The sequence below is a fragment of the Streptococcus sp. CSL10205-OR2 genome, assembly GCF_025660655.1.
GTDB lineage: Bacteria > Bacillota > Bacilli > Lactobacillales > Streptococcaceae > Streptococcus.
In genome coordinates this window covers 57,672-115,342 of sequence record NZ_JAOTIN010000001.1, presented here as the reverse complement: position 1 = coordinate 115,342, position 57,671 = coordinate 57,672, and the positions used below count along the sequence as shown (strand labels likewise).

The window sequence follows — 57,671 nt, the reverse complement described above, 5'->3', positions numbered from 1 at the left end:
TTTGACTAAGAAATAAAATGGTGCTAACTTTATTATTAACACGTTTAAATAAATAGAGGAATAAGGAGGTTATCTTCAAATGAAACATTTTTTTGCAGGAATTGGTGAAATGAGCTGTGTTCGTTATCTTATTTTTTCATGTATTAGCCTATCGCCATTATTTCATGTCATTGTTATTAAATCTGAATTGAATTTTTTTAAAACTCTTCTCCTGATAATTGGTATCATTTATTTTGTGTTATTAACGTTTTCTAGAATATATCGAAAATATTATTATAAAGAATAAAAGAACTGCTCGTTTGTCCTTTTGTTTTCAATTTTAGATGGATGGTTTTTTAATGAAAAACAATATTTTTGGCATTTTTTTGATTTTCTTAGTGTTGTTAAGTGCTATTTTTTTGGGTCCACCATTTTTTATGGAAATGAATTTTGCTAGTGATCCCAGAAAAATCATTTTAGAGTATGTTTTAATGGGACCTTTATATTACATATTTTCTCAATGTTTACACACAGTAATTTTATTAATAACTGTTGTTCTTTTTAGGACAAAACCTATCTATTTTTATTTTTTATTGATGACTAAACTGGGATCAAAAATTTATCATGGCGTTCATTTTAATCAAGTGATTGGCTTTAGTCCTGGAATAGCCATTTGGCATGAGAAAACAAAATCATTTAAACTTCTTTTCAGAGTTTATTTTCTATTATACTTTTGTTCACTTATAGGTTATTATATTTTGTTTACCTCTATATACAGAAATTTTATAGCTCTACTCTTGATTCCATTTTCTCTTATTATTGCACTGATTCAAAAATTATATAAAACGGAATATCAACAATTATTTTTACTTAAATCAAAAGCATTAACAATTCTAGAAACAAAGAAAGATTGTCAGTTTAATCTGGAAGACTATTCTGCTATCTGGCAACTCAATTCAAAAAACGATGCTCCTTTTATTGCCTTATCTTATATTAGCTTAATTAAGAAATATTTATCAGAAGAGATGTGCCAAAAAATTGAACGGATTGAAGATGAGCGATTACAAGACAAGGGTTATACTATGGGGTTTTATGGTATGCTTGATGTTATCAAATTGAATTTATACCTGAGTGTTGGTGAAAAACACATGAGATATCGAAAAATGCTCAATAGTCTTTTTTCTAATGATCCATCATTTACTCTTGTTAGACAAGATACTGAAGATGACTTGATTGGAAAACGAGATTTACCCCTATCATTTGCTATTGCGGAAATTCAACAACTGTTACTTGATGTCTATTACGATGCTTAACTAAGATTGAATTTTTCTTACTCATAGTCATTAATTCAAAAGCATAGGATTTTTATTTGGTCAGTGTGTTTTCATTCCTTTTAATTAGAGAGGAAGCATATATATTTGCTGTTTGATATAAATTAAGATATATGAGAACATATTATACCTTTAAAAATTTAGATATTGATAAATCTAATAATTTCTGAAAAGCATTTTAGTTTAAAATATTTAGTCTTTTGCTTGATAGAGTCTCTATTGATGAAAAAAATACTGTTAGTGATACTACATTTATGTGGTATTACTTTTTTATATCTCATTATTAGTCGTTGAGTGTTAATATTATATTTTCATGATTTAGATGAATCAATATGAATTTAAAAAAATAAAAAATTTAACTATAAATACTTTACATTTCATTATTATTGTTTTACAATAATAATGAAAATTATCATAAAACGATAATGGAGGTTATATAAGGATGCAACATACTTTTTATAAAACAGCTAAATTTTTTATTACTCTTTTAAAAATATTTTTATATTTTTTTATAACAGTATTAATAATAGGTCTAATGACTTTTATTTTTAATTGGAAAATGATGTATTCTTTGATTCTTAGGGAAGGGATTTTACCTGATAATTCTAATATAATGTTTATGGGAATTATTATAATGATTGCAGCCATTTTGATTTTATTTTCCGTTATTTACTTTTTAAACATGCTAAATAGATTGTTGCTTCATTTTTCAAATAATGAGTATTTTAGTGAAACGAATATCAATTTGTTAAATAAAATGTTGATAAGTTTAGTAGTCTGGACGGGTATTCAAATGGTATCTGCCATGCTATTTAATATCGTAAAAATAGATAATGTCAGTGGGATTTTTGAATTTCATCTAAAAGATTATATGATAAATATTATTCTAATGGCTATTGTTTATCTTGGTAAACTAGTTTTAAAAAATGGTTTAGGAAAAATAGAGGAATTAGATCAATTTATATGATTTAAGTTATTGTTTTAATTAAGATAGAGGTGCTAAGTGGGTGAAATAAAAATCAATTTAGATGTTATCTTAAAACTAAGAGGCATAACGTCAAAAGAACTAGCAGAAAAAATTGGAATAACTGAAGCGAATTTGTCAATCTTAAAAACTGGTAAGGCAAGAGGGATTCGCTTTAACACATTAATTAAAATTTGCTATGAATTGGATTGTCAACCTGGAGATATTTTAGAATATAGAAAGTAGGAACATTATGAGAAAAATAACAGTTGGGTTATTATCCATTATTTTAATTCTTTTTCTAACAGGATGTGTCAATAATCCTGAAGTCAAAGAAGCTTTTGCAAAATCAGATAAAATTGTTTCAGATACTTATGAACAGATTGGAATAGACGAAATTGTTGAAGCTAAAAATACCAATGGAGAATTTGAATATCAATTTGATGAACCATTTACAGGAGAAATTTTTATTTTAGCTAGTAAAGAACAGATAGAAAATAATATAAGTGAAGAAGAGTTTTTTGCAAATGATACTCAATTTGAAAAAATTATAGAAGATAGTAGTGATGATTTTAATATTAGACGTAATGGGACATCATATTTTTCTGTGCAAAAAGCAACAGTAAAAAATATTGATAATTTATTAATCAAAACAAAATGGAATGATGATTTTCTATTGGTTTTTGCACCACAAAAGTAAATCTACCATTTTAAACTTGAACAAACAGTACCTCAGTAGATGGTGCTGTTTCTTTTTTCATAATTGATTTAAAAAATTCACAAAAACATGCTATAATAAAAACACTACATTTAATGGAGAATACTATGGTATATTACAATCACAAGGCTATTGAAAAGAAATGGCAAGCCTACTGGGCTGATAATCACACGTTTAAAACGGGAACGGATAAGAATAAACCTAGTTTTTATGCGTTAGATATGTTTCCCTACCCAAGTGGTGCGGGGCTTCATGTCGGGCATCCTGAGGGTTATACGGCTACTGATATTTTGAGCCGTTATAAGAGAGCACAAGGCTATAATGTTTTACATCCTATGGGTTGGGATGCTTTTGGTCTGCCTGCTGAGCAATATGCCATCGATACAGGTAATGATCCAGCTGAATTTACTGCAAGAAATATTGCCAATTTCAAGCGTCAAATCAATGCTCTTGGTTTTTCTTATGACTGGGATCGTGAAGTTAACACGACTGACCCTAACTACTATAAATGGACGCAGTGGATTTTTACCAAACTCTATGAAAAAGGTTTGGCCTATGAAGCAGAAGTACCTGTTAACTGGGTAGAAGAGCTTGGAACTGCTATTGCCAACGAAGAGGTCTTGCCTGATGGGACTTCAGAGCGTGGTGGTTATCCTGTTGTTCGTAAACCAATGCGTCAATGGATGCTTAAAATCACTGCCTACGCAGAACGTTTGCTGACTGATTTGGATGACCTTGACTGGCCTGAATCGATTAAAGACATGCAACGCAACTGGATTGGTAAATCAACGGGTGCCAATGTTACTTTTAAAGTCAAGGATACAGAGCAAGCCTTTACCGTCTTTACCACTCGTCCTGATACCTTGTTTGGTGCCACTTATGCGGTTTTAGCCCCTGAACATGACTTGGTTGATCAGATTACTACTAAAGAACGACAAGAAGCTGTTCAAGCTTATCAAAAACAAGCCAGTTTGAAATCTGATTTGGCTAGAACGGATTTAGCCAAAGAAAAAACAGGTGTTTGGACTGGAAGTTATGCGGTTAATCCTGTCAACGGGAAAGAAATGCCTATCTGGATTGCTGACTATGTCCTAGCAAGCTATGGTACAGGTGCGATTATGGCAGTGCCTGCTCACGACCAACGTGACTTTGAGTTTGCAAAACAGTTTGACTTAGACATTATTCCTGTTCTTGAAGGTGGTGATGTCACCCAAGCTGCCTTTACAGAGGATGGTCCTCATATCAATTCTGACTTCCTAGATGGTCTTGGAAAAGAAGAAGCCATTACAAAGATGGTGTCTTGGCTTGAAGACAAGAAAATTGGTTCTCAAAAAATTAGTTATCGTTTGCGTGACTGGCTCTTTAGTCGCCAACGTTACTGGGGTGAGCCGATTCCAATTATCCACTGGGAAGATGGCACTAGTACGGCTATTCCTGAAAAGGATTTACCACTGGTTCTCCCTAAGACTGATGATATTAAACCTAGTGGTACTGGAGAAAGCCCACTTGCCAACTTAACCGACTGGCTCACTGTCACACGTGAAGATGGTGTTAAAGGCCGTCGTGAAACCAATACCATGCCTCAATGGGCAGGGTCAAGCTGGTACTATCTTCGTTATATTGACCCGCACAATAATGAGAAATTAGCTGACGAAGATTTATTAAAACAATGGCTACCCGTCGATGTTTATATTGGTGGGGCAGAACATGCGGTATTGCATCTTCTTTATGCACGATTCTGGCATAAGTTCCTCTATGATATCGGCGTTGTTCCAACCAAGGAACCCTTCCAAAAATTGTTTAACCAAGGAATGATTTTAGGGACAAGCTATCGTGATAGTAGAGGAGCCCTTGTTGCTACTGATAAGGTAGAAGAAAGAGATGGTCTTTTTTACCATCTTGAAACAGGAGAAGAACTCGAGCAAGGTCCAGCTAAAATGTCTAAATCACTTAAAAATGTTATCAATCCTGATGATGTGGTTGAAAAATATGGTGCTGATACACTTAGGGTTTATGAGATGTTCATGGGACCACTTGATGCTAGCATTGCTTGGTCAGAAGATGGCCTTGAAGGAAGTCGTAAATTCCTAGACCGTGTTTATCGTTTGTTAACGTCAAAAGAAACAACAACGAAAAACAATGGGCATTTGACCAAGGTTTACCACGAAACCGTTAAAGCAGTGACAGAACAGATTGAAAGTTTGAAATTTAACACTGCTATTGCTCAGTTGATGGTCTTTGTCAATGCTGCTAATAAAGAAGAAAAACTCTTTATTGATGATGCGAAAGGCTTTATTCAGCTTCTAGCACCATTTGCACCACACCTGGCAGAAGAGCTATGGCAACACATCAATCCAACTGGTCAATCGATTTCTTATGAACCATGGCCAACCTATGATGAAAAACAATTGATTGAAGATGAGATTGAAATTGTTGTTCAAATTAACGGCAAGGTTCGTTCTAAATTAATCATTGCTAAAGATACTAGCCGTGAAGAACTAGAATCACTAGCTAAATCAGATGACAAGATTGCTGAACTCATTGCTGATAAAACAATTATTAAAGTGATTGCTGTACCAAATAAATTGGTTAATATTGTCGTCAAATAAGAATCAAAAGTCTAACGTTTGTCGTTAGGCTTTTTTTGAAAAAGTTCAAACCATTTACCTTAGATACAAAGGTGATTCACTAGAAAACGTTTACTTTTAATATATTAAGTTGTACAATAAGAATAGTTATAACTTTTGAAGGAGATTACTATGGAAATAACAACAAAAGTGATTGAAACAATTAAAGATAAAGAAGTCACTCAAATTCGACTTATCAATGATAATGGTGTAGAAGCACATCTAATAACCTTAGGTGCTACTTGGCAAGCCTTTTTAGTCCCTCAAGCAGATGGTTCCAAGAAAAATATCGTCTTAGGTTTTGATACACCAAGTCACTACAATCAAAACGGTATTGCTGCAGGTCAGTCTATTGGACGTGTGGCAGGACGCATCAAAAATGGTCAATTTAGTATTTCAGACCAAGAATATCAAGTGGCTCAAAATAATAATGGCAACGCACTACATGGTGGACCAAATGGTTTTCATCGTCAACATTGGGATTATGAGTTGGTTGAAGACAATGACAAAATAGGTGTTAAATTCACCTATCATGCCAAAGAAGAAATCGATGATTTTCCAGGTGATATGACAGTTACCGCCTTATACCTACTAGATAATCAAAACAAGTTAACCGTTACTTACACAGCGACAGACGTTACAAAAGACACTTTGTTTAATCCAACAAATCATGTCTATTTCAATCTTAGTGATAAACAAGATTTGTCAAGTCATGAATTAAAAATAAATGCAGAACAGGTACTGGAATCAGATGACACCCTCATTCCAACTGGTGTGAAAAAAGAAGTAGCAGCTACTCCTTATGACTTTAGAAGCTTTAAGCCTCTCATTCCTGCCATTGAAGCAACTGGTGGTATTGACGACGCCTTTCTTGTCAGCTCAAAAGACAATCAACCGATTGCTGTTTTAAGAGATAAAGATAGTCACGATACCATCTCTATCTACTCTGATAGAAACGCCTTAGTGGTTTATACTTTTAACTTCCCTGAAGACAATGTTTATTTTTCACGAGATCATGGTCTTGAAAATAAAAAACATGAAGGTGTAGCTATGGAAGCTCAGACTCTACCTGATGCCATCAACCATCCTGATTTTGGTAATACTGTTATTAAAAAAGGAGAAACAGTGACACATAGCATTACTTTTTCATACACAAAAGAGTAACCAAAAAACCACGATATATATCGTGGTTTTTTATTAGAGGCAACTATCTCTGATGGTTAACTTGGTCGCTAATCTAACCATTGAAGCAATTTTTGGAGGGTTTGGCGATAGGGTTTGTGTCATCAAATCGACTGCGATTTTCCCCATCTCCTCAGTATAAACAGTGACACTAGATAGGGCTGGAAAAACTTGTTTCGTGATAGGGGTGTCGTTAAAGGCAATGAGACTCACTCTTTCAGGCACAGCAATCTTTGCTTCTTGTAAGGCCTTTAAAGCCCCCACAGCCAAAGTATCATTAGCTATGAAAAAGGCTTGTGGAAGTTCATTTCCCAATTCTTGAATGGCTTTTTGCATCAAGTTATAGCCAGACTGGGTTGAAAATGGTCCTACATAGACTGATTTTGCTTTGTAGATGCCTAATTCACTCATGTAGTTTTTAAAAGTTCGAAAACGTTGGTCAATTAAATGTTCTAAGCCATCACTAGTCGACTCCTCACCTGCTATCATCCCAATATCAGATAAATTTTTGTTTAAAAAATAATCAATAGTATTAATGACTGAACTATCAAAATCGGTGGTAACACATGAATAGCCATAGTTCAGTGTGTCACTATCCACAAAAATCAAAGTTGAAGTGATTTTTTCCAATTTTTCAATCTGTTTCTGACTAAATTTGCCAATGGCAAGAATACCAGCAATATTAGTATCTATTGAAAAAATAGCATTATTGAAAAAGCGCAAGATATCATAACCTAATTCTTGAGCTCTTTTTTCAATGCCAACACGAATGGCATAATAATAAAGGTCATTAAGTTCTTCTTGCTCACTATACCACTGCAAAATAGCAATGGTTTTTTTCTGACCATTTTTTTTACTATTTTTTTGGTGTTTGGTATAGTTGAGTTTTTCTGCAGCCGTTAGTATTTTTTCTCTAGTCTTTGGGCTAACTGAAAGAGTGTCGTCTTGACTGAGAACACGTGATACAGTAGCTATTGAGACCTTTGCTGCTTTAGCGATATCTTTAATCGTTGCCATAACCCTTCTCCTTTAGTCGTTTTTATTATATCATAAAAAATAAAAAAATTAGTAAAATTTTACTAAAATAATTGACTTTAGATTTTCTAAAGCGTAAAATAAGAATGAACCATTATCATAAATTTTAAAGGAGAACCTTATGGACATTCAAGAACTACAACAAGCTTTTTCAGCTGTTTTTAATGCTGAAGCAGATGCCACTTTTTTCTCACCAGGACGTATCAATTTGATTGGTGAACATACTGATTATAATGGCGGCCATGTTTTTCCAGCAGCTATCACTATTGGAACATACGGTGCAGCTAGAAAACGTGATGATCAAACCTTACGTTTTTATTCAGCAAACTTTGAAGATTTAGGCATTATCGAAGTTGACTTAAACAACCTTGTCTTTGATAAGAAAGACAATTGGACAAACTATGCTAAGGGTGTTCTTAAATTCTTGCAAGAAGCAGGTCATACTATTGATAAAGGTATGGATATCTATGTTTATGGTAACATTCCAAATGGTGCAGGTTTATCATCATCAGCATCATTAGAACTGTTGATTGGTATTATTGCAGAAGAATTATTTGCTCTTAAATTAGAACGTTTAGACCTTGTAAAAATTGGTAAACAAACCGAAAACAACTTTATCGGAGTTAACTCAGGCATTATGGATCAATTTGCGATTGGTATGGGTGCTGATAATCGCGCTATTTATCTTGATACTAACACCTTAGAGTATGACTTAGTACCACTTGATTTGGGGGATAACGTTATCGTTATCATGAACACCAATAAACGTCGTGAATTGGCTGATTCAAAATATAACGAGCGCCGTAGCGAATGCGAGATGGCTGTTGAAGAATTAAACACTGTCTTAGATATTAAAACACTTGGTGAATTAGATGCCAAAGCTTTTGATGAATATGCTTATTTGATTAAAGACGAAAATCGCCTAAAACGTGCTCGTCACGCTGTTCTTGAAAACCAAAGAACACTTGAAGCGCGTGAAGCCTTAGCAGCAGGTGATTTAGAAAGATTTGGTCGTCTAGTGAATGCCTCTCATGTGTCTTTAGAGCATGATTATGAAGTCACAGGTATCGAACTTGATACTCTTGCTCATACAGCATGGGAACAAGAGGGGGTACTTGGTGCACGTATGACAGGTGCAGGATTTGGTGGCTGTGGTATTGCTATTGTTGCTAAAGACAAAGTTGATCAATTTAAAGAGAATGTGGGTAAAATTTACACAGAAAAAATTGGTTATGCCCCAGACTTTTACATTGCTGAAGTAGCAGGTGGCTCACGTGTCCTATCAAGAAAATAAGACTATGAAAACAATAATAGATGTCTTTGTTGATAAAGTTATCGAGAATTCTCATTACACGCCTTTAGATGCTATTTATCTAAGAAATCGTATTTTGGCTCTAGTAGGAGAAGAAAATACTCAGAAAGAAACTGAGCTTACTGAACTTATTGCTTTAAAAGATGAATTGGTTGCCTTAGCTGTTACAAATGGTAAAGTAGGAGCGCTTCAAGAAGAAAAAGATACCTTGGGTGCAGAATTGATGAATTTTATCACACCAATACCTAGTCAGCTTAATCATGACTTTTGGCAGACGTATGCAACAAATAAAAAGCAAGCTATTTCTGATTTTTATCAGCTCAGTCAAAAAAATGATTACATTAAGTTAAAAGCTATTGCTAAAAATATTTATTATCAAGTGGCGACTGATTATGGCCATTTAGAGATTACGATTAACCTATCAAAGCCTGAAAAAGATCCAAAGGCGATTGCCATGGCAAAACAAATGAAAAGCACTAGCTATCCCATGTGTCAACTTTGTGTTGAAAACGAAGGCTATCAAGGCAGAATCAATCATCCAGCAAGAGCTAACCATCGCATCATCAGACTTGATTTAGGTGATGAAAAATGGGGATTTCAATATTCACCTTATGCCTACTTTAATGAACATAGTATCGTGTTAAACACTGAACATGTTCCTATGGTGATTAGTCAAAAAACCTTTGAACAGTTGTTAGACATTGTTGATATTTTCCCAACTTATTTCGTTGGTAGTAATGCCGATTTACCAATTGTTGGTGGGTCTATTTTGACACATAATCATTACCAAGCAGGAAAACACACTTTTCCAATGGAAGTGGCACCGCTAGACAATTCTTTTTCATTTGAAGGGTTTGAAAACATTCAAGCTGGTATTGTGAAGTGGCCGATGTCTGTTCTTCGTCTAAGAGGTGATCATAAAGAAGAATTAGTTGCTTTGGCAGAAACAATTCGCCTAGCTTGGAAAGATTATTCTGATGTGAGCCAAGATATCATTGCAAAGACCGGCAGTGAAGAACACCATACCGTTACTCCCATTGCTAGAAAAAACAATGGTTTATATGAACTCGACCTTGTCTTAAGAGATAATCATACATCAGAAGAATTTCCAGACGGGATATATCACCCACATCCAGATGTGCAACACATCAAAAAAGAAAATATTGGACTCATTGAAGTGATGGGGTTAGCTATTTTACCACCTCGTCTAAAAGATGAGCTCTTGGATGTTGAACGTTATTTATTGGAAAAAGAAAATGATTTAAAAGACTATCACAAAACTTGGGCTGATGACATTAAAGCCAAGTATGGTCAGTTTGACCCAGAGACAGTATCAGACATTGTCAAAGAAGAAATGGGTCTTGTTTTTGCTCGTGTTCTTGAAGATGCTGGTGTCTATAAACGGACAAAAGCTGGTCAAGAGGCCTTTATGGCTTTCGTGAGAAGTGTTGGGATTATAAAAGGAGATTAAAATGACTGTTTTAGTACTTGGTGGTGCTGGCTATATTGGATCACACATGGTTGATCGTTTGATTGAAAAAGGGGATGAACAAGTTGTTGTGGTCGATAATTTAGTGACGGGTCATCGTGATGCTGTTCACTCTGATGCGGTGTTTTATGAAGGTGATTTAGCAGACAAAGACTTTATGCGACAAGTCTTCTCAAAACATCCAGATATCGATGCTGTTATTCACTTTGCTGCCTTTTCACTTGTGGCTGAGTCGATGAGTGATCCTTTAAAATATTTCAATAATAATACGGCTGGAATGATTTCACTACTAGAAGTGATGCGTGAATGTGAGATTAAAAATATTGTCTTCTCATCAACAGCAGCAACCTATGGTATCCCAGAAAAAATGCCAATTCAAGAAGATGATAATCAAAAACCAATCAATCCTTACGGAGAAAGTAAGTTGATGATGGAAACAATCATGAAATGGGCTGATAGTGCCTATGGTTTAAAATCAGTAGCGCTTCGTTATTTTAATGTTGCAGGAGCAAAACCAGACGGTTCTATCGGAGAAGATCATGGACCTGAAACCCATCTTTTACCGATTATCTTACAAGTCGCACAAGGAAAACGTGACAAAATCATGATTTTTGGTGATGATTACAAGACGCCAGATGGTACAAATATTAGAGATTATGTTCATCCTTTTGATTTGGCAGATGCTCATATCTTAGCGGTTAATTACTTACGTGAAGGTAATCCTTCAACAGCCTTTAATCTAGGGTCATCAACTGGTTTTTCTAACTTAGAAATCCTAGAAGCTGCTAGAGAAGTGACAAATCATCCCATTCCATCAGAAATTGGTGAGAGAAGACAGGGAGATCCAGATACCCTTATTGCTGATTCAAAAAAAGCAAGAGAAATTCTAGGCTGGAAGCCTCGGTTTGATAATATTAAAAAAATTATTGAAACAGCTTGGGCTTGGCATTCTAGTCACCCTAATGGGTATGATGATAGAAAATAGCCATTTTTCTTACGATTTAAAAATAACATGCTTGTCTGTCTTGTTTTTGACAGCAGGCATTTTTTATAAACTTAGATATAGTTAAAAACTATAACAAATTCAATAGAATAACAATTTGATTCTTATAATAAGATATGAGAGAATAAGACCAGTCATTTATTAAAAGAAAAAGAGGAAATATTATGTCATTTAAAAAAATAGTTTCATTACTGACGATTACATTATTGGCCGGATTTATTTTAGCAGCATGCGGTGCTAAGAGTGATGACGATGATGCTAAAACATTAAAAATCGGTGTGATGTCAATGACAGAATCTGATGAAGCACGTTGGGATAAAATTGAAGATTTGTTGGAATCAGAAGATATCGATCTTGATTTTGTAGAATTCACTGAATACTCTCAACCAAACAAAGCTTTGGCAAATAGTGAAGTGGACATTAATGCTTTTCAACATTACAACTTTTTAAACAATTGGAATGATGAAAATAATGGTGATTTAGTGACCATCGCTGAAACGTATATTAGTCCAGTTCACCTATTTTCTGGAACAGATGCTTCTGGTAAAGCAAAATATCAAAATGTTTCAGAATTGCCAGATGGTGCTCAAATTGCTGTTCCAAATGATGCTACTAACGAAAGTCGTTCTTTATACGTCTTACAATCTGCAGGGCTCATTGAGTTAGATGTTTCAGGTGATGAACTGGCAACCATTGCTAATATCAAATCAAATCCTAAAAACTTAGATATTAAAGAACTTGAAGCTAGTCAAACAGCTCGCTCACTCATTTCAGCAGATGCAGCTATTGTTAACAACAGCTATGCTGTGCCAGCAAATATTGATTATGAAACATCACTCTTTAAAGAAGAAATCAATGATGATTCAAAACAATGGATTAATATTATTGTTGGACAAAAAGATTGGGAAAAATCTAAAAAAGCAGACTTGATTAAAAAAGTTGTAGAGGCTTATCAAACAGATGATGTTAAGAAAATCATCGAAGAGACTTCAGATGGTATTGACTTACCAGTTTGGTAAAATAAGACAATTAAGCGTGTGAATAGCACGCTTAATCTGCTTATATGCTCTAATGAATAGATTTTAAAAGAAATGAAAGAAAGGGAATAACTATGGCTCAAACCATTATCTCTTTAGACAACATTGACATTACCTTTCGTCAAAAAAATAAGGTTATCGAAGCTGTTAAAAATGTTAGTCTAACGATTGATAAGGGACAAATTTATGGTATTGTTGGTTATTCAGGTGCTGGGAAGTCAACACTTGTGCGCGTGATTAATCTTTTACAAGTACCAATAGCAGGTAAAATCACCGTCGATGGTGATGTGACATTTGATCAAAACAACATTCAAATTAGTCCCAAAGAACTGCGTGAAAAACGTCGTGATATTGGGATGATTTTTCAGCATTTTAATCTCATGGCGCAAAAAACAGCAAGAGAAAACATTGCCTTTGCTCTAAAACACTCACCCCTAAGTAAGACTGAAAAAGAACAAAAAGTGCAAGATTTATTAGATTTAGTGGGATTATCGGATCGCTCTGATAGTTATCCAGCACAATTATCTGGAGGTCAAAAGCAACGTGTTGCTATTGCTCGTGCCCTAGCTAACGACCCTAAAATTTTGATTTCAGATGAATCAACATCTGCTCTTGATCCAAAAACAACCAAACAAATTTTAGCCTTACTACAAGAGCTCAATAAAAAATTAGATTTAACCATTGTTTTAATCACTCATGAAATGCAAATCGTCAAGGATATTTGCCACCGCGTAGCTGTTATGCAAAATGGACAATTGATAGAAGAAGGCTCTATCCTAGAGATATTTTCACATCCTAAAGAGACCTTAACAAAAGACTTTATCAATGTGGCAACTGGTATTGATGAAGCCTTGCCAAAAATTGAAAAACAAGATATTGTACAACAATTACAGAAAAATGCTGTCTTGGTAAAATTAAATTATGTCGGTTCATCAACAGACGAACCTATTCTCAATAGGATTTATAAGCAATTTGATATCAGTGCTAATATTTTATACGGTAACATTGAAATTTTGGATGATACACCTGTTGGCGAGATGATTGCTATTTTAGAAGGTAGTGAGGAAAGTCTTGAAAAAGCATTGTCAGCTATCAATGCTTCCAATGTCACAGTAGATATTTTAAAGAGAGGACGTTAAATGATTGAGTTAATTCAGACCTATCTTCCCAATGTTTACCAACTTGGTTGGGGTGGTGATAATGGTTGGGGAACAGCTATTTACTACACGCTTTATATGACTATTATTCCCTTTATCATAGGGGGAAGCCTTGGTTTAGGCGCAGGCTTATTATTAGTGATGACTGCTCCACAAGGTGTTTTAGAAAATAAATATATTTACTGGGTTCTTGATAAAATCATTTCCATTTTTAGAGCTATTCCTTTTATCATTTTACTAGCCATCATGTTTCCTATCGCTCTATTATTAGTCAATTCTGTTATCGGACCAGATGTCGCCAATATTTCACTATCTGTTGCCGTGTTTGCTTTTTTTGTCAGACAAGTGCAGGTAGTTTTATCAGAGTTAGATAAAGGCGTGATTGAAGCCGCACAAGCCTCAGGAGCAACAACTTGGGATATTGTTCTCATCTATATCACCGAAGGTCTACCAGACATTATCCGAGTGTCAACAGTCACCATTATCTCTTTAGTTGGTGAAACTGCTATGGCTGGAGCAATTGGTGCGGGAGGCCTTGGGCATGTGGCCATTTCCTATGGTTATAATCGCTACAACAACGATGTCACTTGGGTCGCTACCATCTGCATCCTCCTCATCATTTTTGGCGTCCAATTCTTGGGTGATTTCCTAACTAAAAAAATTAGTCACAAATAACAAATAAAAGTACTTGCATCGACAGAGCAAGTACTTTTTAAATAGTAAACGTCCTCTTACAGAAGCTAAGAAGACGTTATGTTATATCTTAATAAAAATGATACTTAGTGATTAGCATTTCTCTTGATTAACGAAATGATAAAGCCAATAACAAATCCAACGATTGCAAAACTAATCCATCCCATTGAATATTGTCCAAGAGGAACGACAGTTGTAAAGAAATCCTTTATTCCTTTAGAAATAGTAAAGAAACCAGTCATTCCACTTAGGGTTGAAATGGCATCATACAGTGCAGGGATTAGTGTAAAACCTGTTGTTATCTGATAAACCAGACGATCTCCTTTGAACCACTCTTTTGTTAGTGATAAGAAAATCAAAGTAATAGTAAGTGGATAGAGTAAAAAGAGAACAGGTACTGACCAATTGATAATTTCAGCAAGACCACCAAAATAGAACGTTGTTGCAATAATGGTGAATAAGGTTACCCAGACAAAGTAAGAAATCTTAGGAACCAATTCATTAAAGTATTCTGCACAAGCAGTAATGAGCCCTGTTGAAGTGGTCAAACAAGCTAGGAAGATGATAACTGATAAAATAATCTGTCCAATTTGTCCTAGGTAATAATGAGCTGATTGTGATAAGATATGACCACCATCAATGGCAGAGTTATCCATCATGAATTGACCATCTGTAAAGGTGAATAAACTTTGTGAAGTGGCACCGATACGGGTGATGAAAATATAGATAAGAGCCAATAAGATAGTTGCAATCACTCCAGAACTCATGGTTGTTTTAGCCAGTTCTTTATTTGATTGATCACCAAAACTTTTAGCAGCATTAATAACTAGAATAGAAAAAGCTAGTGATGCTAAGGCATCCATTGTTCCGTAGCCTTGGATAATACCAGCAACAAAAGGTAGACTAGAAAAAGCATTTTGCACGTCACCACCAATATCAGTAGGAGTTCCTAAGCTACCGGCTGGTTTGATAAATGAAAAGATAACCAAGATAGCAATGACGACTAAAAGAGCAGGAGTTAAGTATTTACCAATACGATCAGCAATTTTATTAGGTTTAATGGCTAGCCAATAAGAAATTCCAAAAAAGACAAGAGCATAGAGAACTTTTGTGAGTAAACTATCACCAAAAATAGGTGCCACACCAACAGAGTATGATGTTGCTCCCGTTCTAGGGATGGCAAAAAACGGCCCTATTGAAAGGTAAAGAGCTACTGAAAAAAAGATAGCATAAGGTTTTGCAATTGGTCTTGCCAACTCTTCAGGGTTAGTGGCTCCTGTATAGGAAATGGCAATAACACCCAATAAGGGAAGTGTGACGGCTGTTAAAAGAAATCCAAGCACAGCTGGCCAAATATTCCCACCAGAATAAATCCCTAAAAAGGCGGGGAAAATTAAGTTACCTGCTCCAAAAAAGAGAGCAAATAGCATAAAACCAATAATGAGAAATTTATTTTTTTGAGATGTATGATTCAATAGACGGCCCTTTCTATAATGGCAAAGGTAATAGATAAACTATTACAGAAAAAAAGTATATTATTAGGATTATATTATAATGCCTTGGGCCTGTCAATAATATCTTCAAATAATTCTTAATTAAATTGTAGCGTTACAATTGATGTGAGACCAAGAGATGCAAAAAAGAAGAAACCTTGATATGATAAGTTCTGAACCAACTATTTATATGAGGACTTGAAAAAACAGATGAAACGTTCCCTTTATCTGTCAAATCGTTTACCTATGCAAATTCTTTAACGGCAATCCCCCTCAAAAATCAGAAAAAAAACTACTAGGAGCTAGCTCCTAGTAGATCATATCATATCGTTTCTTTATGCATTTATTTTTGGTCTCACATCATTGACAAATGTAAAATCTTTAAATAATCTTTAATTAAAATAGCCTAAGTAATCATATTTTTCAAAGGTTCTTGAGTTAGCAATGGCAACAATAATGGCATTTTCATCAAAAGGTTCATCAATAGGAATAGAAGTGTCAAGTGGTGATGATTTACTAATTCTTGTCCCAATCAGGTTGAGATCATACTTACGACGCACATCTAACTCTTGAACTGTTTTTCCAATCCATTCTTTTGGAAGTTTAAATTCAACGATAGAAACATCCCCTTCAAAATGATAAATACCAGCAATGGTGTGCCTCAAGATATCAGAAGCAACCACTTTTCCAGATTCTCTTTCAGGAGAAATGACTAAATCAGCACCAATCTCATAAAGAACCTCTTCATAGTGACTACTTCTAGCTTTGGCAATAATTCTTGGGATACCTAGTTTTTTACAGTGCATGACGGCCAAAACAGAACTTTCAAGATTGTTTCCTGTTGCAATAATAACAACATCACACTGATCAATACCAGTATTTTTTAATATTTCCATGTCGGAGATATCACCAATAGCAGCTTTACTAACAAAGTCAGCCACTTCTTGGATATGTTGTTCTTTACTATCAATAGCAATAACTTCTTGACCAAATTCACTTAGTTCAGCGGCGATAGTTTGTCCAAAAATTCCTAAACCTAACACACCTACAATTTTTTGTTTCATATTTGTTTTCCTTTTCTATCCGATAAATATATCTGTTTTAGCATAATGAACAGTCTTTTCTTGGCGTTGTCTTAGACTGAGTAAGACAGTAACCGGTCCCACACGACCGATAAACATTAAAGACATGATGATTAATCTACCAATATCTGATAACTCAGGGGTCAAATTCATTGATACCCCAACGGTTGCTAGGGCACTAATCGTTTCAAATAAGAGGGCAAAAGGACTAAGCGATGTCTCAAACTCTAAGAGTAAGAGATACCCAGTAATTAAAACAATAAAATAAAAGATTAAAACGGTTAATGTTTGTTTAATTAATCGCTGTGAAAAACTTCTATAATGAAAGGTGACTTCACTTCTTCCTCTTAATTCTGCTTTAAATAATAGAAATAAAATGGCCGCAACGGTTATCTTAACCCCACCAGCAGTACCACCAGGGGCACCACCGATAATCATTTGCACCATATAGACAAAGTCGGTAGCAAAATTAGTTTGCGTGAAATCAATCGTAGAAAAACCGGCAGTACGCATGGTTACTGTTTGAAAAAAACTAACCATGATTTGTTGGAAAAGATTATAATTCCCAATTGTTGCTGGATTATCATGCTCAAACAACCAAGACAAAAATGTTCCGATGGTTAAAATAATAGCCGTTGTTGACAGAACAAGTTTTGTTTGTACACTTAGCTTTTTGATGGTTAATTTAATATTTCTTGGACGGCTAAAGACGAATTGTTGCAAGCGGTGAATAATATCACGCCAGTTACCAAATCCTAAGCCACCAGAAATAATTAAAAAGGCTACGGCAAAGTTAACAATAGGATTAAGTGTAAATGACCCCAAGCTGTTTGATCCTAAATTATCAAAACCAGCATTACAAAAGGCTGAAACGGCTAAGAAAATACTGTTGAAAATACCATTTTTCCATCCGTAATGAGGAATAAAATCAATCATTAAGATTAAAGCAAAAACAGCTTCTACAAAAAAGGTTAATTTGTAAACAGAGTAGAGATAGCGTTTTAAATCCTTTGAAGAATCCTTACTTAGAGAGGATTGTAGCATGGTTTGATCAGTAATAGAGATTTTTTTTCTTAAGGTATAATAGCTAAAAGCAATTAAAGAGACTAATCCTAGCCCACCAATTTGTATTAAAATTATAGCAATGGTTTGCCCTAAACCATTATAAACATCCCCTATAGGAAAAACAGCTAAGCCTGTTACAGAAACCATGGATGCAGATGTAAAAAGGTGTTCAAGATAGGTCGTCTTTGGGGCATGAGGATAATGCATTATTGGTAGAGATAATAAAAAACTACCAATCATAATAACGATGAGAAAACTAGCACTTAGTCGTTGTGTGATAGATAAAGGCGCTAGTTTAAAAAATTTTTTCATTGAGTGATTCTCCTGTAAGCGTGATTAAAAGGCATCACAGCTCGTCAATTAAAGTGGTTTTTTATTTGGGACACCTGCTTTTCTTGGAAAACGGTTAGGTGTTTCTTTTGTTTTAGTAAGTAGTGTTATATTTCTAGGATCTCCATTTGGCAGTTGGTAATCAAATGATTCTGTTACTTTTGCAAATAAAGTTGTCAATGCATTTTTAGCATCCGACAGTTCCTCTTCAATAGCACTAGCTTTTAAAGCTATCACTTGACCATTAATTTTTAGAAAGGGTAAAGTCAACTCAGATAAAACAGACATACGAGCAACAGCACGTGCAGTTACCACATCAAATTGTCCTCTAAAGGCTCTGTTTTGACCAAAATCTTCGGCACGACCGTGGTAAAAAGAGACGCCTTTTAATTGTAATTTTTCAGCTAAAAGTGTTAAAAATTGGATTCTTTTATTTAAAGAGTCAATAATGGTCACTTGAATGTCTGGGAAAATAATTTTGATAGGTAGACTAGGAAAACCAGCACCAGCACCGATATCAAGTAATGTTATCGGTTTATTTGAGAGAAAGTCAAAAAGAATTGGCGCAATCGAATCAAAAAAATGTTTTAAATAGACTTCTTTTTTTTCAGTAATGGTGGTTAAATTGATTTTTTCATTCCATTCAATTAAGAAGTGAAAATAATCCTCAAACTGTTGTTTTTGAAACTGAGAAAGAGTGATATTTTTTTCTGCTAAAACCTCATAAAATTCTTCAGGTGTCATTGGTTATTCCTTACTAAAATAATGTTCGTCTATCATTTTAACATAAAATAACCGTTTATGATAGAGAGATAAGCCTTCAGTTGATAAAGAATAATGAGGAGATTATAAACAGATTTTTAATTAATAATTTGTTATAATGGACTAAAAGATATAAAGGAGATAATTATGTTTTATATTACACTAGGAATTGTTGGTGTTCTAGTTTTATATGTTATTGCTGTCTACAATGGATTAATTAAAGCTAGAATGCAAACACAAGAATCTTGGAGTCAAATTGACGTCCAACTAAAACGTCGTAATGACCTTATTCCTAACCTTATAGAAACCGTTAAGGGATATAGTCAATATGAAGGTAAGACGCTAGAAAAAGTGACAGAACTTCGTTCTCGAGTGGCTGCTGCTAAAACCCCAGGAGAAGCAATGAAAGCAAGTGACGCTTTAACACGTCAAGTGGCGAGTATTTTTGCTGTAGCTGAAAACTATCCTGATATAAAAGCTAATACTAATTTTTTGAAATTACAAGAAGAATTGACAAATACTGAAAACAAAATTTCTTATTCACGTCAACTTTATAATACAACCACTGCTAACTATAATGTGAAGTTAGAAACCTTTCCTACCAATCTGATTGCAGGTATCTTTGGTTTTAAACCAAAAGAATTTCTTGAAGTTCCTGAGTCAGAAAAATCAGTTCCTCAAGTTAAGTTTGACTTTTAAGGTGGGAGAAGATTATGTTATTTGATCAAATTGCCAGCAATAAAAGACGAACCATAGTATTATTGCTAGTCTTTTTTGCCCTGCTTGGCATTATTGGTGCTGCTATTGGCTATCTGATGTTTGATAACTATTTGGGTGGTCTGGCTATTGCTTTTGTGCTTGGTTTTATCTATGCCTTTAGTATGATTTTTCAATCAACTAACGTTGTCATGTCAATGAATAATGCAAGAGAAGTTACGGCACAAGAAGCTCCCGATCTCTATCATGTTGTAGAAGATATGGCAATGGTTGGACAAATTCCAATGCCTCGTGTTTTCATCATTGATGACCCGGCCTTAAATGCTTTTGCGACAGGTTCAAAACCAGAAAATGCCGCTGTAGCAGCAACGACTGGTCTTTTAGCAGTCATGAATCGTGAAGAATTAGAAGCGGTGATGGGACATGAAGTTAGCCATATTAGAAACTACGATATTAGAATTTCCACGATTGCGGTAGCTTTAGCAAGTGCTATTACTATGTTATCTTCTATGGGTAGTCGTATGTTATTTTATGGAGGCGGTAGAAGACGCAGTAATAAAAATAGTGGTGGTGCACAAATAATTGTTTTGATTTTTGCACTAGTTGCTCTTTTATTAGCGCCTCTAGCAGCAACTCTGGTACAATTGGCTATCTCTAGACAAAGAGAGTTTCTAGCAGATGCAAGTAGTGTTGAGCTGACAAGAAATCCGCAAGGCATGATAAATGCTCTTCAAAAACTTGATCAATCAGCACCCATGTCTCAGCCAGTTGATAGTGCTAGTGCTGCTTTATATATCAATGACCCTAAGAAAAAAGAAGGTTTTAAATCACTATTTTATACCCATCCTCCAATTTCTGAGAGGATTGAACGCTTACGAAAAATGTAAACTTATCATTTCGATGATAAGTTTTTATCTTTTTACCATAAATGACATAGAATGATAATAAGGCCAAAAAAGATTAAAAACTCTTTCTTTTAAAAGATAGGTAACGATATTATCCCAATCAAATGATTGTGTGGTAAAATAGATAGCAGTATTTACTAATAAAGGAGAAATATAATGTTTCGCACCATTGAGATTAAGAAGAATTCAGATCCGATTTCTTTTGATAAAAATTTAGACATCAAAGATTTATTATTACAAAGAGAAGATAGCATCATTGATATTAAAAATGTCAGGGCCAAAGGACAAATCAGCTATGAAAATCATTTATTTCTATTAATTTATGATTTAGATTACCAGATTGTTCTGCCTTCTAGTCGTTCTATGGCGCCAGTTGAGTTGACAGAACACCTTCTTGTCACAGAAGTGTTTTCAGAAGAAGCAAATCAAAGTTTTTCTGAAGAGAACTCTCAAGATGAATTGATTTTACCATTAGAAACAGATACTATTAATTTAGAAGAGAGTGTGGTTGATAATATTTTATTAAACATTCCTTTGAAGGTATTAACTAAAAAAGAAGAAGAAACAGATGATCTTCCAAGTGGGGAAAGCTGGTCTGTTCTAACAGAAGAACAGTATCAGGCTCTAAAAACACAAAAAAAGAAAGAAAATAATCCTTTTACAGCTATTGAAGGATTGTTTGATGATGACTAATAGCTCAAAAAAGCAGGCACATGGTAAATCTGTGTGCTTTTGTTATCGTCTAAAATATGTTAAAATGAAGTATTAAAGAGATATAAAATGAATAGAAAGAGGTGCTCTTGTGCGTTGTCCAAAATGTCATTATACTAAATCCAGTGTTGTTGATAGTCGTCAAGCTGAAGAAGGCAACACTATTCGTCGTCGTCGAGAGTGTGAGAACTGTCATACACGTTTCACCACCTTTGAAAGAATTGAAGAATCGCCTCTCTTAGTAATCAAAAAAGATGGGACTAGAGAGCAGTTTTCAAGAGATAAAATTCTAAATGGGATTATTCATAGTGCGCAAAAGCGTCCAGTCTCAAGTGCCTCTATTGAAAAAATTGTGAGTGATGTTGAGCAGCATTTACGTAGTGAGTATGATAGCGAGGTCCCAAGTTCTGTCATTGGAAACTTGGTGATGGACCAATTAGCTGAGTTAGATGAAATTACCTATGTCCGTTTTGCCAGTGTTTATCGTAGTTTTAAAGATGTGGATGAAATTGAAGCCTTGTTAAAACAAATCACAAAACGGGTAAGAAGCAATAAGAAAAGTAAGATAACAGATGAAACCGATTGAACCTTTTTATTTTCTAAAACACAATAACATCACCTATAATGCGACAAGCTTGTTGCAGTCTTATTTTCCTATCATTGGAAGTGATGCCTTAGCTTTATATGATTATTTTGTTGCCTTTTATGATAATGGCCAAAAACAACATAAATTTAGTGATATATTAAATCATTTACAGTTTGGCATGCATCGTTTAGAAGCGGCCTTAGATATTTTAACAGCGTTTGATTTAATTGTTTTTTATCAAGCTGACAATGCCTATTTGATTAAACTTCATTCTGCTTTACCAACAGAGCTCTTTTTGGAAAATCCTGTCTATCGAAAACTATTAGAGAAAAAAATTGGTGAAGTGGCTGTCGAGCAACTTATTTGCCAAGTTCCCTTAAATGTTAAAAATATTTCCAAGCAATTCTCAGATGTTTTTTCAGATGTGGGAGAATTAAAAAAGACAAACAAGAAGTCAAAAAACTTTTTTGATTTGGCTAATTTTAAACAATTAATGTCAAAAGATGGTCTTAGCTTTAGTAATGAGACAGATGATGTCATTGGTCTTCATCATTTTGCAGAACAATATGGTTTTAATTGGTTTGAAACCTATCAGTTAGCTAAAGAAACAGCTATCAACCATAAAATTTCTCTTAAACGAATGAAAACTAAGAAGCAATCCTTACCAGAAACTGAGAGTAAGACTGAATTTTCAAAAGAAGAATTAGCAGTTATAAAAGAAGCCAAGTCAGACAAATCAGATATTTTTCTAGCTAAGATTAAAAAAATTCGTCATGCAACAATCACTGCTACAGAAAGAAAGATATTGTCAGAACTTGCTGAGATGGGCTTTTTAGATGAAGTGATTAATGTCATGGTTTTATATACTATGTCAAAAACTGACTCTGCCAATCTTAATAAGACTTATATCATGATGATTGCCAATGATTTTTCTTATCAAACTATCACATCAGCAGAACAAGCCATCATTAAAATGCGTTCTTTTGCTGAGAAGAAAAATTATACCAAACAAGAAACAACAAAGTCACAAAAGAGCAATGTTCCAAAGTGGAGCAATGATGGCTATAAGAATGAAACCACTGAAGATGAGCAAGCTAAGTTAGAAGAAATGAAGCGTCGCCACTTAGAAAAACTGAGAAAGAAGGAAGACTAGATGGAAAAAGTTGGACAAACGATGAAACATAAAAATCATCAAAGCCACATGGTATCTGATGAGTTGATTAAGACCATTTTGGCACATCCTGCCATCTCTGATTTCATCACTTCTCATCAATTGAGTCAAGAAATAATCAAATTGAGTTTACCTAAATTCAATCAATTTCTGATGGAAAAAGAACGCTTTGAAAATCAAGATCCTGGCTACATTGCAAAGGGCTATGAACCGATTTTAATCATGAATGAAGGCTATGCTGATGTCTCTTATAAAGAAACACGTGCATTAAAAGAAAGACAATATCAAAATGAAGTGGCAAATCGTATCAATGTGGTTAGCTTGCCAAAATCATATAAAAACATCAATTTTGATGATATCATTTTAGATGATGTTAAACGCATGCCAATTTTTGAGGCTGTTGTTGACTTTGTAAGGCAATATCCAAAAACTAATCAAAAAGGGCTTTATCTCTATGGCGATATGGGTGTTGGTAAATCTTATCTCATGGCTGCTATGGCTAGAGAATTGTCTGAGCAAAAACAAGTCTCAACCACTCTGATTCACTTTCCAAGTTTTACCATCGATGTTAAAAATGCGATTAACACAGGCACTGTTAAAGAGGAAATTGACACCGTTAAGAAAGCAGAAGTGCTCATCCTTGATGATATAGGAGCTGAACAAAGTACCTCTTGGATAAGAGATGAAGTCTTGCAAGTGATTTTGCAGTACCGTATGTTAGAAGAATTACCAACTTTTTTCACTTCCAATTATAGTTTAGAAGATTTAGAAAAGAAATTAGCGAAAATGAAAACTGGCGATGAAACCTGGCAAGCAAAAAGAGTCATGGAGAGAATTCGTTTTCTCGCCAAAGAAGTTCATCTTGAAGGTGAAAATAGACGCTAAAAGATAAAGGAGAATGAATGGCTTTACCAACAGTCGCTATTGTCGGGCGTCCTAATGTAGGAAAATCGACCTTATTTAATCGAATTGCTGGAGAGAGAATTTCCATTGTTGAGGATGTAGAAGGTGTGACACGTGATCGTATTTACACCAATGCTGAATGGCTAAATAGAAAATTTAGTATTATCGATACGGGTGGGATTGATGATGTTGATGCCCCTTTTATGGAACAAATTAAACACCAAGCAGAAATTGCTATGACAGAAGCAGACGTGATTGTTTTTGTTGTTAGTGGTAAAGAAGGTGTCACAGATGCTGATGAGTACGTGTCAAAAATGTTATACCGAACTAACAAACCAGTTATCCTAGCTGTCAATAAAGTAGATAATCCTGAGATGAGAAATGACATCTATGATTTTTATTCTCTTGGTTTGGGTGATCCTTACCCCGTTTCATCAGTACACGGTATCGGAACTGGTGATGTGCTTGATGCCATCGTTCAAAATTTGCCAGAAGATAGTGGTGAAGAAAATCCAGAGATCATTCGCTTTAGCCTGATTGGCCGTCCAAATGTTGGTAAATCAAGCTTAATCAATGCTATTCTTGGTGAGGAGCGCGTGATTGCAAGTCCAATCGCTGGTACAACTCGTGATGCGATTGATACTCATTTTGTTGATAGTGATGGTCAAGAATTTACCATGATTGATACGGCGGGGATGAGAAAATCTGGTAAAGTCTATGAAAACACTGAAAAGTATTCTGTCATGCGTGCCATGCGTGCCATTGATCGTAGTGATGTTGTTTTAATGGTCATTAATGCCGAAGAAGGTATTAGAGAGTATGATAAACGCATTGCTGGTTTTGCCCACGAAGCTGGAAAAGGGATGATTATCGTTGTTAATAAATGGGATACCATTAAAAAAGATAACCATACCGTTTCTAAATGGGAAGACGATATTAGAAATCATTTTCAATACTTGTCCTATGCCCCTATTATTTTTGTATCAGCTGTAAGTAAGCAAAGACTTAACAGATTACCTGAGATGATTAAATCTATTTCCCAAAGTCAAAACACACGTATCCCTTCTGCCGTTTTAAATGATGTGATTATGGACGCGATTGCAATTAATCCAACACCAACAGACAAAGGAAAACGTCTCAAAATTTTCTATGCCACACAAGTGGCTGTTAAACCACCAACGTTTGTGATCTTTGTTAATGAAGAAGAGTTAATGCACTTTTCTTACTTACGATTCTTAGAAAACCAAATCAGACAAGCATTTGTGTTTGAAGGGACTCCGATTCATTTAATTGCAAGAAAACGAAAATAAAAAGTAGAAAGAGAAGTCTTTCTACTTTTTTTGTTAGTTTGGTTTGATAACTTCAATATTACCCATGTAAGGTTGTAATACTTTAGGAATAGTTACTGACCCATCTTCATTTTGATAATTTTCAAGAATAGCAGCAACCGTACGACCTACAGCTAGTCCAGAACCATTAAGGGTATGTAGGAGTTTTACCTTACCATCAGTTTCGTCACGATAACGAATTTGGGCACGACGAGCTTGAAAATCTTCTGTGTTTGAGCAACTTGAAATTTCGCGATAAGTGTTTTGAGCAGGGATCCAAACTTCTAGGTCATAAGTTTTCGCTGCTGAAAAGCCCATATCTCCTGTACAGAGAGCTAAAACACGGTATGGTAATTCTAGTTTTTGCAGAATATTTTCGGCATTAGCAGTCATTTTTTCTAGTTCATCATAAGATTGCTCTGGTGTCGCAAATTTAACCATTTCAACTTTATGGAATTGATGCAAACGAATCAATCCACGGGTGTCACGACCAGCAGAACCTGCTTCAGAACGAAAAGAAGGGCTCATAGCCGTAAAGTTGATTGGTAATTCTTTTTCATCAATAATCTCATTACGGTAGAAATTAGTTAGTGGCACCTCTGCCGTTGGAATAAGGACATAGGGACTATCAGACAATTCAAAGGTATCTTCTTTAAATTTTGGATATTGACCAGTACCAAACATTGAGTCATGATTTACCATATAAGGTGTAATCATCTCTTCATAGCCTTCTTTAAGATGTTCATCTAACATAAAATTATAGATGGCACGTTCTAACCTTGCCCCTAGTTTTTTATAGAATAAGAAGCGAGCACCAGTTACTTTGGCACCACGTTCCCAATCAAGAATGTCTAGTGCTTCCCCTAAATCCCAGTGAGCTTTCGGCTCAAATGAGAAGTCTCTAGGTGTTCCCCACCGTCTAATCTCAACATTATCTTCTTCATCAGCACCAATAGGCACAGAGTCATGAGGAATATTTGGTAATCTTGTTAAAATAGCGTTTAATGTGTCGTCAATCTTAGTCAGTTCAGCATCAATGGTTTTTATTTCTTGAGATAGTTCTTGCATGGCACGAATTTGTTCACTAGCATCTTCTTTGAGGCGTTTAGCTTTAGCGATTGCTGCAGAAGAGAGATTACGTTCTGCTTTTAACTCTTCGGTCTTCACTAGAAGTTCACGACGCTTGACATCTAACTCTTTCAATTCTAAGAGTGTTTCTTTTTCCACGCCTCTATTTGCCAGCTTTTCAGTGACCAGATCAAAATCAGTACGAATGCGTTTTAAATCTAACATAATTTCCTCCAATAAAAAGCACAAAATATGACTACTGGAGCGAATTTATCGCGGTTCCATCCAGCTTCACACTTTGTGCCTTAATTTTTTTATTTAATTGATAAGAACGGTAGAATTTCACATTAACTTAATATCTACTCACAACAACCGTAGACTCTCTGAAAAAAAATTAATCTTACTTATCCGTTTTAGCTATTATACTAATTTTTCTTTTTTTTCGCAAATAGTGATCCGATTTTTTGGAGTAATGTTGGTAATTTAACGATTTTTTCATTACCAATTTGCTCTCTTGCTAATTTTAAAATCTTTCCGGAGTCTTTTGAAGCAAAGAGAAATTTTCCTTTATCTGTAAAAATTTCAAAATGACGACTGACTTTCTTACCAAAGACATTGGCACCGATAGTATCAATATTTTCCCATGGAATTTGAATGTAGTCTCCCACATTATTATCGTTATAAAATTCGATAGCCTTATCTCCAATAAGAAATTTTCCAACTTTACCACCAAGTCCTAGGTATGAGACACCTGAGCTTTTAAGAAAAATAGTTTTGTTTAACGATTGTACCATTTGTTAGTCCTTTATTTCTAATCCTATTTAAATACCATTATACCACAAGATAAAAAAGAAGCGGTTTCCCACTTCTTTTTTATCAGTAATAGTGAAATAAATTACATTAATCCTGCTAAGTGGGCTAAAATACCAATCGCGAACAATCCAAGAATCATAACGATAGGTGATACTTTTTTCTTAAGTAACCACATACAGATAAGAGTTAGGATAAGACCCATAAATCCTGGGATAAGTGAATCCAAGTTTTGTTGGAAGCTTGTTACTTTTTCAGGAGATTGTGACAATCCTTGTCCTACCTGAGCAAAGGCTTCTTTGATACCTTCGCTACCAGCTGGCAATTGATCCCAGTGAATATAAGCTTTTTCATCTAATTGTACTTTAGCAACATCAAAGGCAAACTTAATAGATACCCAACGTTGAACAAGTACAGCTAGGATGAACATCCCTAAGATAGATGCGCCTTTAGTAATATCTTGGAGGATACCACCTGACATATCTTTGGTAATTTCTGAACCAGCTTTATAACCCATTTCTTGAGTGTACCATAAGAATCCCATACGAATAGCATTCCAAGCTACGAAGAAAATGATTGGTCCCATCAGGTTACCAGAGACAGCGAGTGAAGCACCAAGTGCTCCTAAGATTGGACGAACAGTAAACCAGAAGACTGGATCACCAATACCTGCAAGAGGTCCCATCATACCAATCTTAACCCCTTGAATAGCAGCATCATCAATCGGTGCGCCGTTTGCTTTTTCTTCCTCTAAGGCAAGTGTTACACCAATAATTGGTGCTGCTACGTATGGATGAGTGTTAAAGAATTCCAAATGACGCTCAAGAGCAGCAGATTGTTCATCTTTGTTAGGATAGAGTCTTTTAATAGCTGGGATTAAAGCATAAGCCCAACCTAAGTTTTGCATACGTTCGTAGTTCCATGAACCTTGAAGGAAAGTTGAGCGCCACCAAACTTTCTGACGATCTAATTTTGACAGTTGTAATTTTTCTGACATGTTAGTTCTCCCTTCTCTTAATAATTTTCTAGAATGTCGCCAATTGGGTCATTTGAGCCAGCACCACCATTTGAACTACCACCTTTTTTAGAAAGGTTAAGGTAAATGAGAGCAATAGCAACACCAATAACACCAAGTGCGATAAGAGTAAGGTTGCTGATGGCAGCAAATGCAAAACCAAGAGCAAAGAACGGCCATACTTCGCGAGTAGCCATCATGTTGATAACCATAGCATAACCTACGGCAACAACCATACCACCACCGATAGCCATACCATCTTTCAACCAATCAGGCATTGCTGTAAGAACACCTTGAACAGCCTCGGTTGGAATAGCAAGAAGTAGAGCAGCTGGAACAGCAATACGTAAACCTTGAAGAACAAGAGCAAATAAGTGATAACGCTCAACAGCTCCAATATTGCCTTTTTTAGCAGCTGTATCAGCCCCATGAACAAGTCCGACTGAGATAGTACGAACAATCATAGTAAGGAATAACCCAGCAACGGCTAATGGAATAGCGGTTGTTTGTGCTACAGAAATAGCTTGACTTGAGAAATCGCCACCTTTAACAAGGATGATAGCCGCAGCTACAGAAGCAAGAGCAGCATCAGGTGCTACAGCAGCTCCGATGTTAGCCCAGCCAAGAGCGATAAGTTGAAGTGATCCACCTAAGATAACACCTGCTTCGAGGTGACCTGTTACAAGACCGATTAGGGTACAGGCAACAATTGGTTGATGGAATTGGAATTGGTCGAGGATACCTTCAAGACCAGCTAAGAAGGCAACGACGACAACTAAAATAATAGAAATAATTGACATCTTATAAATCCTTTCGTTTTATAAATAAGATTATTGAACGTTTGCTTTATTAATTAAGTCAAACAAGTTCTTTTTAGAATCGTTTGGAACTTTACGGACATCGAAATCAACGCCTAGGTCACGAAGTTTTTCAAATGTCGTTACATCGTCCTTATCCATTGAAAGAACATTGTTAATCATGGTTTTACCTGTTGAGTGAGCCATTGAACCAACATTTAATTCTTTAATTTCAACACCACCTTCAATAGCTTTTAAAGCATCTTGAGGAGTTTCAAATAAGATAAGTGCTTGAGTGTTACCAAAACGAGGATCTTTTGCCGCTTCAATCAATTTACTGATTGGAACAACGTTAGCTTTAACGCCTCCAGGTGCAGCTTGTTTGATTAATTGTTTACGAAGGTCGTCTTTAGCAACTGTATCAGAAGCAACGATGATACGGTTAGCTTTTGATTCAGGCGTCCAAGCAGTTGCAACTTGGCCATGAAGAAGACGTGTGTCAATACGGGCAAGGTTAATTTTTAATTTACCATCTCCAATAACTGTTCCTTCTGGGATAGCTCCTTGTGCTACTGCTGTTGCAGCAGGTGTAGTCGTTTCTTGAGGTTGAAGTTCCTCAGGTAAAACTCTTACGCCTTCTTTTGCTTCCTTAATAATGTTTGCTGCGACTTCTTCCACGCCTGCTTCTGCATTCATCATGCGTTCTGTGTAGGCTTGGATAAGCATTGGCAAGTTGAGACCAGTGATGATGGCAAATTTACGATTTGGGTTTTCCCCCATAATACGACTAGCTTGATTAAATGGTGATCCACTCCATAAGTCAGCTAAAATAAGCACTTCATCATCAGCATCAAACTTTGCAATAGCATTGCTGAAATGATTGTATAAATCATCAGGTCCTTCATTTGGCATGAAAGTAACAACTTGAACGTTTTCTTGTTCACCAAATATCATTGCACCTGACTGATGTATACCTTCAGCAAATTTGCCATGACTGGCAATAATAATACCGATACCCATTCTTGACTTTCCTCCTTTTTTTATATTTTTCATTGAGATGAATAAGAGTAATCTCCGATTAAAAAAATAGAAGTCGACTCTTATTTATCCCAAAGAAATTCAAGAACATATACATTGTAAAACGTTTACAGACAAAAAGCAAGAGACTTGAATTCATCAAAATATGCGTTTTTGATAAGTTATCAAATACAATCAAAATTAAATCTAAACAAACAAAAATGATTGTTTTCATTGTTTTTCATAAATAAAAAGCTTATATTATAGGCTTTTTTGAAAACTCAAATAAGACTTGTTATAATAAATTTTTAGGATAATTATTAAAAAAATGACGATTTCCATGGAATTTTCACAGATAAAAGCATTATAAGATGGTTGAAATTGGTTTAAAATGTTTTTAATCGTTTATTACAGAGTTTTTAGAATCATGTTTAATTATTATTAAAAACAAAAAAACCTCCATTTTTAATTGGAAGTCTCTTTAAGAACTATAGAAATAGTTTTTCTAATTGTTTTGCTACACCATCTTCATCGTTAGTCTCATCTAGTTGCTGACTAGCATAAGGTAGAAGAAGAGGCGTAGCATTTTTCATTGCATAGCTAGTAGATGCAAAATGTAACATTTCAATATCATTATGTTCATCTCCAAAAGCAATGAGATGTTCTTTAGAAATATTTAAAGTGGTTAATAAATAATCCAAAGCATAAGCTTTATTAATACCTTTAGGTGAAAACTCAAGAATCTGAAAAGCTCCTCCCCAAGAATCAACTTCTAGTTCATTGTTAAAATACTCTTTTATTTCTCTAGCTAACTCATAGCGATCAGGCACTCGAGTTTGCATCAATAGAGCATTTGGGTCTTTGGTGATTTTATCTGGTCTTAAAAACATATGGTCTAAAAATTCTTTGACCCCAAATAATTCAGGATTGACATTGCTGTCATCGTTAAGAGAAATATAGAAGTTTTTACGATATTGACTAGCAATAAAATCAGCTTGAAATTCTTCTTGGCATTTTAAAACTTCAAAGAGGTATTTTTTGTCAATTCTAACAACATGTTCAAATTCCCATTTTTTTCCAGGGATATAGGTTAAGGCACCGTTGAAATTAATCATTGGTGTGTCAAGTTCCAACATTTTATAGTAGTCAATTGACATAAATGATGGTCTGCCAGTGGTGATGATAATATGATGCCCTATGGCTTTAATTTTTTTAATCGTTTGGATAGTATAATCTGATATTGTATTATCACTACGTAAGAGAGTGCCATCCAAATCAATAGCTATTACTTTTTTAATCATGTGTGTATTATACCAAATAAATAATAGAATAGGAAGAAAGAGGTCTATGATTCTATAGAAGTCGCTCACTTTTAAAAACAGTCGTTAGTGAAAAGTTTTGAAAAGGTATTGAAAAATGAACTTTTTTATTATATTATATATCTATCGTTCGTAAATAAAGGAGATTTCATAAAAAATGGAAAAGTTTTTTAAGCTAAAAGAGAACAATACAACTGTGCGCACTGAAATTGTTGCTGGTTTGACAACCTTCTTTGCCATGAGTTATATCTTGTTTGTTAACCCAGCTATGCTTAGTCAGACAGGAATGCCTGCACAAGGTGTTTTCCTTGCAACAATCATTGGTGCGGTTGCTGGTACATTAATGATGGCATTCTATGCTAATTTACCATACGCTCAAGCACCTGGTATGGGATTAAATGCCTTTTTCACCTATACTATTGTTTTTTCACTGGGTTATTCTTGGCAAGAAGCATTAGCTATGGTTTTTCTTTGTGGGATTATTTCAGTTATCATTACTTTAACTAAAATCAGAAAAGCCATTATCAATTCTATTCCTCAAAGTTTAAAATATGCTATTTCTGGAGGAATTGGTATTTTCCTAGCTTATGTAGGGATTAAAAATGCTGGTTTATTAACGTTTACAACAGATCCAGGTAATTATATTGCACTTGGTGAAGGTGCTCAAGAAGGAGGAGCAACGATTGTTTCAAATTCTTCAATTGTTCCAAGCTTAGTCTTATTCACAGATCCTAAAGTGATTGTTGCTATTATTGGTATCTTTATTACTGCCTTTTTTGTCATTAAAAACATTAAGGGTGGCGTTATGTTATCCATTATTTTAACCACAATCATTGCTATCTTTGCTGGTGTTGTTAATCTTTCACAAATTGATTTTGCGTCAAATAATATTGGTGCTGCTTTTGCAGACCTTAAAGTTGTTTTTGGTGCAGCATTAGGAAGTCAAGGATTGGGTTCTCTATTTTCTGATACCGCAAGAATTCCAGAAGTTCTTTTAGCCATCTTAGCATTTTCATTGACAGATATCTTTGATACAATTGGTACTCTTATTGGAACTGGTGAAAAAGTAGGTATTGTTGTTTCTGATGACGACGCTGCTGTGACTCATGAATTAGATAAAGCTCTCTTTTCAGACCTTGTTGGGACAACGGTGGGAGCTATTGCTGGTACTTCAAATGTGACGACTTATATTGAAAGTGCAGCAGGTATTGGTGCAGGTGGTCGTACTGGTCTTACTGCTTTAGTAGTTGCCCTCTTATTTAGTGTTTCAAGTCTCTTTAGTCCATTACTTGCAATTGTTCCTTCTGCTGCGACAGCACCAATTCTCATTATTGTTGGGATTATGATGCTTGCCAGCATGAAAAAAATCAAGTGGGACGATATGAGTGAAGCTATTCCAGCCTTCTTTACCTCTATTTTTATGGGATTCACTTATAGTATTACTCAAGGTATTGCTGCTGGATTTATCTTTTACACAGTCGCTAAAATTTTTAAAGGTCAAGCAAAAGATGTTCATCCAATTATTTGGATCCTTGATTTTCTCTTTATTTTAAACTTCATTAGTTTGACTATATTATAGGAAGAAAGATTTTTAAAAGTATTTACTTTTACTCCCTAAGGATTATTAGTAAATGCTTTTTTGATTGATTCAAAAAATATGAAATCACTTTCTTTAAGAATAATAGTTTCTTTTCTAATAAAAATGGTTGTTCTTTTAATTTTTTGATATAATATTTCTATGTTTGATACAAAAAATGAAGCAGAATTAATTGCAATCGGCCAACGAATTGGTCAACAATTACAAAAAAATGACTTGATTATTTTAACAGGTGAGTTAGGGTCAGGAAAAACAACTTTAACCAAAGGGATAGCCAAAGGTCTAGAGATTAGCCAGATGATTAAAAGCCCGACTTATACAATTGTTAGAGAATATGAGGGACGCCTCCCTTTATACCATTTAGATGTTTACCGAATTGGTGGTGATTCTGAATCAATTGATTTAGATGATTTTGTCTATGGTGATGGTGTGACAGTCATCGAATGGGGAGAGTTGATTAAAGCTGATTTGCCTAGTGATTATTTGGAAGTTACGATTAGTAAAACCACTGATGGTAGACAACTAGTCTTATCAGCCAACGGTCCAATAGCAGCTCAGCGTTTGGAGGCTATTTTAAATGCCAAAAGTTGAAATTGACTTTTCTCTTGCCCAAACAACTGATGCGCAAGCACTTATTACTTTTTTAAATCGTGTTGGTAAGCAAACAGACTATATGACACTTGATGAGACTGGTATTCAGATGTCTTTGTCTGAAATGACTCATTTTATTGAAGACAGTCTTGCTACTCAAAACAAATTGTGTTTATTGGCTAAAACACATCAAGGCATTATTGGTCTAGTTAATATTAGTAATGATTCGCGTGACAGAGTTAGCCATATTGGCGAAGTATTTATCGTTGTTGATGAGAATTATCAAGGTTATGGCTTGGGACATCTCTTAATGGAAGAAGCCATAGACTGGGCAGAACATCATAGTCAGCTTAAGAGATTAGAATTAACAGTTCAAAAAAGAAATGTAGTTGCAATTCATTTGTATCAAAAATATGGTTTCATAATAGAAGGTACCAAACAAAGAGGTGCCAAAACAAAGAATGGAGAATTTCTTGATGTTTACCTGATGGGTAAACTGATAGATTAAAATAATAAGATGACAATTGGGAAAAAAATCTTTTTAATGCTAAGTGCCATTATCATCACAAGCGTGATTGCTATTGGTGTTTATACGACGGCCGCTTTTAATTTTTCAACAGATGCCTTATCAAAAACGTTTAAGGAATATAAGACCTCAGATGAAACAAGTCAGGCCATTAAACAGACTAAGCCTTTTTCTATTTTATTAATGGGAGTAGATACAGGTTCTGCTGGTCGTACTTCTAAGTGGGAGGGAAATAGTGACACAATGATTCTTGTCACTGTTAATCCTAATACTAATAGAACAACCATTACTAGTTTAGAGCGTGATATTCTGATCGCTCTTAGCGGACCAGAAGATAATCCTCAAACAGGTGTTGAAGCTAAATTAAATGCAGCTTACGCTTCAGGAGAAGCTCCTATGGCGATTATGACCGTTCAAGATATGCTAGGCATCACTATTGATAATTACATGCAAATCAACATGGAAGGTCTCGTACAATTAGTTGATGTGGTTGATGGGATTACTGTCACAAACTCTTTTGATTTTCCTATTTCGATTGAACAACAAGAACCTGATTTTACGTCAACAGTTGAACCTGGAACCCACAAAATTAATGGAGACCAAGCTCTTGTTTATGCTAGGATGCGTTATGATGATCCTGAAGGAGACTATGGTCGACAAAAACGACAAAGAGAAGTCATTCAAAAGGTTATTAAAAAAATATTAGCTCTTGATGGTATTAGTAGTTACCGTAAAATCTTATCTGCAGTCAGTGATAATGTTCAAACAGATATTGAAATTAGTCCACAAACAATTCCTAGTCTTCTCGGCTATAAAGACGCCATCAAAAATATCGAAAGTTATCAATTGCGTGGGGAAGATGCCATGATAAATGGGATTAGTTATCAGATTGTAACAGCTGACCACCTTCTTGAAATTCAAAATAATATTAGAAGAGAATTAGAGCTAGAAGAAGTAACAGAGCTAAATACGACAGCTATCCTTTATGAAAATATTAGTCAGTATGATACTGGCCTTGTTTACGACACAGAAGATTATGCACCATCTTATGATGAAACGCTTCCTGTGGAAAATTATTAAATAAAAAAACCGACAGAAATGTCGGTTTTTATGATGTTGTCTTTTTAATGTCTTCAATGTGTGTTTGAGCTTCTTGCTTAAAACCTTCTAATTTGTCTTTTAAGTCATGAGTGACGTCATCTAGTTGTTCTTTTTCAATTTTTATGGTCTCTAATTGTTGTTTAATTTTTTCTAGACTTTTTTCACCTGCTGACCATAAATCTTCCATTTCATTAGCTTCTTCTTTGATTTGGTCTCGATTTTGATAAACAGTATAGGCGTAAAAACCTAGTGCTGCACTCATTAAAAATGTTCTTATTTTCATACAATTACCTCTTTTTGAATGGTTTTTGCTAATTCTGCTAGTTTGGCAAAATCAGGTTCATGTTGCACAAATTGAAAGTCGAATTCGTCTCCGTCTTGATATCTTGGGAGAAGGTGGATATGAGCATGAAAAACCGTTTGTCCAGCAGCTTCCTCATTATTATTGATAATATTTAAACCTTGAGCTCCTGTAGCTTTTTTGATGGCACGAGCTAATTTGGGAACTCTGGAAAAAACAGTTTCAGCGGTAGCTTCATCCATTTCTAGAACATTTCTAACGTGTTTTTTAGGAATGACCAAAGTATGACCGTTGGTTGCTTGAGAAATATCTAAAAAAGCTAAGACATCATCATCTTCATAAACTTTACTTGAAGGAATGTCTCCAGAAACAATTTTACAAAAAATACAATTTTCCATATCATTCTCCTAACAATAAACTTTACTAATAGTATACCAAAAATTCTATAAAATAAGGGTGATAATGATTATAATGAGAGATAATAGATAAGGCAATGGGTATCATCCATTGCCTTGTCTTTTTAATCGTAAATGTCTTGTAAATGACGGTGTTTGAGTTCTCTTTCAATCTTCAATCGTTGCACTTTCATGGTAGCCGTTCTTGGAATATCATCAAAAGCCATAATAATTGGTTCATTGAGTAAAGGCAAATCGTTAACTGCTTGCCACCAAGCATCCCAATCCATTTCAGCTTCATTAGAGACAGCCAAAATTGGTTGAGGTTGATCATCTTTGTCACGGACAATAATCACTTCATCTAAGAAAGATAATTTGTCTAATAGAAAATCTTCAATGGCGAGATTGCTATCAATGGTTTTAATAAGGTCAACTTGACGATCTTTTAATAATAAAGTACCTTCAGGTGTCAAACAACCATAATCACCACTATCCCACCAGTCGCCATAAACATTTTCTTTAAAGCGTTCATCTTCTTTGTAGTATGTAAGAGCTCGTCCTTTTGAATAAAGTTGAATATGACCATTTTCTCCTTGGTGGAGTTCATTTCCTTTTTCATCAGTAATACGAGCAGTTGTATAACCTTTTAAGCCAACTCCCATGTCACGACCGTTGGTTTGGTGAATAGTATCTAGTCGGTGATATCTTAAAATCATAGGACCACATTCACTTTGGCCATAAACTTGCATAAAGACAGGATTTTGATTATGAGAAGCGGTTAAAAATGTTTCTAATGTACCAAGATTAATCGCGTCAAAAGTAGAGTGGTAATAACGAACCGAGCTAAAAATGGAAGGTTCTTTTTTTGCAAATCTTGCCCATTGAATAAAATTGTTAGGGTGAGTTTCTAGAGCCATTGGTTGGTATCTATGAAGCATCTGACTAACATTATCTTTTTTGGCAGAAGATAAAGGCATTAAAGGAAATCCCAGTTCAATCGCAGAACTAAAGCCGATGTTGTATCTTGAATGGACAGGTGAGATATGAAAAGCCAAAAGACCTTTTTTCGCCATTTTTTCAAAAATAGTTTCTTGCCATGCCACTCGCCATCCCATAGACTGTGCGGAATGACAAATTAATTTTGGTACACCAGTAGTGCCTGAAGTGTGTGTCATGTATTGGATAACGTCTTCAGGTAGAAGTGTTGAGGGGACAAAATCACTAGCCGCAGCAACCAACTCTTTGATTGATAGTTTACGAACAGGTGCTTTGGTAGCCATTTCAAAGACACGTTCTTTTGTTTCTTCATCGTATAGGAACCATGATTTTTCAAGACGTTCAGCAAAAACATCAAGGACTCTAGCAGATAAATGATGAGAAACCATGACAGGAATAGCACCTAGATAAGTTGCAGCTACTGCTAAAAAATAGGTGTCGACAGCAGAACTTTTATAAATAACGATAAAATCTTCTTTTTTAAGCCCCAAATTACCTAATTGATAAGCACGTTTTAAGATGGCGTCATGAACAGACTTGTAGGTGTTTTCATCACCAAGTTCAGGGAAACTAACAAACTTTGTGTCTAAAAAGATGGAAATGTCGGGAGTTTTTTCTGCGGCATTTTTAAATTGTGTGTAAAGATTTAAGGGGTGGTAAGAAATTTTAGTGGCCATATTTTACTCGCTTTCTTTTTTTATTTTTAGTATAGCATAATGAGTTGAAAAAGTAGTGAATTTCATAACAATCTATGAATTGATTTTATAAGTATATATAACCCCATGTTTTCTTATCCATTTTTTCTATGTTATAATAGATAAGATAGTATATCTATTATCTTTGTTATTATGATTTTGATGATGTCGTAGTAGGAAAATTAGAATAGGAAAACATATGTTAAAGGTTGAAAATGTCACTGGTGGCTATTTAAATTTACCAGTATTAAAACAAATCAGTTTTGAAGTAAATGATGGTGAGATGGTCGGGTTGATTGGCCTAAATGGAGCAGGGAAATCAACAACCATTAATGAAATAATTGGTTTTTTAACCCCTTATGAAGGATCAATCAGTATTGATGGCTTAACTCTCGCTAAGGATAAGAAAAACTATCGCCAAAAAATAGGATTTATTCCTGAAACCCCAAGTTTGTATGAGGAATTGACCTTAAAAGAACATATTGAAACAGTTGCAATGGCTTATGACATTGCTGTTGATGAGGCTTTTAAGCGTGCAGAAAAATTACTACAACAGTTTCGCTTAAAGGATAAATTAGATTGGTTTCCAATGAATTTTTCTAAAGGAATGAAACAAAAAGTCATGATTATTTGTGCCTTTATTGTAGATCCCACACTCTTTATCATTGATGAACCCTTTTTAGGACTTGACCCACAAGCAATGGAAGACTTGACACAATTAATGGCTGAAGAAAAGGCTAAAGGAAAAGCTATTTTAATGACAACACACGTCTTAGATGCTGCTGAAAAAATGTGTGATCGTTTTGTGATTTTGCATCAAGGAAAAGTCCATGCCTTTGGTAGTCTGATTGAATTACAAGAACAATTTGCCATGCCTAATGCACATCTAAACGATATTTATATGGCGCTCACAAAAGAGGTTTAAGATGGAACAATTATTTTATAATCGTCGCCGAGATTTTTTAGAAAAAACCAGCAAGTATCTTCGCTACGTCTTAAATGACCATTTTGTCTTGGTACTTCTTGTTTTACTGGGTTTTATGCTGGTACAGTATCGTTATTTACTTGATCATTTTCCAGAGAATCCTCTTGGCATCTGGATTGTTATCGGTTTAATTCTTATTATATCTCTAGGACTAGGCAGTATTGCTACTTATGTTGAGCCAGCTGATAAGCAATTTTTAATGGTTAAAGAAGACGAGATCTTGGTGATTATTCATAAAGCAATGATTAGAGCTTTCATTTTTTGGGGAGCAGTTCAACTGATTATTCTTATGATACTGGTTCCAATTTTCTTGGCCCTAGGTTTCTTACATTTTCATCTTGGAATAATAGCTATTTTGTTACTTCTGATTAAATATGCTATTGTTAAGAAAAAAGCGTCTCGTTTTTTAACTCAAGGGCATTTGAATTGGGATGGCTTGATTACTTATGAGCTAAAACGCAAGCAAAGTATTTTGAAGTTTTATTCTTTGTTTACTACCGTCAAAGGATTAACAACCAGTGTCAAAAGACGTTCTTATCTTGATGGATTACTAAACAAAACACCAAAACATCACGAGAAAACGTGGTTCTATTTATTTGTGAGAGCCTTTTTAAGGAGTGGTGATTATCTTGGTTTAGCCGTTCGCTTAATTATTTTAAGCATGATGAGTCTTCTTTTTGTCTCTAATCCAACCATTAGTGTTGGTTTAGCTATTTTATTTAATTATTTGTTGTTGTTTCAATTGTTAACCATTTTTCATCATTTTGATTATCATTATCTCACAACCACCTATCCTATTGATAGCTCTTTAAAAGTTCAAAACATGATTTTCTTTTTAAGAGGACTAATGCTTATTCTTTTAGCCATTGAATTGCCTTTTTCATCTTCTATTTTAGGAGCTTTTTTACTTATAGGTAGCAGTTTGTTGATGAGTGAATTATATTTACGTTACAAAGTCAAACAGATGATTGACTAAGTGTGTTAAAACAAGTAAAATAGTAAGGAAATGACATTAAAGGAGGGGGAAAAGTGACTTCAATAGATAAAGACTTAACATTAAAACCATTATTGGGGAAAAGTGGACAAGCTTTTTTAGGAACCTATCCAAATGGTGATCGCATTTTTGTTAAAAAAAATACTACCCCTATTTTAGCAGCACTTGCAAAAGAACAAATCACACCACAACTACTATGGGCCAAGCGTTTGAGTAATGGTGATATGATGAGTGCTCAAGAATGGTTAAATGGTAGATTATTGACAAAACAAGATATGAATAGCAAACAAGTTTGTCAAATTTTACAAAGAATGCATCGTTCAAGGCCCTTGGTTAATCAATTACTACAATTAAATTTTCAAATTGAAAATCCTTATGATTTACTGATTGATTGGGAAAAAAATGCACCACTTCAATTACAGAAAAATACTTATTTAAAATCTGTTGTTGAAGAGTTGAAAGAACACTTACCAGAATTTCGTGCAGAGGTTGCAACGATTGTTCATGGAGATGTGAGACATAGTAATTGGGTGATTACAACCAGTGGGTTAATCTACCTTGTTGACTGGGATTCTGTGCGTTTGACTGATCGTATGTATGACGTTGCTCATATTTTGAGTCATTATGTTCCAAGAGTTCGTTGGGAAGAATGGTTAACTTATTATGGTTACAAATACAATGAAAAAGTCTTGAATAAGATTAAATGGTATGGGCAGTATGCTTTCTTATCACAAATCTTGAAGTTTTTCAATATGAGAGATATGGAGCATGTTAATCAAGAAATTTATGAGCTTCGCAATTTTAAAGCGTTATTTTAGAAAGGTCACATGAGAGTCAGAAGAAGAAAAGGGGCACAAGAACATTTAGAAAACCATCCTAGTTATGTTGTTTTAAAGCCTGAGGATAGTAAAGGTAAATGGGCAAAGGTTTTTGGTAATGACAATCCCATCCATGTGGAAGTAGGTAGTGGTAAAGGACGTTTTATCACAGGAATGGCTGAGAAAAATCCAAATATCAACTATATCGGTATTGATATTCAAATGTCTGTTTTAAGTTATGCCTTAGACAAGGTTTTGGCATCGCAGTTGCCGAATATTAAATTATTGTGGGTGGATGGTTCAGAGTTGACTAATTATTTTGAAAAAGGTGAAATCTCACTCCTTTATCTCAATTTTAGCGATCCGTGGCCTAAAACGAGACATGAAAAGCGTCGTCTGACTTACAAATCTTTTTTAAAAACTTATGAGATGATTCTGCCTGAGCATGGTGAAATTCATTTTAAAACTGATAATCGTGGCTTATTTGAGTACAGTTTAGCTAGTTTTTCTCAGTACGGAATGACTTTAAAACAAGTTTGGTTGGATTTGCATGCTAGTGATTATGATCAAAATGTAATGACTGAATACGAAGAAAAATTTTCTAATAAAGGTCAGGTTATTTACCGAGTTGAGGCACAATTTTAATTTGATATGCTGGTGGGGAACCACCTTATGGAGAGGTCGCATAGTGGCTGAGTGCGCTGGCTTGGAAAGCCAGTAGTGTCTGTATGGGCACTCGTGGGTTCGAATCCCATTCTCTCCTTATATAATATAGTATAGATATGATAGGGGTTTGAGGTGATTTACCCACCAAACACCTATCAATAATCTTAATATTTGAAAATGTCTTGTGTTTATTATCAAAAAATAGTTAGTGATGTGGTTTATTTGTAAGGTAGACATTGCTAAAAGGCTTAAATACTTGCATTTTCAAAGGAGAAGTGTTATAATTAGTTGAATAATACAAGAAGGGGCGAGGGTATAACTTCGCCTCTTATCTGTGTAAGGAGGTAAATATCATCGCAACTATTATTGAATTGGTAACAAATGTTATTGCACCCGCTATTAAGGATCCCTTTGAATTAGTTGATGTTGAGTATGAAAAGATGAGAACAGACTATGTTCTTCGTATTTTAATTGATAAACCAGGAGGTATTACGGTTGAAGATACGTCACTGTTATCAGAAACCATTAGTCCATTACTTGATGACATCAAGCCCGACCCTTTTCCTGAGCAATATATGCTTGAAGTGTCAAGTCCGGGTCTAGAACGTCCCCTAAAGACTAAAGAAAGTCTTTTAAAAGCGATCAACCAGTATATTAATGTTAGTTTATACCAAGCTATTGATAAAATGAAAATCATAGAAGGTGTTTTAACAGCCTTCGATGGTGATCATCTAACCATAGTTTATATGGATAAAACTCGCAAAAAAACAATAACAATCCCCTATAAGGCAGTTGCTAAGGCACGCCTTGCAGTAAAACTTTAAGAAAGGAATTCTCTTTGCCTAGCAAAGAAAAAATAAATATGAGCAAAGAAATGCTAGAAGCTTTCCGAATTTTGGAAGAAGAAAAACATATTAATAAAGAAGACATTATTGATGCCGTTAAGGAATCCTTAAAAGCAGCTTATCGTCGTCGTTATGGTCAATCAGAAAGTGCTGTGATTGAATTTAATGAAAAAACTGGAGATTTTAACGTCTTCACTGTTCGTGAGGTCGTTGAAGAAGTCTTTGATAGTCGTTTAGAAATCAGCTTAAAAGATGCCTTGGCCATTAATTCAGCTTATGAATTAGGGGATAAGATTCGTTTTGAAGAATCACCAAAAGAATTTGGTCGTGTTGCTGCTCAAAATGCTAAACAAACCATTATGGAAAAAATGCGTTATCAGTTTAGAGAAGTGACTTATAACGAGTTTAAACAGCATGAAAATGAAATCATGACAGGTACTGTTGAGCGATTTGATGATCGCTTTATCTATGTTAATTTAGGCAGTATTGAAGCACAATTGTCTAAACAAGACCAAATTCCTGGTGAAACTTTTAAATCACATGACCGCATTGAAGTATTTGTCTACAAAGTTGAAAATAACCCTAAAGGGGTCAATGTTTTTGTGAGTAGAAGTCATCCAGAATTCATCAAACGTATTATGGAGCAAGAAATTCCAGAAGTATTTGATGGTACTGTGGAAATTATGAGTGTGGCGCGTGAAGCTGGCGACAGAACAAAAGTTGCTGTTAGAAGCCACAATCCAAACGTTGATGCTATTGGAACAATTGTTGGTCGAAAAGGTGCTAATATTCAAAAAGTTATCAGTAAATTTCACCCTAAACGTCTTGATACAAGGACAGGGACTACTGTACCAGTAGAAGAAAATATTGATGTTATTCAATGGGTCGATGACCCAGCTGAATTTATCTATAACGCTATTGCTCCTGCTGAAGTTGATCAAGTTATTTTTGATGACGTTGACCCAAGACGAGCTTTAGTTGTTGTTCCAGATGACAAGTTATCTCTTGCTATTGGACGTCGTGGACAAAATGTGCGTTTAGCAGCACATTTAACTGGCTACCGTATTGATATTAAATCTGCTAGTGAATTTGAACAACTTGAAGCAGAAGGAATCATTAATGATGAGGAGCTAGAAATACCAGATACTCCTCTTGAAGAGTCTGAGTAAAAGAATCGAGGTGTCTCATGCCAAAAAATAAGAAAGTACCTTTAAGAAAGTCAGTTGTTTCAGGTGACATTATTGATAAAAGAAACTTGCTTAGAATTGTGAAAACTAAAGATGGTGAAATAGCTATTGATCCAACAGGCAAAAAAAATGGTAGAGGGGCCTATATCAAATTAGATAATCAAGAAGCATTGATTGCTAAGAAAAAGAAGATTTTCAATCATAGTTTCTCAATGGATGTTCCAGAGAGCTTTTATGATGAACTCATTAGCTATGTTGATCATAAGGTCAAAAGAAGAGAGTTAGGTCTTGAATAATAGTAAACAATTATCCAATTTGTTAGGTTTAGCACAAAGAGCAGGAAAGCTTATTTCAGGAGAAGAATTAGTTGTTAATGCGATTCAATCCCAAAAAGCAACACTTATTTTTCTTGCAAATGATGCAGCCACAAATTTGGTAAAGAAAATAAATGATAAAAGTCATTATTACAACGTAGAAGTCTCCACAGTGTTTTCAACACTGGAATTAAGCGCTGCTATCGGCAAACCAAGAAAGGTTATAGCTGTCTGTGACGCTGGATTTTCAAAGAAAATGAGGACTCTTATGAGATAAAGGATAGGAGGACAAGATTTGTCTAAGAAAAGATTACATGAAATTGCAAAGGAAATAGGGAAAACAAGTAAAGAAGTTGTTGAACAAGCAAAATCACTTGGTTTTGCAGTTAAAACACATTCAAGTACCCTTGATGAAGCAGATGTTAAGACATTGGTTTCAAGCTTTTCTAAACCATCTAATAAACCGTTAGAGAAAAAAGAAACAACTGCTTCTGTAAAAAAACAAGATGCAAGTGAAAACAAATTAGTAAAATCAAAAGAAACTAAAGAATCTGTTGATAAAAAATCTAGTCATGAGGCCAAAGAGGTTGATAAAAAAGAAGTTACTCAACAAACATCAACTCAGCCAAGGCCTAAAAGTAGAAATTTCAAGGCTGAACGCGAAGCAAAAGCAAAAGCAGAAGCAGAACGTCGCAAAAAAGCTAAAGAAAACACACAACAGTCAGGCTCATCAAACTCTTCTAATCGCTCTAAAGAAAGACATCAAAGCAAAGCCAAGTTTAATAATAGACGATTTGACAATCAACAATCTGGACGAAAAGATAGCTATCAAAGAAAAGAAGAGAAGATAGCTGAAAAATCAACGACTCCTAAGATTGATTTTAAAGCGCGTGCAGCAGCTCTAAAAGCTGAGCAAAATGCTGAGTACTCTCGTCAAAGTGAAAGTCGTTTTAGACAAGAACAACAGACAAAAATTGAAAAAGCAAAACGCGAAAAAGAAGAAAAAGAAGCACGTTTAAATGTTGCAAAAGCCGAAACAATCAAAGTCCAAGAAGTTGAGCCTGTTATAGAAACCAAGACACTTGTGGGGGATGTTATTGCACCCCCAAAACAAAGTGTTGATACGAGACGCAAAAAACAAGCGCGTCAAGAAAAACTTCGTCATGAAGCTGCAAACCTTGAAGATGGACCAAAACAAGGTAAAAATAAGAAAAATTGGAATAATCATAATCAAGTGAGAAATCAAAGAAACAGTAACTGGAATACTAAAAAGAAATCTAAAAAAGGTAGAAATAACAAAGATGTTGCTCCAAAACCAGTAACAGAACGTAAATTTCATGAATTACCTAAAGAATTTGAATATACAGCAGGAATGACTGTTGTTGATATTGCTAAGAGAATTAAGCGTGAACCAGCTGAAATTGTCAAAAAACTCTTTATGATGGGTGTTATGGCAACACAAAATCAATCTCTTGATGCTGATACTATCGAACTTTTAATGGTTGATTATGGTATTGAAGCACATCAAAAAATTGAAGTGGATAATGCAGATATTGAACGCTTCTTTACAGAAGAGGGCTATCTTAATCCTGAAAATATGGTGGAAAGAGCACCAGTTGTTACCATTATGGGTCACGTTGACCATGGTAAAACAACGCTTTTAGATACACTTCGCAATTCAAGAGTAGCCACAGGAGAAGCTGGAGGAATCACACAGCATATTGGTGCTTATCAAATTGAAGAAAATGGTAAGAAAATTACCTTCCTTGATACGCCTGGCCATGCTGCCTTTACCAGTATGCGTGCTCGTGGTGCTTCTGTCACTGACATCACTATTTTGATTGTTGCGGCTGATGATGGTGTGATGCCTCAAACGATTGAAGCTATTAATCACTCAAAAGCTGCTGGTGTGCCGATTATTGTTGCTATCAATAAAATTGATAAACCAGATGCTAATCCAGAAAGAGTTATTGGTGAATTGGCTGAACATGGTGTAATGTCAACAGCTTGGGGCGGAGATTCTGAATTTGTTGAAATTTCAGCTAAATTTGGTAAAAACCTTGATGAATTATTAGAAACCGTTTTACTTGTTGCTGAAATTCAAGAATTAAAAGCAGATCCTACTGTTCGTGCTATTGGTACGGTTATTGAAGCTCGTCTTGATAAAGGAAAAGGGGCTATCGCAACCTTACTTGTTCAACAAGGAACACTTAATGTTCAAGACCCAATTGTTGTGGGTAATACATTTGGACGCGTGCGTGCCATGACAAATGACTTAGGTCGTCGTGTGAAAACAGCACCTCCTTCAACACCTGTTTCAATCACTGGTTTAAATGAGACACCAATGGCGGGAGATCATTTTGCTGTTTACGAAGATGAAAAAGCAGCACGTGCAGCTGGTGAAGAACGTGCTAAACGTGCACTCATTAAACAACGTCAAAATACTAATCGTGTTAGTCTTGAAAACCTCTTTGATACTCTTAAAGAAGGGCAAGTCAAATCAGTCAATGTTATCATAAAAGCAGATGTTCAAGGTTCTGTTGAGGCTCTTGCTGCATCTCTTGTCAAAATTGATGTAGAAGGTGTTAAAGTAACTGTTGTCCATGCAGCTGTTGGAGCCATCAATGAATCTGACATTACTCTTGCTGCGGCAAGTAATGCTTTAATCATTGGATTTAATGTTCGTCCAACCCCACAAGCACGTCAACAAGCAGAAACTGATGAAGTAGATATTCGTCTTCATAGTATCATCTATAAAGTGATTGAAGAAGTTGAAGATGCTATGAAAGGAATGCTTGATCCAGAATATAAAGAAAAAATTCTTGGTGAAGCTGTTATCCGTGAGACCTTTGCTGTCTCTAAAGTTGGTACCATTGGAGGCTTCATGGTGACTAGTGGTAAGATTACTAGAGATTCTAGTGTTCGTGTCATTCGTGATAGTGTTGTTGTTTTTGATGGGAAATTAGCCAGCTTAAAACATTTCAAAGATGACGTGAAAGAAGTGACTAATGGTCGTGAAGGTGGTCTCATGATAGAGAAATATAACGACTTACAAGTAGATGACTTGATTGAAGCTTATGTGATGGAAGAAATTAAACGTTAATAGAAATGAGGTCATAAATGGGAAAATCATTTCGCATAGATCGTGTTGGTATGGAAGTCAAACGTGAAATTAATGACATTCTTCAAAAGAAAGTTCGTGATCCACGTGTCAATGGCGTTACCATAACCGATGTTCAAATGCTTGGAGATTTATCAGTTGCCAAAGTTTACTATACTATTTTATCTAATCTAGCCTCAGATAATCAAAAAGCTCAAGAAGGATTAACAAAAGCTAAAGGGACTATCAAACGTGAGTTAGGTCATCACCTCACCATGTATAAAATTCCTGATTTAGTTTTTATCAAAGATGAGTCTATTGCCTATGGTAACAAGATAGATCAAATGCTTAGAGAACTTGATCAAAAAGACTAAAAAGAACTGTTTAACAGTTCTTTTTTTATTGACAATAAAGAGGAAATCACATATAATATCTACAGATGTAGACATATAAAAGGAGGAGACTATGAAATCTATTTCAGATGCTGAATGGGAAGTGATGCGTGTCATTTGGACTTATCATGAGACAACTAGTAAAGAAATCATTAATGTCTTAGGACCCAAAAAAGATTGGTCAACGTCCACAATCAAAACGCTTCTTGCTAGATTAGTGGAAAAAGAATTTGTTTCAAGTTACCGTCAAGGTAAACACTATGTTTATTCTTCTCTTATTTCTGAAGATGAGGCACAATTTTCTGAATTAAAAAAAGCATTTTCTCGTATTTGTCAGAAAAAACATGCTGATTTATTGTTAAAATTATTGGATGATACCTTAATGACTCAAGCAGATGTTCAAATTTTTAGTGATAAATTGACTGAAAAAAAAGAAAATACTGTTGATGAAGTCTATTGTAATTGTGTGCCCGGTCAATGTTTATGTATGCACCATGGAAAGGAAAACTAATGGCAAAGGACGTTTTTTTAATTGATGGGATGACCTGCGCATCTTGTGTGGCTAATGTTGAAAATAGTATTAAAAAAATAGATTCTGTCGATGATGTTGTCGTCAATTTAACGACCGAAAAAATGACTGTTAATTATAATGAGACAGAATTATCTAAAGATGACATTATTAGTGCTGTTCAAAGAGCGGGGTATGATGCCAAACTGTTTAACGGAGATAAGACTGAGTCTATAGAAAATAGAGAAGAAAATAAATTGCAAGTGATGAAAAAAAGACTCATTGGCTCTATCATTTTCACTATGCCATTGTTTTATCTTTCGATGGGAAGTATGATAGGTATGCCAGTGCCTTCTCTTTTATCTCATGAGACCAATCCTGTGCTTTTTTCACTTGTTTTATTACTATTAACTATTCCTGTTGTTTTATTAAACTATCATTTTTATACTAATGGTTTTAAAGCTCTCTTTGCTTTAAGAGCTAATATGGATTCATTAGTTGCCCTTGCTACAACAGCTGCATTTTTATATAGCCTTTATGGCACAATCGCTGTTTTTCAAGGTCACACCCACAGTCATCTTTATTATGAATCTGTTGCAGTGATTTTAACCTTGATTACCTTAGGAAAATATCTTGAGTTAATCTCTCGCGGTAAAACCTCTCAAGCAATTAAAAAGTTGTTGGCTTTATCTGCTAAAGAAGCTACCATTTTACAAGATGGTAAAGAAATAAAACTGGCTGTTGATGATGTGAGTGTTGGTCAACAAGTGATTGTTAAACCAGGCGAGCGGATACCACTTGATGGGGTCATTGTTAAGGGTCATTCAACGATAGATGAGTCCATGCTAACTGGCGAGAGTTTACCGATTGAAAAAGCAGAAGGTCATAAGGTTTATGCGGGTACTATGAATGGCAAAGGTAGACTCCTTTATCAAGTTGACAAATCATCAAAAGATAGTTTTCTTTCTCAAATCATTAAACTGGTGGAGGATGCACAACAAACCAAAGCCCCTATTGCAAAAATCGCTGATCAGGTCTCAGGGATATTTGTTCCTATTGTTATCGCTTTAGCCATCATTAGTGGACTATTTTGGTTCTTTATTTTAGGTAAAAGTTTTCAATTTGCAATGACTGTAGCTGTTAGTGTTTTAGTGATTGCTTGTCCTTGTGCTTTGGGTCTTGCCACTCCAACAGCAATTATGGTCGGAACAGGAATGGCTGCTGAAAAAGGCATCTTATTCAAAAGAGGAGATGCTTTAGAGCTAGCTCATCAAGCTGATACGATTGTCTTTGATAAGACAGGGACAATTACTGAAGGAAAACCAGAAGTAGCTAGTCTTTTTACCTATGGATTAGAAAAAGAAGATTTATTACGTTACTTAGCTTCTTTTGAAGCTATGTCTGAACATCCTTTAGCACAAGCTATTGTAAAAGATGCAGAAGAAAAACAGTTGAGCTTATTAGAAGTTGACCAGTTTGAATCTCTAACCGGATTTGGTATTAAGGGGCAGATTGACTCTTCAGAATTTTTAATCGGTAATGACACCTTAATGGCGAGGGAAGGTATTTCTCTAGAGCCAGTTAAATTAGATTTTGAAGCGATGACATCATCTGGTCAGACACCTATTTTCATTAGTAAAGATAAGCAGCTTATTGGATTAGTTGGTGTCGCTGATAAGATTAAAAAAGATAGCAAAGAAACCATTAGACGCTTGCAGGAAATGGGAAAAGATGTTGTGATGCTTACTGGTGACCACCATCAAACAGCACAAGCTATTGCTAAAGAATTGAATATCAAAACAATCTTTAGTCAAGTGTTACCAAATGAAAAACAAGAAGTCGTGCTGACTTTAAAAGAAAAGGGTAAAAAAGTAGCAATGGTTGGTGACGGTATTAATGACGCTCCGGCTCTTGTTACAGCAGATATTGGCATTGCGTTAGGTTCTGGGACTGATATTGCGATTGAGTCTGCTGATATCATTTTAGTACGCCCTGATATGCTTGACTTAATCACTTTATTAAGTGTTAGTCGGTTGACAATTAAGACTATCAAAGAAAATCTTTTTTGGGCATTTATCTATAATGTTTTAATGATTCCAATAGCTATGGGGATTCTTTATGGTATAAATGGTCTTTTGTTAGATCCAATGTTGGCAGGATTAGCCATGAGCTTTAGTTCTGTATCAGTTGTTTTAAACGCTTTAAGGTTAAAAAATAGAAAACTATAATTATTATCAAATAAGGAGAAAAGAATAATGGAAAAAACATATGAAATGACAGGTTTAAAATGTCAAGGCTGTGTCAATACAGTGACTGAAAAATTATCTGCTTTGAAAAGTGTAGAAAATGTTTCTGTCGATTTGGATGCTAAAGAAGTCACCATTACGGGAAGTCCTTTAAAATGGTCTTTACAGCGTGCACTAAAAGGCACTAAGTTTGAAATTGGTAAAGAAGTTAAAAAAGAAACAGTTATGAAATAAAAATATGAAAAATGTACCTGTTTTCCTCAATTCATGATAAACTAGTATAGATAAATGAGTTAGGTGACGGTATGGAAAATACAATTTGGGATATTTTAAATATTATCGGAACGGTGGCCTTTGCTTTTTCAGGTGCCATCGTTGCTATGGAAGAGGATTTTGACATTCTAGGCGTTTTTATTCTTGGTTTTTTAACAGCATTTGGTGGTGGCACGATTAGAAATCTAATGATCGGTCTACCAATGAGTGCTTTATGGAGTCAGGGAACAGCATTTAATTATGCTCTAGGTGCCATTATTCTCATTCTTTTTTTCCCAAATCTTATTTCAATGCACTGGAAAAGAGCTGGTGTTTTTACCGATGCCGTTGGCTTAGCAGCCTTTAGTATTCAAGGAGCCTTGTTTGCAAAAAATTTAGGACAACCACTTAGTGCCGTCATTGTTGCAGCGGTTTTAACAGGAGCAGGTGGCGGGGTTGTTCGTGATGTTCTAGCAGGTAGAAAACCAGGCGTTTTAAGAAGCGAGATATACGCTGGCTGGTCAATTTTAGCAGCTATCATGATTCATTTTAAAATTGTTAATGATGATTCTGGCTACTACGTCTTGGTTTTACTGATTATTATTTTAAGAATGATTGGTTATAAAAAAAATTGGCATTTGCCAAAAGTGAATTGGAATAATACTAAGGAGTAAGAAAAGATGATTAAACTAATCGCTATCGATTTAGATGGCACTTTATTAACAGATGACCATAAAATACCAAAAGAAAATATTGAAGCTATACATAAAGCTGTTCAAAAAGGGATTAAAATAGTGATTTCAACTGGTAGACCTATATCTGGAGTAAAACCAATTTTCGAGCAATTGGGATTAACTGAAAAAGAATTTGTCATTATCAATAATGGTTCATCTACCTATGAAACGAGCCAATGGCAGTTGATTGATTATTTTAACCTGAAAGATGAGGAAATAACGTCTCTTTATCAATTAGTTGAAAACGAAAAAGACATTCAATTAACCATTTTTGATGAAGATGGTCATTATTTTGTTTTAGCCGAAAATCCTTTACCGGTTGTGACGTTTGATGCTAATGTTGTTTTTGTTAAGCCAACATCAATTACCTTGGAGCAATTATTAAATCGTCAAAAAATCAATTTTCAAGGGATGTATTTGGCTGAACCAATAGTTTTAGATGATTTTCAAAAACAACATGAGGCTAACTTATCTTCTCGTTTTAGTACCGTTAGAAGCCAAAATTATATCTTTGAAACCTTACCAAAAGGATCTACTAAGGCTTCAGCCTTAATCAAACTCATTAAAGAATTAAACATTTCTAAAGAAGAAGTCATGGCGATTGGCGATGGTAATAATGATATTGAAATGCTTGAGATGGCTAGTATCAGTGTTGCTATGGGAAATGCAAGTGAGGCAGTTAAAAAAGCTGCAAAATACCAAACGGACACAAACAATAATAATGGTTTAGCTAAAGCGATTGAGAAACATATTTTGAAGTAAACATGTCTGTGTTTACTTTTTTAATTGAAAAAACCTTTTTGACGATATTTGTCAAAAAGGTTGAAATAGTTTAACAATTACGGCATTAAGGGTAGGCCAATAGCAGCCATTTCTTCTGCAGGTGTAATCATGCCATCATTAATCCAGTTGGCTAGTACAGAAATGATTGCTGTACTAAAAAAAGAAGTAGAGTAGCTTGAAATTTTTTTACGACGGTATTTTTGATAAGCTTTAAAACGTCTAGCGACTAGATCTGTTAAAAAATGGTGTAACTGATGTTTTAAAGCAATCTTTAAAACATAAGCTTCTTTTTTGGCTTCGGTAAATAAGTAAAGCCAAGCTTGATAGGTTTGCGTTTTGAGGTTAAAGGGTTTAACCCCACGAAAAATTTTTCTAACAGTTCGTGTCATAATATTTTTTAAAATATCTTCTTTTGAGCGGAAATGTCGATAAAAAGCATTTCTTGAAACTCCTGCTTTTGCCACCAATTCAGAAATAGTAACTTGTTTGATGGTTTTATTTTCAAGGAGATATAATAGAGCTATCTCGAGAGATTCTTTAGTAATTTTTTTTGATTCTTGGTTGGCTTTTTCCAAATTTTTAATGGAAATAGGAGAAACGTCCTTTTTTGCCATAACAACTCCTTTTAAATTGTGACATCTGATGAAAAGTAGTCCTATTATTACCGCTTTCATGATATAATTTTATGTGAAGATAGGTGTTTTGTCAACTAACAAAAATACAATGATGAATGGAGAAATATTATGGCTTGGAAAATTGTAACAGACTCAGGAAGTGATTTTAGGATTTTGCCTGATTTGGCGTTGGATACTACTTTTGAATTAGTTCCATTAAGTTTAACGATAGGAGATCGTGTTTTTGTCGATTCTAAAGATCTCGATATTGAAGAAATGATGACAACTATGTATTCTCAAAACACAGCAGCACTTTCAGCTTGTCCTAGTCCAGAAGCCTTTAAGAATTCTTATGAAGGGGCTGATAATATCATTGTTATCACATTGACTGGTACGCTATCTGGTAGTCACAATAGTGCCCAACTGGCTAAAAAAATGTTACTAGAAGAAAATCCCAATGCCAACATTCACGTGTTTGATTCTTTGTCGGCTGGTGGAGAAATGGATTTATTCCTTCTTGAAGCTAATAGATTAATTAAAGAGGGTCTAGAATTTGAAGAAGTTATTGCTCAATTAGAAACTTATCTTTCAAAAACACGTTTATTATTTATTTTATCTAAAGTAGATAATCTAGTGAAAAACGGACGTCTTAATAAATTAGTTGGAACCGTTGTTGGCTTATTAAATATTCGAATGGTGGGAAGAGCAAGTGAAGAAGGAAGACTTGAATTACTCCACAAACCAAGAGGGCAAAAAAAGGCTGTGGTGGCTGCCTTTGAAGAAATGCTTAATTCAGGCTACAACGGCGGACGTGTGATGATTGCTCATGCCAACAATTTAAAAATCTGTCAACAATTGGAAGAAAAAATAAAAAATAAATTTCCTCAAGCAGAAGTTAATGCCATGCCAACATCTGGCTTATGTAGTTTTTATGCAGAAGAAGGTGGTATTCTTCTAGGTTATGAAGTAGAATAAGAAACAACCTCTATATGATATAGAGGTTGTTTCTTATTGTTCAGTTACTGGTGATGGGTTTAAAGATTGATTATATGCGTTGATATTTGCAATCACAACATCTAATCGTGCTTGAAGTTCAGTCTTTTTAGTTTGATCAGTTAAGCTGTTGATAGCGTTTTGGGCTAAGTCAACGTTAGATTGAACTTGGTAGCCTTCTGCATTTAAAACAGCAGTCTCAGCATTAGCTTGATTTGTAATTTCTGTAGAAAGGGTATCAAGTGTGCTTTGTAATTCTTGTTTTTTAGTAACATCATTTATCGCGTCAATGGCAGTTTGGGCAACTGCTTTTGTGTCATCATTAGGTGTCAAACGATAATCAGCTAATCTTTCATTTGCTAGATTGATAAGCTCATCGTCTTTGTTATCTTCAGTAGTTGTTTCAGTACTTGTTTCAACTTGAGTCATTTGAGTATCATCAACTTTAGTTGTCTGATTGGTTCTACCAAAGACAATATAAATAAAACTAGCAAAAGCAATGACAATAATACTTAGAATTAAATAGACCAATTCATTTTTTGATGTTTTCATAATTTATCCTTCTAAAATCAATATATCTATTCTATTATAGTTTAATTTCCTTAAAAAACCAAGTCTTTTCAATATATTTCACTGAAATTAAAAAAAAGTAAAAAAGACTTGTTTGTTTACCAACATTGTTTTAAAATGGAAGTATCGGGTATTCGATAATTTATAGTTAATGAGGACAAAAATGTGTCAGTAAATTGGCAAACTATTGCATTTGATTTTTTTGGTGGTTTAGGTCTCTTTTTATTTAGTATTAAATATATGGGAGATGGTCTACAACAGGCTGCTGGTGATAAACTTCGTGATTATATTGATAAGTATACTAGTAATCCATTTCTAGGTGTTTTGATCGGTATTGTATTTACTGGACTAATTCAATCGAGCTCTGGTGTTACAGCTATCACAGTAGGTTTAGTTTCCGCGGGACTTTTAACGCTCAGACAAGCCATCGGTATTGTTATGGGAGCTAATATTGGAACAACAGTAACATCTTTTTTAATTGGTTTTAAATTAGGAGATTACGGGCTACCTATCTTGTTTGTAGGAGCTGTTTTATTCTTATTCATTAAAAATCGCAAAATTAATAACGTCGGAAAAATTCTCTTTGGTCTAGGAGGACTATTTTTTGCACTTCATTTGATGGGAGATGCGATGACGCCTCTAAGAGAAATTCAAGCCTTTAGAGACTATATGGTAACCTTGGGTGATAATCCTGTACAAGGTGTTCTTTTAGGAACTGGATTAACAGTTTTAATCCAGTCATCATCAGCAACTATTGGTATCCTACAAAGTCTTTATGCTGGTGGCTTATTAGATTTAAGTGGTGCACTTCCTATTCTTTTTGGTGATAATATTGGGACAACGATTACAGCAGTCTTAGCAGCTCTTAGTGGTAATATTTCAGCTAAACGTGTTGCTGGTGCTCATGTCATGTTTAATGTCATAGGAACTTTGATTTGTGTAATGTTACTAGCGCCTTTCACCTCACTCGTTGAGTGGTTTCAAACAAGCCTTCATTTGACACCTGAGATGACTATCGCTTTTGCTCACGGAACCTTTAATATTACAAATACTGTCGTTCAATTTCCTTTCATTGGTTTACTAGCTTATATTGTTACCAAAATCATTCCAGGTGAAGATGAAATAATCAAATATGAAGCTATTTATCTTGATAAGCTTCTTATTACTCAATCACCATCAATTGCACTTGGAAATGCTAAGAAAGAATTGGTTCACTTGAGTGCTTATGCTATTCAATCTTTTGAAGCAGCTTTTAGATATATCATGACAGCAGATGAAAAATTTGTTGAAAAAGTTAATAAGTATGAGACAGTTGTTAACGCTATTGATGAAGAATTAACACACTATTTAATCCAATTATCAAACGAAACTTTGAGTGAAAATGAGAATGAAATTTTAGCAAGTATCCTTGATTCTTCAAGAGATTTGGAAAGAATTGGAGATCACGCGGTCAATCTAACCAATTTATCTAGTTATAATTTTTCAAAACATATTACCTTTTCAGCAGATGCTATTCAAGAATTAGAAGATCTTTATAAAATGACCCATCGAATGATCTTGGATGCTTCTCGTGTGATTGCTGATCATGATGTGGAGTTAGCCAAAGAACTTCAAAGTCGTCATGCAGAAGTTCAACGTTTTGAACGCAAAATTAGAAAAGCACATATTAAACGAATGAACAAAGGTATATGTACACCATTAGCAGGCATTAACTTCATCGATTTAATCACACCGTGTACAAGGATTACTGACCATGCTCTAAATCTTTCAGAAAAAGTGTTAGAAAATCAATTGTAATAAGTAAAAGAAGGCTTAGTCCTTCTTTTTAATTGGTATAAAGATGTCTTTTTGGTATATACCGTTTACAAAAATACTCAGAAAGAGTATAATGTAATCAAAGAAGGAAAGGTGATTTAAAATGATTAAATATTTTAAGGCAGATAGTTTCTTTTATCCTTATGAGGAAAAAAAAGGAGGCTATTTAACTGTTGTTGATGGCAAATTTGGTGACTGGGTAGAAGCAGTCCCTTCTGATGTAGAAATCGTAGATTATTCAGGCTACAGTATCGCACCAGGTCTCTTTGATTCTCATGTTCATGGTTACCATGGTTCAGATGTGATGGATAATACACCAGAAAGCATTGAGACCATTAGTAAAGGGTTGTTATCAACTGGTGTTACAAGTTTTTTACCAACCACATTAACGGCTTCTTTTGAAGAATTAAATGATGTGTGTAAAACCATTGCTTCAGTCAAAGATAAGGTCTCAGGTAGTAAAATTAGAGGTATTTATTTTGAAGGTCCTTTTTTCACTGAAAAATTTAAAGGAGCTCAAAATCCGTCTTATATGAGAGATCCAAAAATTGAAGAATTTGATCAATGGTATGAAAGTTCAGAAGGACTGTTACATAAAATTGCGATCGCACCAGAAAGAGATGGTGTAGAAGAGTTTGTATCACATGTGACCTCAAAAGGTGGTGTTGTGGCACTTGGACATTCAGATGCTACTTATGAAGATGCCCTTCATGCTGTTCAAGCTGGTGCCAGTGTTTGGGTTCATGCTTATAATGGTATGAGAGCTCTTAATCACCGTGAACCTGGTATGGTAGGTGCCGTTTATGGCATTCCAAATACCTATGCTGAGTTAATCTGTGATGGTTACCATGTATCTCCAGAAGCTTGTCGCATCTTACTAGACCAAAAAGGTCCTGATCACGTTGCACTGATAACAGACTGTATGCGTGCTGGCGGAATGCCAGAAGGTGACTATGTTTTAGGTGAGTTTCCAGTTATTGTTGAAAATGGCACTGCTCGCTTAAAAGACAGTGGTAGTCTAGCTGGTTCTATTTTAAAACTTGATGATGGTGTTAAAAATGTTGTGGACTGGGGCCTAGTTAATCGTTTGGAAGCGATTCGTATGGCAACCTTCATTCCAGCTGTGTCATGTCATTTAGAAGACAAATGTGGTCAAATTAAAAAAGGTCACGATGCAGACTTTATCATTTTAAATCAAGACATGTCATTAAAGGCAACATTCCTTGATGGTGAAAAAGTTTTTGAAAACTAAAATCAGTTTAATCGATTGTTTATATCTAATAATCAATAGACAAGTCTAAAAAAATGTGTTAGAATGAGCACATAGAAAGCAAATATCAAATTCTTTTCTAAGCGAATCTGGGAGGGTGTAAGCCAGACAAAAGTAATGATTGAGGCACTTTCTTGTTTAACATAGTAAAAACATATTAATGAAGTCAAAAAATAGGGTGGAACCGCGTTTCTTACGCCCCTTTACATTATTGTAAAGGAGAAGAAATGTGGTTTTGCTCTATTTTTATGGTATAAAGGAGAAAAAATGGCTAAAAAATTAACCTTTCAAGAAATAATCTTAACGCTACAACAATTCTGGCATCAACAAGGGTGTTTACTGATGCAGGCCTATGACAATGAAAAAGGTGCTGGAACCATGAGTCCTTACACTTTCTTGCGTGCTATTGGACCAGAGCCTTGGAATGCTGCTTATGTAGAACCAAGTAGACGACCAGCAGATGGTCGTTATGGTGAAAATCCTAACCGTCTATACCAACATCACCAATTTCAAGTGGTTATGAAACCTAGTCCAAGTAATATTCAAGAGCTTTATCTTCAAAGCTTAGAACTTCTAGGGATTAATCCTTTAGAGCATGATATTCGTTTTGTGGAAGACAACTGGGAAAATCCATCAACTGGATCAGCCGGACTCGGCTGGGAAGTTTGGTTAGATGGGATGGAAATCACTCAATTTACTTACTTCCAACAAGTTGGTGGTCTTACAACTAAACCAGTTACTGCTGAAGTGACTTATGGATTAGAACGATTAGCATCA

The 57,671-nt window shown here is 34.9% G+C and carries 58 protein-coding genes and 1 tRNA gene (1 of these 59 only partly in view); 43 read left to right on the top strand and 16 right to left on the bottom strand.

Features of this window, described 5'->3' with window-relative positions; translation table 11 throughout:
- The first annotated feature begins 338 nt into the window (after positions 1-338).
- From N7659_RS00585 to N7659_RS00560, 6 genes are all read left to right on the top strand, one after another.
- Positions 339-1,292: a hypothetical protein gene (locus N7659_RS00585; protein ID WP_263275314.1), complete on the top strand. Its 954-nt coding sequence runs from the start codon at positions 339-341 to the stop codon at positions 1,290-1,292.
- Positions 1,293-1,752: 460 nt separating this feature from the next.
- Positions 1,753-2,277, top strand: coding sequence for a DUF2975 domain-containing protein (locus N7659_RS00580; RefSeq protein ID WP_263275313.1), 525 nt, complete (start codon positions 1,753-1,755; stop codon positions 2,275-2,277).
- Positions 2,278-2,313: 36 nt separating this feature from the next.
- Positions 2,314-2,520 carry a helix-turn-helix domain-containing protein gene (locus tag N7659_RS00575; RefSeq protein WP_263275312.1) on the top strand — a complete coding sequence of 69 codons (207 nt, stop codon included), beginning with the start codon at positions 2,314-2,316 and terminating at the stop codon, positions 2,518-2,520.
- A gap of 7 nt (positions 2,521-2,527) precedes the next feature.
- Positions 2,528-2,974, top strand: a complete 447-nt coding sequence (locus tag N7659_RS00570; protein ID WP_263275311.1) for a hypothetical protein — start codon at positions 2,528-2,530, stop codon at positions 2,972-2,974.
- A gap of 125 nt (positions 2,975-3,099) precedes the next feature.
- On the top strand, positions 3,100-5,601 hold the full coding sequence (leuS, locus tag N7659_RS00565; RefSeq protein ID WP_263275310.1) for a leucine--tRNA ligase: 2,502 nt from the start codon (positions 3,100-3,102) through the stop codon (positions 5,599-5,601).
- Positions 5,602-5,751: 150 nt separating this feature from the next.
- Positions 5,752-6,783: an aldose epimerase family protein gene (locus N7659_RS00560; protein ID WP_263275309.1), complete on the top strand. Its 1,032-nt coding sequence runs from the start codon at positions 5,752-5,754 to the stop codon at positions 6,781-6,783.
- 33 nt (positions 6,784-6,816) lie between these two features.
- Here the strand turns inward: N7659_RS00560 and N7659_RS00555 are convergent, their stop codons facing one another.
- Entirely contained in the window at positions 6,817-7,818 is a 1,002-nt protein-coding gene (locus N7659_RS00555) for a LacI family DNA-binding transcriptional regulator (RefSeq protein WP_199567210.1), read from the bottom strand.
- A gap of 139 nt (positions 7,819-7,957) precedes the next feature.
- On the opposite strand from N7659_RS00555, the gene N7659_RS00550 reads away from it, so the two are divergent.
- The 6 genes from N7659_RS00550 (at position 7,958) to N7659_RS00525 (ending at position 14,509) form a co-directional block, all read left to right on the top strand.
- Entirely contained in the window at positions 7,958-9,130 is a 1,173-nt protein-coding gene (locus N7659_RS00550) for a galactokinase (RefSeq protein ID WP_263275308.1), read from the top strand.
- A 4-nt stretch (positions 9,131-9,134) separates the two neighbouring features.
- Positions 9,135-10,619: a UDP-glucose--hexose-1-phosphate uridylyltransferase gene (galT, locus tag N7659_RS00545; RefSeq protein ID WP_263275307.1), complete on the top strand. Its 1,485-nt coding sequence runs from the start codon at positions 9,135-9,137 to the stop codon at positions 10,617-10,619.
- A 1-nt stretch (position 10,620) separates the two neighbouring features.
- Positions 10,621-11,622: a UDP-glucose 4-epimerase GalE gene (galE, locus tag N7659_RS00540; RefSeq protein ID WP_263275306.1), complete on the top strand. Its 1,002-nt coding sequence runs from the start codon at positions 10,621-10,623 to the stop codon at positions 11,620-11,622.
- Positions 11,623-11,804: 182 nt separating this feature from the next.
- Positions 11,805-12,659, top strand: coding sequence for a MetQ/NlpA family ABC transporter substrate-binding protein (locus tag N7659_RS00535; protein ID WP_263275305.1), 855 nt, complete (start codon positions 11,805-11,807; stop codon positions 12,657-12,659).
- A 92-nt stretch (positions 12,660-12,751) separates the two neighbouring features.
- Positions 12,752-13,816 carry a methionine ABC transporter ATP-binding protein gene (locus N7659_RS00530; protein WP_263275304.1) on the top strand — a complete coding sequence of 355 codons (1,065 nt, stop codon included), beginning with the start codon at positions 12,752-12,754 and terminating at the stop codon, positions 13,814-13,816.
- Positions 13,817-14,509 carry a methionine ABC transporter permease gene (locus tag N7659_RS00525; RefSeq protein WP_258511414.1) on the top strand — a complete coding sequence of 231 codons (693 nt, stop codon included), beginning with the start codon at positions 13,817-13,819 and terminating at the stop codon, positions 14,507-14,509. It abuts the gene before it with no gap.
- 104 nt (positions 14,510-14,613) lie between these two features.
- Here N7659_RS00525 and brnQ read toward each other — a convergent pair whose 3' ends face one another.
- From brnQ to rsmG, 4 genes are all read right to left on the bottom strand, one after another.
- On the bottom strand, positions 14,614-16,002 hold the full coding sequence (brnQ, locus tag N7659_RS00520; RefSeq protein ID WP_263275303.1) for a branched-chain amino acid transport system II carrier protein: 1,389 nt from the start codon (positions 16,000-16,002) through the stop codon (positions 14,614-14,616).
- Between the two features lie 410 nt (positions 16,003-16,412).
- Positions 16,413-17,084, bottom strand: coding sequence for a potassium channel family protein (locus tag N7659_RS00515; RefSeq protein ID WP_263275302.1), 672 nt, complete (start codon positions 17,082-17,084; stop codon positions 16,413-16,415).
- Positions 17,085-17,099: 15 nt separating this feature from the next.
- Positions 17,100-18,479 carry a TrkH family potassium uptake protein gene (locus N7659_RS00510; protein ID WP_263275301.1) on the bottom strand — a complete coding sequence of 460 codons (1,380 nt, stop codon included), beginning with the start codon at positions 18,477-18,479 and terminating at the stop codon, positions 17,100-17,102.
- A 48-nt stretch (positions 18,480-18,527) separates the two neighbouring features.
- Complete coding sequence (rsmG, locus tag N7659_RS00505) at positions 18,528-19,241, bottom strand: 16S rRNA (guanine(527)-N(7))-methyltransferase RsmG (protein WP_263275300.1); 714 nt, start codon at positions 19,239-19,241, stop codon at positions 18,528-18,530.
- Positions 19,242-19,406: 165 nt separating this feature from the next.
- On the opposite strand from rsmG, the gene N7659_RS00500 reads away from it, so the two are divergent.
- From N7659_RS00500 to der, 7 genes are all read left to right on the top strand, one after another.
- Positions 19,407-19,958, top strand: a complete 552-nt coding sequence (locus N7659_RS00500; protein ID WP_263275299.1) for a LemA family protein — start codon at positions 19,407-19,409, stop codon at positions 19,956-19,958.
- A 14-nt stretch (positions 19,959-19,972) separates the two neighbouring features.
- The gene (gene htpX, locus N7659_RS00495; RefSeq protein ID WP_263275298.1) at positions 19,973-20,863 is read left to right on the top strand and encodes a zinc metalloprotease HtpX; all 891 of its coding nucleotides are present in this window, start codon (positions 19,973-19,975) and stop codon (positions 20,861-20,863) included.
- Positions 20,864-21,037: 174 nt separating this feature from the next.
- Positions 21,038-21,574: a YceD family protein gene (locus tag N7659_RS00490; RefSeq protein WP_263275297.1), complete on the top strand. Its 537-nt coding sequence runs from the start codon at positions 21,038-21,040 to the stop codon at positions 21,572-21,574.
- A 109-nt stretch (positions 21,575-21,683) separates the two neighbouring features.
- Positions 21,684-22,178, top strand: coding sequence for a transcriptional regulator NrdR (nrdR, locus tag N7659_RS00485; RefSeq protein WP_199567194.1), 495 nt, complete (start codon positions 21,684-21,686; stop codon positions 22,176-22,178).
- Positions 22,165-23,331 (top strand): DnaD domain protein, encoded by a 1,167-nt coding sequence (locus tag N7659_RS00480; protein ID WP_263275296.1) that lies wholly within the window; start codon positions 22,165-22,167, stop codon positions 23,329-23,331. The genes nrdR and N7659_RS00480 overlap by 14 nt, the downstream gene beginning before the upstream one ends.
- A complete protein-coding gene (gene dnaI / locus N7659_RS00475) occupies positions 23,332-24,234 on the top strand; it encodes a primosomal protein DnaI (protein ID WP_263275295.1) in 903 nt (300 codons plus the stop codon).
- A 17-nt stretch (positions 24,235-24,251) separates the two neighbouring features.
- Positions 24,252-25,562 (top strand): ribosome biogenesis GTPase Der, encoded by a 1,311-nt coding sequence (gene der / locus N7659_RS00470; protein WP_263275294.1) that lies wholly within the window; start codon positions 24,252-24,254, stop codon positions 25,560-25,562.
- 33 nt (positions 25,563-25,595) lie between these two features.
- Here the strand turns inward: der and serS are convergent, their stop codons facing one another.
- The 6 genes from serS to N7659_RS00440 form a co-directional block, all read right to left on the bottom strand.
- The gene (gene serS, locus N7659_RS00465) at positions 25,596-26,873 is read right to left on the bottom strand and encodes a serine--tRNA ligase (protein ID WP_263275293.1); all 1,278 of its coding nucleotides are present in this window, start codon (positions 26,871-26,873) and stop codon (positions 25,596-25,598) included.
- A 200-nt stretch (positions 26,874-27,073) separates the two neighbouring features.
- Positions 27,074-27,442 carry a DUF956 family protein gene (locus N7659_RS00460; RefSeq protein ID WP_263275292.1) on the bottom strand — a complete coding sequence of 123 codons (369 nt, stop codon included), beginning with the start codon at positions 27,440-27,442 and terminating at the stop codon, positions 27,074-27,076.
- Positions 27,443-27,543: 101 nt separating this feature from the next.
- Positions 27,544-28,455, bottom strand: a complete 912-nt coding sequence (locus N7659_RS00455; protein ID WP_263275291.1) for a PTS system mannose/fructose/sorbose family transporter subunit IID — start codon at positions 28,453-28,455, stop codon at positions 27,544-27,546.
- A gap of 17 nt (positions 28,456-28,472) precedes the next feature.
- On the bottom strand, positions 28,473-29,273 hold the full coding sequence (locus N7659_RS00450; RefSeq protein ID WP_263275290.1) for a PTS mannose/fructose/sorbose transporter subunit IIC: 801 nt from the start codon (positions 29,271-29,273) through the stop codon (positions 28,473-28,475).
- Between the two features lie 30 nt (positions 29,274-29,303).
- Positions 29,304-30,290 carry a mannose/fructose/sorbose PTS transporter subunit IIA gene (locus N7659_RS00445; RefSeq protein ID WP_263275289.1) on the bottom strand — a complete coding sequence of 329 codons (987 nt, stop codon included), beginning with the start codon at positions 30,288-30,290 and terminating at the stop codon, positions 29,304-29,306.
- Positions 30,291-30,775: 485 nt separating this feature from the next.
- Positions 30,776-31,588 carry a Cof-type HAD-IIB family hydrolase gene (locus N7659_RS00440; protein WP_263275288.1) on the bottom strand — a complete coding sequence of 271 codons (813 nt, stop codon included), beginning with the start codon at positions 31,586-31,588 and terminating at the stop codon, positions 30,776-30,778.
- Between the two features lie 175 nt (positions 31,589-31,763).
- Between N7659_RS00440 and N7659_RS00435 the strand changes: the two genes are divergently transcribed.
- The 4 genes from N7659_RS00435 (at position 31,764) to brpA (ending at position 35,400) form a co-directional block, all read left to right on the top strand.
- Entirely contained in the window at positions 31,764-33,185 is a 1,422-nt protein-coding gene (locus N7659_RS00435) for an NCS2 family permease (RefSeq protein WP_263275287.1), read from the top strand.
- 159 nt (positions 33,186-33,344) lie between these two features.
- Complete coding sequence (gene tsaE, locus N7659_RS00430) at positions 33,345-33,794, top strand: tRNA (adenosine(37)-N6)-threonylcarbamoyltransferase complex ATPase subunit type 1 TsaE (RefSeq protein WP_263275286.1); 450 nt, start codon at positions 33,345-33,347, stop codon at positions 33,792-33,794.
- Positions 33,781-34,302, top strand: a complete 522-nt coding sequence (locus tag N7659_RS00425; RefSeq protein WP_263275285.1) for a GNAT family N-acetyltransferase — start codon at positions 33,781-33,783, stop codon at positions 34,300-34,302. The genes tsaE and N7659_RS00425 overlap by 14 nt, the downstream gene beginning before the upstream one ends.
- Before the next feature lie 9 nt (positions 34,303-34,311).
- Positions 34,312-35,400, top strand: a complete 1,089-nt coding sequence (gene brpA / locus N7659_RS00420; protein ID WP_263275284.1) for a biofilm formation/cell division transcriptional regulator BrpA — start codon at positions 34,312-34,314, stop codon at positions 35,398-35,400.
- A gap of 28 nt (positions 35,401-35,428) precedes the next feature.
- On the opposite strand, the gene N7659_RS00415 is transcribed toward brpA, so the two are convergent.
- From N7659_RS00415 to N7659_RS00405, 3 genes are all read right to left on the bottom strand, one after another.
- Entirely contained in the window at positions 35,429-35,704 is a 276-nt protein-coding gene (locus N7659_RS00415; protein WP_263275283.1) for a hypothetical protein, read from the bottom strand.
- Positions 35,701-36,120 (bottom strand): HIT family protein, encoded by a 420-nt coding sequence (locus N7659_RS00410; RefSeq protein ID WP_263275282.1) that lies wholly within the window; start codon positions 36,118-36,120, stop codon positions 35,701-35,703. Before N7659_RS00410 ends, N7659_RS00415 begins: the two co-directional genes overlap by 4 nt.
- 122 nt (positions 36,121-36,242) lie before the next feature.
- Positions 36,243-37,790, bottom strand: a complete 1,548-nt coding sequence (locus tag N7659_RS00405; protein ID WP_263275281.1) for an acyl-CoA synthetase — start codon at positions 37,788-37,790, stop codon at positions 36,243-36,245.
- A gap of 217 nt (positions 37,791-38,007) precedes the next feature.
- Between N7659_RS00405 and N7659_RS00400 the strand changes: the two genes are divergently transcribed.
- The 16 genes from N7659_RS00400 to N7659_RS00325 all read left to right on the top strand — a co-directional run bounded on the left by N7659_RS00400 (position 38,008) and on the right by N7659_RS00325 (position 51,611).
- Positions 38,008-38,733 carry an ABC transporter ATP-binding protein gene (locus N7659_RS00400; RefSeq protein ID WP_263275280.1) on the top strand — a complete coding sequence of 242 codons (726 nt, stop codon included), beginning with the start codon at positions 38,008-38,010 and terminating at the stop codon, positions 38,731-38,733.
- 1 nt (position 38,734) lies between these two features.
- On the top strand, positions 38,735-39,769 hold the full coding sequence (locus N7659_RS00395) for an ABC transporter permease (protein ID WP_263275279.1): 1,035 nt from the start codon (positions 38,735-38,737) through the stop codon (positions 39,767-39,769).
- 53 nt (positions 39,770-39,822) lie between these two features.
- Positions 39,823-40,605, top strand: a complete 783-nt coding sequence (ccrZ, locus tag N7659_RS00390) for a cell cycle regulator CcrZ (RefSeq protein WP_263275278.1) — start codon at positions 39,823-39,825, stop codon at positions 40,603-40,605.
- Positions 40,606-40,614: 9 nt separating this feature from the next.
- Positions 40,615-41,250: a tRNA (guanosine(46)-N7)-methyltransferase TrmB gene (trmB, locus tag N7659_RS00385; protein ID WP_263275277.1), complete on the top strand. Its 636-nt coding sequence runs from the start codon at positions 40,615-40,617 to the stop codon at positions 41,248-41,250.
- A 29-nt stretch (positions 41,251-41,279) separates the two neighbouring features.
- Positions 41,280-41,368: transfer RNA gene (locus tag N7659_RS00380), tRNA-Ser, on the top strand.
- A gap of 235 nt (positions 41,369-41,603) precedes the next feature.
- Positions 41,604-42,095, top strand: a complete 492-nt coding sequence (gene rimP, locus N7659_RS00375) for a ribosome maturation factor RimP (protein ID WP_263275431.1) — start codon at positions 41,604-41,606, stop codon at positions 42,093-42,095.
- 38 nt (positions 42,096-42,133) lie between these two features.
- The gene (nusA, locus tag N7659_RS00370) at positions 42,134-43,285 is read left to right on the top strand and encodes a transcription termination factor NusA (RefSeq protein ID WP_199567241.1); all 1,152 of its coding nucleotides are present in this window, start codon (positions 42,134-42,136) and stop codon (positions 43,283-43,285) included.
- A 17-nt stretch (positions 43,286-43,302) separates the two neighbouring features.
- Positions 43,303-43,599: an RNase P modulator RnpM gene (rnpM, locus tag N7659_RS00365; protein ID WP_199567172.1), complete on the top strand. Its 297-nt coding sequence runs from the start codon at positions 43,303-43,305 to the stop codon at positions 43,597-43,599.
- Entirely contained in the window at positions 43,592-43,894 is a 303-nt protein-coding gene (locus N7659_RS00360) for a YlxQ-related RNA-binding protein (protein WP_263275276.1), read from the top strand. Before rnpM ends, N7659_RS00360 begins: the two co-directional genes overlap by 8 nt.
- A gap of 18 nt (positions 43,895-43,912) precedes the next feature.
- Entirely contained in the window at positions 43,913-46,720 is a 2,808-nt protein-coding gene (gene infB, locus N7659_RS00355) for a translation initiation factor IF-2 (RefSeq protein ID WP_263275275.1), read from the top strand.
- Positions 46,721-46,737: 17 nt separating this feature from the next.
- Positions 46,738-47,091, top strand: a complete 354-nt coding sequence (gene rbfA, locus N7659_RS00350; RefSeq protein WP_263275274.1) for a 30S ribosome-binding factor RbfA — start codon at positions 46,738-46,740, stop codon at positions 47,089-47,091.
- Positions 47,092-47,182: 91 nt separating this feature from the next.
- Complete coding sequence (locus N7659_RS00345) at positions 47,183-47,620, top strand: CopY/TcrY family copper transport repressor (protein WP_263275273.1); 438 nt, start codon at positions 47,183-47,185, stop codon at positions 47,618-47,620.
- Complete coding sequence (locus N7659_RS00340) at positions 47,620-49,845, top strand: heavy metal translocating P-type ATPase (RefSeq protein WP_263275272.1); 2,226 nt, start codon at positions 47,620-47,622, stop codon at positions 49,843-49,845. Before N7659_RS00345 ends, N7659_RS00340 begins: the two co-directional genes overlap by 1 nt.
- Positions 49,846-49,872: 27 nt before the next feature.
- On the top strand, positions 49,873-50,097 hold the full coding sequence (locus tag N7659_RS00335; protein ID WP_263275271.1) for a heavy-metal-associated domain-containing protein: 225 nt from the start codon (positions 49,873-49,875) through the stop codon (positions 50,095-50,097).
- A 71-nt stretch (positions 50,098-50,168) separates the two neighbouring features.
- Positions 50,169-50,789 (top strand): trimeric intracellular cation channel family protein, encoded by a 621-nt coding sequence (locus N7659_RS00330; protein ID WP_263275270.1) that lies wholly within the window; start codon positions 50,169-50,171, stop codon positions 50,787-50,789.
- 6 nt (positions 50,790-50,795) lie between these two features.
- A complete protein-coding gene (locus tag N7659_RS00325; RefSeq protein WP_263275269.1) occupies positions 50,796-51,611 on the top strand; it encodes a Cof-type HAD-IIB family hydrolase in 816 nt (271 codons plus the stop codon).
- Between the two features lie 77 nt (positions 51,612-51,688).
- Here N7659_RS00325 and N7659_RS00320 read toward each other — a convergent pair whose 3' ends face one another.
- Positions 51,689-52,246 carry a TetR/AcrR family transcriptional regulator gene (locus tag N7659_RS00320; protein WP_263275268.1) on the bottom strand — a complete coding sequence of 186 codons (558 nt, stop codon included), beginning with the start codon at positions 52,244-52,246 and terminating at the stop codon, positions 51,689-51,691.
- 129 nt (positions 52,247-52,375) lie between these two features.
- Here N7659_RS00320 and N7659_RS00315 point away from each other — a divergent pair, with 129 nt between their 5' ends.
- Positions 52,376-53,221 (top strand): DegV family protein, encoded by an 846-nt coding sequence (locus N7659_RS00315; RefSeq protein ID WP_263275267.1) that lies wholly within the window; start codon positions 52,376-52,378, stop codon positions 53,219-53,221.
- 33 nt (positions 53,222-53,254) lie between these two features.
- Here the strand turns inward: N7659_RS00315 and N7659_RS00310 are convergent, their stop codons facing one another.
- A complete protein-coding gene (locus N7659_RS00310) occupies positions 53,255-53,791 on the bottom strand; it encodes a GA-like domain-containing protein (protein WP_263275266.1) in 537 nt (178 codons plus the stop codon).
- Between the two features lie 183 nt (positions 53,792-53,974).
- Between N7659_RS00310 and N7659_RS00305 the strand changes: the two genes are divergently transcribed.
- From N7659_RS00305 to glyQ, 3 genes are all read left to right on the top strand, one after another.
- Positions 53,975-55,606 (top strand): Na/Pi cotransporter family protein, encoded by a 1,632-nt coding sequence (locus N7659_RS00305; RefSeq protein WP_263275265.1) that lies wholly within the window; start codon positions 53,975-53,977, stop codon positions 55,604-55,606.
- Positions 55,607-55,727: 121 nt separating this feature from the next.
- Entirely contained in the window at positions 55,728-56,876 is a 1,149-nt protein-coding gene (gene nagA / locus N7659_RS00300) for an N-acetylglucosamine-6-phosphate deacetylase (RefSeq protein ID WP_263275264.1), read from the top strand.
- A 285-nt stretch (positions 56,877-57,161) separates the two neighbouring features.
- On the top strand, positions 57,162-57,671 hold the 5' portion of the coding sequence (glyQ, locus tag N7659_RS00295) for a glycine--tRNA ligase subunit alpha (protein ID WP_263275263.1). It continues 408 nt past the right edge of the window; the window shows 510 of its 918 coding nt (coding positions 1-510); the start codon lies at positions 57,162-57,164; the stop codon falls past the right edge of the window.

Excerpts from the sequence above, each read along its gene's own strand:
- N7659_RS00535 (WP_263275305.1), top strand. The coding sequence starts at position 11,805 with ATGTCATTTAAAAAAATAGTTTCATTACTGACGATTACATTATTGGCC.
- dnaI (WP_263275295.1), top strand. The coding sequence starts at position 23,332 with ATGGAAAAAGTTGGACAAACGATGAAACATAAAAATCATCAAAGCCAC.
- N7659_RS00455 (WP_263275291.1), bottom strand. The coding sequence starts at position 28,455 with ATGTCAGAAAAATTACAACTGTCAAAATTAGATCGTCAGAAAGTTTGG.
- rbfA (WP_263275274.1), top strand. The coding sequence starts at position 46,738 with ATGGGAAAATCATTTCGCATAGATCGTGTTGGTATGGAAGTCAAACGT.
- N7659_RS00400 (WP_263275280.1), top strand. The coding sequence starts at position 38,008 with ATGTTAAAGGTTGAAAATGTCACTGGTGGCTATTTAAATTTACCAGTA.
- N7659_RS00585 (WP_263275314.1), top strand. The coding sequence starts at position 339 with ATGAAAAACAATATTTTTGGCATTTTTTTGATTTTCTTAGTGTTGTTA.
- N7659_RS00330 (WP_263275270.1), top strand. The coding sequence starts at position 50,169 with ATGGAAAATACAATTTGGGATATTTTAAATATTATCGGAACGGTGGCC.
- htpX (WP_263275298.1), top strand. The coding sequence starts at position 19,973 with ATGTTATTTGATCAAATTGCCAGCAATAAAAGACGAACCATAGTATTA.
- N7659_RS00410 (WP_263275282.1), bottom strand. The coding sequence starts at position 36,120 with ATGGAAAATTGTATTTTTTGTAAAATTGTTTCTGGAGACATTCCTTCA.
- N7659_RS00555 (WP_199567210.1), bottom strand. The coding sequence starts at position 7,818 with ATGGCAACGATTAAAGATATCGCTAAAGCAGCAAAGGTCTCAATAGCT.
- der (WP_263275294.1), top strand. The coding sequence starts at position 24,252 with ATGGCTTTACCAACAGTCGCTATTGTCGGGCGTCCTAATGTAGGAAAA.
- N7659_RS00315 (WP_263275267.1), top strand. The coding sequence starts at position 52,376 with ATGGCTTGGAAAATTGTAACAGACTCAGGAAGTGATTTTAGGATTTTG.
- N7659_RS00515 (WP_263275302.1), bottom strand. The coding sequence starts at position 17,084 with ATGAAACAAAAAATTGTAGGTGTGTTAGGTTTAGGAATTTTTGGACAA.
- N7659_RS00395 (WP_263275279.1), top strand. The coding sequence starts at position 38,735 with ATGGAACAATTATTTTATAATCGTCGCCGAGATTTTTTAGAAAAAACC.
- N7659_RS00335 (WP_263275271.1), top strand. The coding sequence starts at position 49,873 with ATGGAAAAAACATATGAAATGACAGGTTTAAAATGTCAAGGCTGTGTC.
- N7659_RS00345 (WP_263275273.1), top strand. The coding sequence starts at position 47,183 with ATGAAATCTATTTCAGATGCTGAATGGGAAGTGATGCGTGTCATTTGG.
- trmB (WP_263275277.1), top strand. The coding sequence starts at position 40,615 with ATGAGAGTCAGAAGAAGAAAAGGGGCACAAGAACATTTAGAAAACCAT.
- N7659_RS00445 (WP_263275289.1), bottom strand. The coding sequence starts at position 30,290 with ATGGGTATCGGTATTATTATTGCCAGTCATGGCAAATTTGCTGAAGGT.
- N7659_RS00530 (WP_263275304.1), top strand. The coding sequence starts at position 12,752 with ATGGCTCAAACCATTATCTCTTTAGACAACATTGACATTACCTTTCGT.
- N7659_RS00425 (WP_263275285.1), top strand. The coding sequence starts at position 33,781 with ATGCCAAAAGTTGAAATTGACTTTTCTCTTGCCCAAACAACTGATGCG.
- N7659_RS00415 (WP_263275283.1), bottom strand. The coding sequence starts at position 35,704 with ATGAAAATAAGAACATTTTTAATGAGTGCAGCACTAGGTTTTTACGCC.
- N7659_RS00510 (WP_263275301.1), bottom strand. The coding sequence starts at position 18,479 with ATGAAAAAATTTTTTAAACTAGCGCCTTTATCTATCACACAACGACTA.
- N7659_RS00460 (WP_263275292.1), bottom strand. The coding sequence starts at position 27,442 with ATGGTACAATCGTTAAACAAAACTATTTTTCTTAAAAGCTCAGGTGTC.
- N7659_RS00490 (WP_263275297.1), top strand. The coding sequence starts at position 21,038 with ATGTTTCGCACCATTGAGATTAAGAAGAATTCAGATCCGATTTCTTTT.
- nusA (WP_199567241.1), top strand. The coding sequence starts at position 42,134 with ATGAGCAAAGAAATGCTAGAAGCTTTCCGAATTTTGGAAGAAGAAAAA.
- N7659_RS00580 (WP_263275313.1), top strand. The coding sequence starts at position 1,753 with ATGCAACATACTTTTTATAAAACAGCTAAATTTTTTATTACTCTTTTA.
- galT (WP_263275307.1), top strand. The coding sequence starts at position 9,135 with ATGAAAACAATAATAGATGTCTTTGTTGATAAAGTTATCGAGAATTCT.
- N7659_RS00500 (WP_263275299.1), top strand. The coding sequence starts at position 19,407 with ATGTTTTATATTACACTAGGAATTGTTGGTGTTCTAGTTTTATATGTT.
- galE (WP_263275306.1), top strand. The coding sequence starts at position 10,621 with ATGACTGTTTTAGTACTTGGTGGTGCTGGCTATATTGGATCACACATG.
- tsaE (WP_263275286.1), top strand. The coding sequence starts at position 33,345 with ATGTTTGATACAAAAAATGAAGCAGAATTAATTGCAATCGGCCAACGA.
- N7659_RS00570 (WP_263275311.1), top strand. The coding sequence starts at position 2,528 with ATGAGAAAAATAACAGTTGGGTTATTATCCATTATTTTAATTCTTTTT.
- N7659_RS00440 (WP_263275288.1), bottom strand. The coding sequence starts at position 31,588 with ATGATTAAAAAAGTAATAGCTATTGATTTGGATGGCACTCTCTTACGT.
- leuS (WP_263275310.1), top strand. The coding sequence starts at position 3,100 with ATGGTATATTACAATCACAAGGCTATTGAAAAGAAATGGCAAGCCTAC.
- nagA (WP_263275264.1), top strand. The coding sequence starts at position 55,728 with ATGATTAAATATTTTAAGGCAGATAGTTTCTTTTATCCTTATGAGGAA.
- N7659_RS00325 (WP_263275269.1), top strand. The coding sequence starts at position 50,796 with ATGATTAAACTAATCGCTATCGATTTAGATGGCACTTTATTAACAGAT.
- N7659_RS00550 (WP_263275308.1), top strand. The coding sequence starts at position 7,958 with ATGGACATTCAAGAACTACAACAAGCTTTTTCAGCTGTTTTTAATGCT.
- N7659_RS00340 (WP_263275272.1), top strand. The coding sequence starts at position 47,620 with ATGGCAAAGGACGTTTTTTTAATTGATGGGATGACCTGCGCATCTTGT.
- N7659_RS00320 (WP_263275268.1), bottom strand. The coding sequence starts at position 52,246 with ATGGCAAAAAAGGACGTTTCTCCTATTTCCATTAAAAATTTGGAAAAA.
- N7659_RS00435 (WP_263275287.1), top strand. The coding sequence starts at position 31,764 with ATGGAAAAGTTTTTTAAGCTAAAAGAGAACAATACAACTGTGCGCACT.
- serS (WP_263275293.1), bottom strand. The coding sequence starts at position 26,873 with ATGTTAGATTTAAAACGCATTCGTACTGATTTTGATCTGGTCACTGAA.
- brpA (WP_263275284.1), top strand. The coding sequence starts at position 34,312 with ATGACAATTGGGAAAAAAATCTTTTTAATGCTAAGTGCCATTATCATC.
- N7659_RS00405 (WP_263275281.1), bottom strand. The coding sequence starts at position 37,790 with ATGGCCACTAAAATTTCTTACCACCCCTTAAATCTTTACACACAATTT.
- rnpM (WP_199567172.1), top strand. The coding sequence starts at position 43,303 with ATGCCAAAAAATAAGAAAGTACCTTTAAGAAAGTCAGTTGTTTCAGGT.
- N7659_RS00310 (WP_263275266.1), bottom strand. The coding sequence starts at position 53,791 with ATGAAAACATCAAAAAATGAATTGGTCTATTTAATTCTAAGTATTATT.
- N7659_RS00525 (WP_258511414.1), top strand. The coding sequence starts at position 13,817 with ATGATTGAGTTAATTCAGACCTATCTTCCCAATGTTTACCAACTTGGT.
- N7659_RS00450 (WP_263275290.1), bottom strand. The coding sequence starts at position 29,273 with ATGTCAATTATTTCTATTATTTTAGTTGTCGTCGTTGCCTTCTTAGCT.
- rsmG (WP_263275300.1), bottom strand. The coding sequence starts at position 19,241 with ATGACACCTGAAGAATTTTATGAGGTTTTAGCAGAAAAAAATATCACT.
- N7659_RS00480 (WP_263275296.1), top strand. The coding sequence starts at position 22,165 with ATGAAACCGATTGAACCTTTTTATTTTCTAAAACACAATAACATCACC.
- N7659_RS00560 (WP_263275309.1), top strand. The coding sequence starts at position 5,752 with ATGGAAATAACAACAAAAGTGATTGAAACAATTAAAGATAAAGAAGTC.